Source organism: Vreelandella rituensis, assembly GCF_003336665.1.
GTDB lineage: Bacteria > Pseudomonadota > Gammaproteobacteria > Pseudomonadales > Halomonadaceae > Vreelandella > Vreelandella rituensis.
Genome location: NZ_QPIJ01000005.1, coordinates 57,095 through 107,423, shown reverse-complemented (window position 1 = coordinate 107,423; position 50,329 = coordinate 57,095). Strand labels below are relative to the sequence as shown.

Below are 50,329 nucleotides of genomic sequence, written 5' to 3'. Positions count from 1 at the left end.
AGGCATTGATTCCCGCGCCACTGGAAGAAGTGACTTGGCAGACCGTCACTGAAGCACTGCTCACCCATCGAGCCATTGAAGTGACCTATCTATCGCGCAGCAGTGAAAAAGAGCGGTTTTTTACCTTGCACCCGCAGGGGCTGGTCAGCCGTCACAGCGTGACCTACCTGGTGGCAACGGTGAATGACTACACCGACCTGCGGCAGTTCGCCCTGCACCGCATTCGTCATGCCCAGTTGAGTGAAACCGCCTGGAACGAAAAAGGCGATTTCGACCTGGATGCTTACATTCAAGGCGGTGCCTTCGGTTACCGGCAAAGCCAGAAGACTATCAATCTGAGTGTCAACGTTGCGCCACAAGTGGCCTGGTTATTGACCGAAACACCGCTCGCCACCGAGCAGTCCCTCACCCCCCTGCCCGATAGCCGTTGGCAACACCTGGAAGCCCAGGTACCTGACGATCAGCAAACCCTCTGGTGGCTGATGGCCATGGGAGCCAACGTGCAAGTGCTGGCCCCCGCCGACTGGCGGGATGACATCGTCGAAACAGCACGCCAGGTGATAGCTCAACATCATACGCCAGAGAGTTTTCGCGCTACCTATTGAGCAATTTAAGCCGCGCATCCTACGCATCGACGCGCAGCGTGATGCGCTAGTTAAGCGGCTGGCCATGATGTATATCATGGCTCGCTATGGCTGGATATAAATCAGGGTTTGGGGGTATGGTGTCGTTATGCCAAGCAAGATGATTCGTACCGACAAATGGCCACTGCAAGCCACGTTGCAACAACGAGAGTTGATGCAGGATGCGCGGGATGAATACCGTGCCTTTTGTCGTGCGCCATCGGTGGTGGTGCTCAATAATTGGGCAACGTTACAGCAGGCGCCCAGCTTTTCGGCAGCGGTCGAGCGGTTAATCCACCCAACGAAAAAGAACCCGTCACCTCGCCATCACTATTTTGCTCAGCGGTTCTACAAGTTCCCGTCCTACTTACGCCGCGCTGCTATCGAGTTCGTCAAAGGCCAGGTGTCCAGTTACCTCACCCGCTACCGCGAGTGGCAATCGGGCTGCCGCTCACGGCGTGACGCCAAACCGCCACGCTTTAACGCCGTCGCGGGCTGCTATCCGGTGATGTATCGCGGGCAACTGGTCAAGTTTGATGCTGACTTCACCACGGCCAGCCTGAAGTTGTGGGACGGTAAAGAATGGCTGTGGCACAACGTCGCTATTAAAGCGGTGCGCCAGCGCCACCTCCTTGGCATCGTGAAATCTCCCGCACTGGTGTTCAACCGACACTGCCATCTGGCGGTGCCGGTGGAAATAACACCTGAACGACTCTCCGATCAGCAGCGCGTCTGCGCGGTGGATGTGGGGATTAATACGCTGGCCACGGCCAGCATCGTTTCATCCAACGGCACTGTCGCCGCGAGGCGGTTTTTCCACCCCGCAGCGGACATGGACCGTCGCGATAAACGTGCCGCGATGATTCGTGGCAAAGCGCGTAAGACCGGCAAGCTGTCAAAAGGCTTTGGCCGAACGTGGTACCGCAAAGTGCAGCGCATCAACGAGAACATGGCGCAACAGACATCACGCCAACTCGTGGATTACGCCTTGGCCGAAGGCGCTGATGTGATCGTGCTGGAAGACCTGAAAGGCTGGCGACCGAAAGCTGGTAAGCAGCGATCAGGCTTGCGCCAGCGCTTCCACCAATGGCTGCATCGGCGGCTTGCCACGCTGATCGAGCACAAGATGGAAGAAGCCGGCGGGAAGGTGGTTTATGTCTATGCGCGAGGCACGTCATCCTGGGCGTTTGATGGCTCTGGCCGCGTGAAGCGCCATGCAAAGCAGTATGAACTCGCCACGTTTGCCAGCGGCAAACAATACAACGCCGATCTTGGCGCCAGCTACAACATGGGTGCCCGTTACTGGGCATGGAAACACAAACTGACCCGCCGAAAGGACGGGCAGGAGTCAGGCGGCAAACGTTCCCCTGGCTCACCGAGGATGCCGGTCACGCTCTCCACGTTGTGGCGGAGCGATGAAGCCCCGAATCAATGCGCAGCATGATTCGCGGGAGCATTCACAAATGTAATCAGCATTATGGTATCAACTGGAATTAGACGTCCATTTGATAAGTTACCCAGTCGGTTTTGATGGAATTTAAGTCATAAAACCGTCTAGCTCGATAATTATTTTCCTTGGTAATCCATCTTACGAAGGGCCACTTTCTTGAGAGGGCTTCTTTGGTCAGCGATGCCAACATGGCATTGACCACGCCACTGCCGCGGTGTTCGGGGTCCACGAACAGGTCATCAAGAAAACCAACCTCGGTGCCGCGGAGTGGTGATGGCATTGCTCGAAAGTGCATCAACCCGACGGCCTTACCCGTAGCATCAATCGCGATGCGCCCCTGTAAACATGTACCGGACTGAATCCAGCCCCAGACGGTGTCCAATGTCGTGTCTGCGATCGGCATGTTATAGAACGCTGCATAGCCACGATAGAGAGATTCCCACGCCTGGCGGTTGCTCTCGTCAGGCGTTTTTATTGTAATCGTCATACATTCCTCCTTTACCCCGAGTAACCGCAAGGAAGAATGCCGTGTGGCACTGTTGCGCGCGGCTACCTCGGCGCCTATTTATTTCAGTTCAACTTCCACGAACGAAAATGCCGTCTCGCCGATATTGATCACATTATGTTCGGTGCCTTCCACGCGGTTATAGCAAACGCCCGCTTCCAGCATCACTTCACGATTACCTTCAGGCGTTTCCAACAACATCTTGCCATCAATGGTCGGGACAATAACGTAATCATGTTCATGACGATGCCAGCCAGTTTCCGCACCGGGTGGGAAATCCCAGCGGGTGACAATGACCTGGTGGTTATCAATTTGCAGATGGCTGCTGGCTTGTGGTCTTCCCATGGTAATGCCCTTTTTGTTGGTATGGCGTGAATGTATGTTGCGCTACAGGGTGGCTATGTTAAAGACGAGATGCCTCAGGCGGTAAGCTACGCAGCTCGCTGGCGGAGTAACCAAAGTGCTGCCGAAATGCCCGACAGAACTGGGCCTGATCCGAAAATCCCCAGCGATAAGCGATTTCACCAATATTGATGCCAGCGGGCGAGGCCTCAAGATCGCGATGCGCGGCTTCCAGGCGCTGTACCCTCACCCACTCGCGCACCGTGTACCCGGAACCTGAAAACAGTTTGTGAAGATAGCGCAATGAAATGCCACAAAACTCGGCGATACGGGAAGGCGTCAGCTCAGGGTCGCCAAGATTGGCAGAAATATAGCGCTCGATACGCATTAGGTGTGCAGTTTTCAAATGTGACTGGTCGCTACTCAGCACTCTGTCATCCTGTTCAAGCACCATAGAAAGCATGCTCAAAGCCTGCTCGAACAGGCGGTTCTGATCATCGGTGCTGCACTCACTTACGCGCTGCGAGCAGATCATCAGAAACTCGACAAACGCACAGCCAATCCCCTTTTCTGCAGAGAAGCAATGCTGTGAATAGCGCTCAGGCCGTCGGATGCGATGTTTCATCGATTGGCTCGGAATCTTGAAGACCCACATGTCGTTGGGTGATTCATACCCGAAGCGGTAAGGCGCATCGCCCTGTTCGACAATAAAGTGCCCCGGCGGGCAGTTCAGGCTACGGCCATGCTGGGAGAAAAACACATGCGTGCGTAGCGGAATAGTGACCAGAAACGAGGCGTGATCATCCTGTGCAATCTGTGACTGGCAGCGCGAATATTCGGCCTGATAAGAACACAAACGCGATAGTGAAAAATCACTGCCTCCTGCTTTCCATACTTTCAAAGACCCCTGAAATCGGCCTTCATGATTGCCGTAATTCAGGGTCAGCGGAAAATAGGTCTGCGAAATAAGCTGTGTCCAGCAATCCTGGGAATTGGACGTTAACATTGAGTTAGCTTCGTTCATGTTATTGGTCCCACAATGATCGCACCGCGATGGATTGACCCCTGCCGGAAAAATCCTGCAGGGGTCTCTGGCATCAAAATGAGTGTCTCACGCTATTGGCTCAAGAGAACGACGTAACAATCATGCCCAGTAATCCGACGAGCGCCGACGCATAGATTCACGGTACTGCTGCGTCGATTTTTTCAGCAGTTCACCGGTTCCCCAGTCAAGCACCACACCGAAGCGACGAATCACATCCAGCACATCCAATTTACCGTCGCGGTATTGACTGGCGATGTCCTCCGGCGGAGCTTCCAACCATTCATGTCGATGAGCACGAATCCATTCGCGGGCCTTCGTCGTGCGTTCGGCGTCTATTGCATAATCGTCCACATCCGGATCATTGACATCGATAATAACGCCATAGTCACACTCGGCGCGCGGCACCGATACATAGCCGTCAATCACATCTTCCAACACTTCTTCAGGGAGACGTTCAAGCGGGTCACCGAAACCACCGCCACCGGCGGATGGACGTGTGAAAGTATCCCCCGATTGAACAGACACATTGGAGAACGTGGCGCCCAGATACTTTTCATCCGACGTTCCCTTGTTGAGCCATACGCCATGAGGCACGGAGGGCAAACCGCCATTGACGCCCCAAGTGACCGAGCGACCACGATCACAGCAGTAACTCATCACCGTCTTGTCGACTTTGGTGAGCACCCCACCTTTCTGGACGCCGCACCCACCGCGGAAACGACCGGGGCCACCGGAATCCATGCTGATCTCATGGCACATGGTCAACACCGGGTTGAGGCGCTCTTGTCCTTCTACCGGCTGCACGGCCAAGCCCGTGCCAAACACCGGCGAGGTGGCCGAGGAGCCATCTTTGGTCTGGCGGCCACCCCAACCACCAGCCATCCAGTCATACCACATAAAGTAGGTGGTAGTATCGGTGCGCCCGTCGTTACCTCCAATCAACAGGTATTCAAGGTTGAAGGCACAAGCCATGGCGCGTTCAGGCATGATGCCGCTCCACAGCTCGAAGATCCCGTTCATGATTTTCTCATAGGGTCCAGAACAGAAACCGGTCACCGCATGGGGCCAGCCAGCATTGACCACACTGCCCTCTTCACCGATATTCGCCGTTACGGCACGGTAAAATCCAGAATTGAGCGGAACGTCCGGGAAAAATGTCTTGGTGCCCGCATAAATGGCCGAGTGAGTCGTGCCGTAGGCGGAGTTGAGAAAAGTGGAGACAGCCGGTGCTGAACCGGACAGATCATAGTGAATGCCATTGCCATCCAGCTTCAGTTTGATGCGGATGGGTACCATGCCTTCTCCAAGCGCTGGGTCAGCATCCATATAATCGATGGTTTCCCATTCACCTTGGGGCATGCCGGCAAGGCTCTTCAACACAATACGCTCGACGTAATCCTGAGTCTCCTGCATGGCCGCAACAACAGTCTCTTTGGAATATTTGTCGACCAGACGCAGAATTTCCCGTTCACATACCGCTGTTGCTTCCGCCTGGGCATGTAGATCGCCCAAGGCTTGGCTGGGTGCCCGAGTGTTGGATACCAACAGCTGGGCAACATCATGCAGAAAGGTACCCTCGCGCCAGACTCGAATCGGCGTGATACGCAACCCTTCGCTGAAGTGAGTGCTGGCATTGACATCGAACGAGCCTGGCACATTACCGCCAATATCCGCCCAATGACCTTTGTTCTGGGCGAAACCGATAATCTCGTCCGCCACGAAAATCGGACGAATGAAACTCACATCGTTGAGGTGCGTACCTCCCCGATACGGGTCATTGATGGCAAAGACATCGCCCTGCTGAATATCGCCCTCAAACTCCTCCAACACGGCCTTACACTGAAAGTGCAAGGTGCCGACATGCACGGCAATATCGCCACTGCCCTGCATCACCGTATTGCCCTTTGCATCACACAGCGCAGAAGAGAAGTCACGCGAGTAAATGACAAACGAATAGCAGGTACGCAGTATCTGTTCGCTCATCAGATCAACGCTGGTGGCAAACGCATTCTTTAGTACTTCAAAGGTGACCGGATCGAGCACACCATCTTTCATGTCATGAGCCATTTTCATGCTTCCTCTCCTGTCAGAACAATCCGGATCCTGATGTTTTTCCACTCATCGATGGAGGCTGTGGTGTTGGGCGGAACTACCGTGGTGGAGTCAAGCTGATCAATGATTGCGGGGCCCGTCAGCTCAAAGCCTGGAGGCAGTATTGTGCGGTCGTAAATTGGTGTGTCATGCCATTGGCCATCAAAGAAGACGTCTCGCCGGGCATGGGGTTCCGCCGTTGCGTTCGCCACTCGTTCATAAGGCGTAAACGACGGCTTGGGCGTTTTACCGACTGCCCGCAGGTGCAACTGATAGATCTCGACCGGCTGAGTATCCTGGCGGAACGAGAACTGGCGCTCATGCTCCTGATGGAAGGTTTCGATCGCCATTTTCAGTGATTGCTCACCGCTGCTCATCGGCACCTGCAGCGAGCGCCACTGACCCTGATAGCGCATAGAGATGCCCCGCTGGAGCACCACATCCTTGTCAGCGACGCCTTCATGGCGCAGCCGGTCGGCGGCCTCCTCTTCCAGAGAGCGGAACTGCTTGGTGAGATCATCGGTGTCGGCACTTTCGGCCCCGGCGGTATACATCATCGATAAATCGTGCTGAATATCGACCAGCAGGCACCCCATCGCCGAAGTCACGCCCGGGTTGGGTGGCACAATCACCGCCGGAATACCCAGTTCCTTGGCAACTTCGGCGCCGTGCAATGCTCCCGCGCCGCCGAAAGCAATCAAGGCGAAGTCACGCGGATCAAGCCCGCGGCGAATCGACACCAGACGCACCGCATCGGCCATATTGGCGTTTGCCACCTTGAGAATGGCCTGCGCGGCGTCTGCGGTCTCCAGCGCCAGAGGTTGGCCAATCTTCTCTTTAATGGCAGCAGTGGCCATATCTCTGTTTAGCTCAAGGGCACCACCCGCCAAGCTTGTTCCCAAGCGGTTGAGCGCCAGGTTGGCATCGGTATTGGTAGGCTCCGCACCGCCACGCTTGTAACACGCCGGGCCCGGGTCAGCCCCGGCTGATTGCGGCCCGTTGCGCAGGGCACCGGCAATATCGATATGCGCCAGCGAGCCACCACCGGCACCAATGGTCAGTACTTCGATGCTCGGGAAAACAATCGGGTGGCCGTATTCCACACCCCACTGCTTAGTCACTCGAAGCTCGCCATCATGGATCAGCGAGATATCGGTGGAAGTCCCGCCCATATCCAGGCCCACCGCATTCTGATAACCGCATTGCTCGGCGATATGCTTGGCGGCAATCGCGCCCGCTGCAATACCGGATGCTGCCAGGCGTACAGGGTAGTGCTTGGCCATCACCGGCGTCATCGAGCCGCCTCCAGAATGCAAAAGCAGCAGGTCATTGGCATAGCCGCCTGCGCTCAGCTCGTCATCCAGTTGTTTGACGTAGTCCGACACCAACGGCCCGAGAACCGTGTTGGCGACTGCCGTATTGAAGCGGTCATGCTCGAAAATTTCCGGCAGGATTCCCGAGGACGTGGAAACATTGGCGCCCGGAATTTCCTCCTCAAGAATCTCTCGCATGCGCTGCTCGTTCTGCACATTGGCATAGGAGTTGATGAAGCACACCGCGATGGTAGTGGTTCCCCTGCGCTTTAACTTGCGCGCGAGTTCACGGGCCTCTTGCTCATCCAGCGGGGTCACTATCTCACCGGCGTAATCCACGCGCTCGGTGACTTCGAAGCGGTCACGGCGGCGAATATAAGGGCCACTGACATCCGCGTAGGCGTCCCAGAGGTTATCCTTGGTGCCGTCACGGATTTCGATCACATCGCGGAAACCTTTGGTAGTAACCATCGACGCCTTGGGGAAACGGCGCGTGATCAGCGCATTGGTGGCGACCGTAGTGCCGTGGAAAAACAGGTCGACATCAGCCAACTCAATCTCACCACGTTTGACGCCATCAAGCACCGCCTGCATGGGATTATTTGGCGTTGAGGGCACTTTCGTGACACGGAACTCCTGGGTCGACGAATTGTAGATACAAACGTCTGTAAAGGTTCCGCCAGCATCAACGGCGACTCGAAGATCAGGCATATTGATTCCTCATATTATTGTTGATTTTACTCAGGTAACGCCAGAAATTATAAAGACGGCCCATGGTTTATATTGCGTCTTACAATTCCGCCCCATCATTTATTTATTATTTTTACCAACCAAATATCGGTATTACAAATTTTAATCCAGGACTTTTTGAGATTAAAATAAAAAAAGTTCGACCATTTTTTAATATTGAACTTAAAATCACCATAATAAAATCAATATCAATAAAACTCTAAATAAGACAAATAATTTCCCACCCTAAAACTTTTCACATTATAAAATGTCTGCTTTAGAGTGGAAAGTGTGCCTTATTTAAGGCCTGCTACGTACCACTCTTCTTTTGCAAATCTGAGACCAAGTTCATATATGACATAGGCAAACAGGAAGGTGGCTGGCGCCGAGAATCCGGCAATGGCGGGAATGTTCATGATGACGATCCCGGTAAATGCAGCACCACCCCACGCTACCAAGCCGCAAGGGTTAAAAGCCGGAATATAATCGTTATTCAGCTCGACATGACCATTGAAACGGTCCTGGTAAGTTCTAGACAGAATATGAGCCAGGGCAACACCCACCCAGGCCACCACAAAGACGCCCTGGTATGCCAATGCCTGCAGGATGTAGGAGAATACGTCTGCCATCATCAGTACATAAGCGATTACCCCAATCATACAACCGGCCACCACCTTGGACATTTTCACACCGGTTACCTTGCGGATGAATGACTCGAAGTTGACGGTCGCCAGATAGAAATTGGCCGTATTGATGCGGCTCTGCGTCACCCATACCAATAACAGGCCTCCTACGCCCATCAATTCGAGCAAACCCAACACAATGGAGGCTTCCGACAGGCCATCGGTTGGAATCATGGAATCCAATAGAATCCCGACAATACCGCTGAACAGGAAGGTCATGGCATAAAATGGTATGCCAAAGGTGATGCGGGAATGGAAAGCAGCGTCTTTTTCTTGGCCAAACCGGGCGTAATCGAAGGTAAACATCATCAATACCCAGACACCCATATAATAGGCAAAGGTATGCAACCAGCCCCATGGAGAGGCGCCGCCTTCGGGAACGCGGGTCAACCACCCGGAGGGATAGCCAAATTCAGCAACCGCCATCCCGACAGCTATCAGCATGCCGATCACGTAGACAGGCAGCAGCACACCGTTGAATTTGTCCAACCAGTGCTGAACACTGCCAAAAATGAGTGCTACACCAAGTATCACCACAATGGCAGTTGCCACCGCCATGGACATGTTGCTCCACTCCGCGAGCACCAGCGCCATGACATAGCCTTCAAATACGGCGTAATAAAGTGCCGTGGCGAAGAATATCAGTGTAGCAACTACAGCACCGAAATGACCGAATAATACCTTGGAAAAAAGAGCAACGGTCAATCCGGTTTTCATTGAATAGCGACTGATTACACCATTAATAACACCGTAGGCTATTACCGTCAGAACAATGCCAATCAGTGCATTAGCAGTACCATAAGTACGCGCCATGGCGGCGGCAACCACCATATAAAAAATCGCACTACAAACGGCCCAGAAAGCCATCATCAAGTTAATTTTAGGCATTCGCCCTTCAGATGGTACAGGGCGTTCGGAAAAGTCGAGGTCGGTTGCCTCACTCTGATTCTTGTTGGTCATTTCACTTTCCTTTTTATTGTTTAGCTATGACATGACAGCCACATGAAACCTGGCCCGTATTTATCCGGGAAGTGCACTTTCATGATGAGCTGCCATTATTCGGTTAGTTATTTTTATCCAGCTATAGAAAGCGCCGATACATCTACACAATAGACTTTATGGCTGGCGGATGTTTGGCATACGGTGCACTGTCAATTTACGTTACGTGCACCATATGCATTATCTGACGCCCGACCACCGGTCACGGCATCTGGCGCAACTGTTCCAGGTCCTGCTGATAGCGGGCACGTGCAGCAAGGGCATCCTCAAGAGTCACTGCCACAAACCTGACCTTCTGGTGAGGCTGGATTTGCCCAACGGTATCCATATCCGCACTGATCACCGTGCCGATCATGGCGTAACCACCGCCGGATACCGCATCACGGTGCAGGATAATCGGCTCGCTGCCACTGGGAACCTGAATGGAACCGATGGGATAACACGCATCAACGATATTGGATGGGTCATCGCCTGCCCCAAAGGGAGGCTCACGCTCGACAAAGGAGAGCGGAGTGCCGCCTTTCATGCGGTAGCCAATCCGATCGGCTTCCGAAGCCACCGACCAGTCTTCCTCATAAAAACGCTTATGACTTTCCGGCATCAAACGATGGTCATACAGGCCTGGCACCACTCGTAATTGGTAATGCTTGGAAAACATAGGAACCAACGAATCGGGAAGGCAACGCCCCAGCGTGGCATGGCCATGAGCAGGTAGAATATGCAGCACATCGCCTGCTTGCAGAGTGCGGCCGTTCAATCCTCCAAGCGAGCCCAGGGTGTAAGTACTCCGGCTCCCCAACCGCTCAGGCACATCAATGCCGCCTTCAATCGCCAGATACAGGCGTGCTCCGGCCTTGACGAAATCAAAGCTCAGCGTTGCGCCCGCCGGAACCTCGAAGACTTCATTCAGCGGCTTCGCCTCGCCGTTGACGCGGGGTGTCATCTCAGCGCCACAGGCGGCAACCTTGCGTGCCTCGTTAAAGCGTAATTCTGGGCCCATCAGCGCGCATTCGATGACGGCCGCACCTTCCGGATTACCGAGAAGCAGGTTGGCGGCAATCAGCGATCGCTGATCCATGCCTCCCGAAGGCGGAATACCCAAGTGGTACTTCCCTTCACGCCCTTTATCCTGAATCGATGAAGCCAGGCCGGGCTTGATGACTTCAATGCTCATACAATACCTCCTTAACACGGCGTGCATAGCCATCCGGATCTTGTGAGAAAGCATCAAGATCAAAGGTGAACGATGCTACACGTGGCTTGAAATCCCCTTTTTCTGCCGCAGACAACAAGGCATCGTACTCCTCGCGGTCGATGGCACGATGCTTCACGATGTCACCCGGCCGGAAAAAAATCATCGAATCATCAATATGCGGCTGATCGCCTTCGGGGTCATAGATAGGCATGGGAGTCACCCCAAACATCTGATAGCCACCGGCACCACGCACGGAATAAATCACACTGAAGCACCCGCCGATACCCACCGTCTGTTTGGGCGTATCCGTGCGTGGGCGCAGATATTTAGGCACCTGAATCTGGCGCTCTCGCGGCACCATCTGATACATGAATGGCAGGCCAGCAACAAACCCCACCATGGAAACAAACCAGGGTGTTGCGCTATGTGCCTCAATGAAAGCATCGACACTGTCATAGCCGTTGATACGGGCCGCATATTCCAGATCCGTAGCGGAAGGATCCTGATGATGATCACGAAAACGCATCAGGGTTTCATGGGTCCAGGGGTCGTTATATAGCACCGGCACCTCGATCACACGCGTTTCAAGGGTACGCACCTGCTGGGCGGCTACGTCGCGATCCAACCCTTCCAGCGTTTCCTGCAGCTGGCCTGCGGATATGACATCCGGGTTATAGCGCACCTGATAGGACGCGTTTGCAGGACATATTTCAATGATCCCCGGCAGGGCCATGTCACGTAGCCGCTGGGTGATTGAAATGGAACGGAAGAACGCCTCAAGGGTCATTTCTTCATTCAGCTCAACAAACAGGAACTCATCACCCGCCTGGCTATAACGGGTCGTGGCTGTCATCTCATTGCTCATCGATGACCTCCTTCACATTGGAGTGATTTGACGCGGGCTCGGCAAGCCAACGCTCCAAAAACGTCGTATCGAAAGCCCCCTCCTTGACGGCAGGGTCTTCGACCAGACGACGGTGCAGGCTAGCGGTGGTGGAGAAGCCTTCCAGATGAAACTCATCCAGCGCACGGCCGGCTCGCTTCAATGCTGATTCGCGGTCTTCATCCCAGACAATCAGCTTGGCAACCAGAGAGTCATAGAAAGGCGGCATCTTGTAGCCTTCATACAGGCCACTATCGATGCGGATACCCGGTCCAGCAGGCCATATCAGCGTTTCCACCTTGCCTGGTGACGGGAAAAAGTCCCGATCGGGATCTTCCGCATTGATACGCATCTCGATGGCCCATCCCTTCAGGGCGATATCTTCTTGCGCCATGCGCAATGGCTGGCCACAGGCCAGGCGAATCATTTCCCTGACCAGATCGAATCCGGTCACCATTTCAGTTACCGGATGCTCGACCTGAATCCGCGTATTCATCTCGATGAAAAAGAATTCACCCGTGGCGTCATCGAAGAGGTACTCCAGCGTACCGGCCCCCACGTACCCCACATGTTCGGCAAGCGCTACGGCAGACTCGCAAAGCGCCTTGCGAGTGGCACTGTCAAGTGCCGGTGAAGGTGCCTCCTCAAATACTTTCTGGCGGCGACGTTGCAACGAGCACTCGCGCTCGAAGAAGTGGACTGCGCGCTTTCCATCACCCAATACCTGCACCTCGATATGCCGTGCGCGGGAAATGAAACGCTCCAGATAAACGCGCCCATCACCGAAGGACGCCTGCGCTTCGGCCTGTGCCAGTGGCAACTGTTTGGCCAATGCATCCCTATCTTCTGCAACCCGAATACCGCGCCCACCTCCGCCTGCGGCAGCCTTGATCAGCAGGGGAAAGCCGACACTCTCGACAACCGTCAATGCGTCGTCCAGGCCCTTGACCGCATGGGGTGAACCCGGCACCACAGGAACACCCGCTTCGATCGCCGTCTGGCGTGCCATTGCCTTGTCGCCCATGCGTGCAATGATCTCGGCATCCGGCCCGATAAAGACCATGCCAGCCTCTTTGACCGCTTGAGCGAAATCAGCGCTTTCTGAAAGAAATCCGTAACCGGGATGTACGGCATCCGCCTGGCAGGCCTTTGCCGCTTCGATGATAGCGGGAATATTGAGATAGCTTTTGGCGGCCTGCGCCGGACCAATGCAGACAGCTTCATCCGCCCGCTGAACGGCCAGTGTGTCTGTGTCCGCCTCGCTATGGGCCACGATGCTGACAAGACCAGACTCTTGCGCCGCACGCACGATTCTCAACGCTATCTCGCCACGATTAACGATTAGCAGCCGACGAATCATTCGCTGACCTCCAGGGTAGCGATCACATCACCGGCCTCAAGTACCGTTTCGTTTCCGGCGGCAAAGCTCACCAAGGTTCCTGAAATCTCCGCCTTGAGCTCAACGAACTGCTTCATGACTTCGACCAGCCCGATCACGTCGCCCACCTGCACTACCTGGCCTTCCTCAACATAAACGGGCTCATCCGGAGAAGGTTTGCGGTAGAACATACCGGGGAAAGGGGCTTGAATTTCTTGTTGTGTCATCATTTTTCTCCTGCGAATTATCGTTATTTACCTGCGCTCGGCTGCACGCATGGCCAAGACGTTGATTGATTCAAGAGGCCGCCACCATGATACCCGCCTTGTCGAGCGCCTCGCGCACGGCCTTGACCAGTGACAAGGCACCCGGAGTATCGCTGTGAATACACACCGACTGGAATTGAACCACGGCTTCCTGACCGCTGACCGTCTCAACCTTGCCCTCCTGACAGGCACGCAGCACCTTATCTGCTACTTGTTGCGGATCCAGGCGCTGAACCTTGCGCACGAACACGATGCTCCCTTCATCGTTGTAGTCACGGTCCGCATAGAACTCGTGCACTCTCGGCAGCCCGACCCGCTCCGCCGCATGATCAATGGCGGAGCCTGACAGGCAATAAACAGGTAGAGCAGGTGCAACCGTTGTCAGCGCGGCAGCCAATTTTTCGGCAAATTCCACATCCCGCGCCGCATGCATGAACAGCGCGCCATGCAGTTTGAAATGATTCAGCTTTAGGCCTTCCACGCGAGCAAGCTCACGCAATGCGCCCAGTTGATAGAGCGCGTCATTCACTAACTCTTCGGCGGATGCCAATATGGGTCGGCGGCCAAAGCCGACCAGATCACGAAACCCCGGGTGAACGCCAACGCTGACGCCATGGCGCGACGCTAAGCGAAGTGTTTCAACCATGGTGGAAGGATCGCCGGCATGAAAGCCCGCAGCAATATTGGCTGAACTGATCAGTGGCATAATGTCAGGGTCGACCCCGTCACCGATCGTCCAGGCGCCGAAGCTCTCTCCCATATCTGCATTCAGATCGATCGTTGTTATCATTGAGTCTCTCCTTAGGGACGCCTTTCATTAATGCCAGTTAAGGAAAAATTTTGATAATATTAATTTTTGTAGAGTGTTATCAAAAAATCCGAACGCTATGAGTATACTGATATGGCCCGCGACCTCTCGCTACGCAAACTCCGTTACTTTCTTGCCGTTGCCAAGTGTGGCCGTGTCACCCAGGCCGCCATTGATCTGAATGTCTCGCAGTCTTCGATCACTACCGGTGTCAAGGAAATTGAAGAACAGGCAGGGGTGGCACTGTTTCAACGTACTAGCCGCGGCATGCTGCTCACCCGCGAAGGCACGCGCTTTTTGCAACGGGTCAACTACGCTTTCCAGGCGCTTGATGATGCCTTCGATAGCCTGCAAGATACCCACACCAGGCTGGAAGGAAACTTGTGTCTGGCCATGACCTACACCGTGGCGGGCTACTTCTTTCCTCCTTTATTAGCGCAATTTCAGCGCCGTTACCCTGGGGTAAAGCTTCATCTAAGCGAGGCATCACGGCCTGAAATTGAGCAAGGCTTGAAGTCGGGAGAGTTTGATTTGGCGATTGTCTTGACATCCAATATTGAACATCATCATTGGCTAGAAAAGATGACGTTGACCAAGTCCCGTCGACGGCTCTGGGTAGCCAGCCATCACGAGCTATTGAACAAGGGTAAGCTAACCTTAAAGGATATCGCTCACTATCCCTATATCATGCTGACTGTGGACGAAGCAGATCAAACAGCCCTTAAATACTGGAAACCCGAGGGAGTTTCACCCGATGTAATGTTCCGAACATCCTCGGTGGAAGCTGTTCGAAGTATGGTGGCTAATGGGACAGGTATTACCATTCTCTCTGATATGGTCTATCGCCCATGGTCTCTTGATGGCAAAAGGATTGAACATATCGAACTTAGCAATGCAATTCCCTCGATGGAAATAGGCCTGTCTTGGCCTAAAAACAGGCCATTAACCCCTTCCGCAAAGGCTTTTTGCAACTTAGCAGAAGCACTAATAAAGTAGTTTTTTTCGGTAAGATCAATCAGCGGAATACCTCTGTAATAACTCAACGCTCTCGTCTGCATTGACCGTCAGCATCGTATTGCTGTGCATTATCTCACCGGCATGCGAGCACCAGCGCTTCCAAAGCCCAGCGATGTCCAACGGTTTACAATCGCGACGCCAGATCCATGTCGGTACCGCTTTGCCGCTGCGTCAGTTGGGTTCGTAGACAGCGGCGGGGATAGTGCACTGCCTGACCTTGCGCCAGGCAGTGCGATAGGAAGGCTTGGTTGCGACCGTCTTTCCGAGTGAGCGTTGTAGGTTCACTTGGCTAGTTTGTCATCCTTGGCCAGAGTCACCGAAGCGCTAGTCCCGAAATATAGCACCGGGTACCCAAGGTCGCTCCAGCGGGCGCCATCTCGATAGCTGCCCCCATGTCCAGAAAGGTTGTGGATGAATCGCTCAGGTGCGATGCGAAATAGCCACAGCCTCATGCAGTATCCCTTATCAACTGAACTCGCCGTAACTGATTTTCCTCAGCACCTGACGCACCATCTCCCGGCCGGCGAAGGTGTCGAACAGATCGACCGGGCGCGACCCGGACAGGGCCGGCACTTCCGAGTGCAACCACTCCTGAGCGATCTCGCGCCCCCGAATACCGCCCCGGCCTCCACGTAGAGCTTTAGTGTGTCCAGCAATTCCTCGCTCTTCGCCCGCCCAAGGGCTTTGCGCTTAAAGAAGCGATGAAGGTTACCCGAATCGGTATCTAGCAGCCGCACAAAGACATCGCGGTCGACAGCAAGTGCCTGAACCACCTGACGGAGCACATGACCAGGCACCCCTCCCTGACAGTTTTAATGAAGACCACCGGGTCGCTATACACCTCGCGGGGCAAGTCGACCTTGGCCATCATCTCGTTACCAACAGTGCTGTTCCGTTCAATGAGTTCCAACGTAACCTTCCACCATGCCCGGCTGGCAAGGCTTAGTCAGTACGAAATCATCTGCCTCCCCATCCTATGTCATATTGCCAGCTTACGGGGTTGTTTGAATCCTCCGAAGATTCTTTGAATGAATCGTCGGAGTATTCATTCAAAGAATCGAATCGCAGAATGCAGCGGGGTTTTGTTCAACACTCCACCCGAAAGTCGCCTAACGTATGTTAAGTGTCGCTTAATGACAATGCTGCGTACTGACAAGCGTACAAACTGAATGGCATGTCATTCAGTCACGTAAGGAGAAAAGTATGAACCGCAACGTCATTCTGACCTGTGCCGTCACCGGCGCCGGCGATACCACCGGCAAGAACCCTAATGTGCCCGTCACGCCCAAGCAGATCGCCGACGACTGCATCGCCGCCGCCAAGGCGGGTGCCAGCGTGGCGCATATTCATGTACGTGACCCCGAGACCGGCTGCATCAGCCACTCCGTGGATCACTTCCGTGAAGTGATGGCGCGGGTGCGGGAGGCCGACGTCGACATCGTCATGAACATCACCGCTGGCGGCGGTGGTGATTGGATTCCCGACGTCGTGGATCCCTCCCGCGGCGGCCCGGGCACCGATATCCAGACCCCGGCTCAGCGTCATGAACCGGTGGGCGAGCTTTTACCAGAGCTGTGCACCCTGGACTGCGGCAGCCTTAACTTTGGCGACATGGTTTATGTGAACCCTGCCGACTGGCTGCGCGAGCACGCCCGGCTGGTGCAGCAGGCTGGCGTCAAGCCGGAACTCGAATGCTTCGACTTGGGCCACGTGCGGTTCGCCCGCCAGCTGCAGCAAGAGGGCCTGATCGACGGCGACCCGCTTTATCAGCTGTGCCTGGGCATTCCCTGGGGGGCCGAGGCCGACCCCGAAACCATGCTGGTCATGCGCAACAAGCTACCGGCGAATGCCCATTGGGGAGCCTTCGGCATCGGCCGCCACCAGATGCCCATGGTGGCCCAGGCGGTACTGTTGGGTGGCCACGCCCGGGTCGGCCTGGAAGACAACCTTTATCTGAAGAAGGGGGTGCTGGCTACCAACGCTCAGCTGGTGGAGAAAGCCGCTAGTCTTATCGATAACCTCGGCAGCCGCGTAATGACGCCTGCCGAAACCCGGGCGCATCTCGGGCTGCGCGACCCGCGCACCGGCAAGACAGCCGAGAAGATCGAAGGAGGTGGCGCATGAGCCAACGACTTTGCATCATCGGTACTGGGGTGATCGGCAACGGCTGGATCGCAAGAGCCCTGGCTCAAGGCTGGGACGTGGTCGCCTTCGACCCCGACCCGCAAGCCCCGGCGCGCACCCGCGCCTTCGTCGACAACGCCTGGCCCTCGCTTGAGCGCCTGGGCCTGGCCGAAGGCTCGAGCCCCGAGCGACTGCACTTCGCGGAGAGTCTAGAAGTCGCCGTGCAAGGCGCCGACCTGATCCAGGAGAACGTGCCGGAACGCCTGGAACTCAAGCGCGAGATTCTCGCCACCCTGGACGCCGCCGCCGAGGCGCACGTGATCATCGGCTCCTCCACCTCCGGCTTCAAGCCGTCCGATCTGCAGCGCGACTGCGCCAAGGCCCCGGGCCGAGTGATCGTCGCTCACCCCTTCAACCCGGTCTACCTGCTTCCGCTGGTCGAGCTGGTAGGCGGCGCAGCGACCGACAGTGCCCACACAGCAACGGCACAGGCGCTCTATCAGGCACTGGCCATGCGCCCCTTGGTCGTGCGTCGCGAGATCGAGGGGCATATCGCCGATCGCCTGATGGAAGCGCTGTGGCGCGAAGCCCTGCACCTAGTCAACGACGGCGTGGCCACCACCGAGGAGATCGATGCCGCCGTGGTCTATGGGTGCGGCCTGCGCTGGTCGCTGATGGGCACCTTCCTGACCTTCCATCTGGCCGGTGGCGAGCAGGGCATGCGCCATATGCTGGAGCAGTTCGGCCCCGCCCTGAAACTGCCCTGGACCAAGCTCCAAGCACCCGAGCTCACCGATGAGCTGATCGACCGGGTCGTGGAAGGCTGCGAATATCAGGCCGCCGGCCGCCCGGTATCTGAGCTTGACCGGCGCCGGGACGATTTTCTGGTGGAGCTGCTCGCGTTGACACAGAAATACTGGCCCGAAGCCGAGGGTTTGGAGGGGCGCATCTAATGCTGATTCTGGAAAGCCACGTCGCCCCCGAGTGGGTCGACTACAACGGCCACATGAACGATGCCGAATACGCCAGGGTGTTCTCCTTGGCGGTTGAAGCGTTGATGGACCATATTGGCTTGGATGAAGAAGGTCGCAAACGGCACGGCTATACCCTCTACACTCTGGAAACCCACCTCTGCTACCGCCGCGAGGCTCATGAGGGTCAGCCTTTACAGGTCAGCCTGACGCTGCTCGACCACGACGCCAAGCGATTGCACGTTTTCTTCGAACTTTGCGACGTTGACGGGAACCTGCTGGCCACCAGCGAGCAGATGTTAATGGGTATGGACATCCATGCCGGCCGGCCGGCGCTATTCCCCACCCCTATCAAGACGACCATCGCTACGTTGCCCCAAGCCAATGCCGGTGCTTGGCCGGAATTGGCCAAACGCACCATCGGTCTTCGTCGTTAGGCGCCTAACTCTGACTAAGCCGCTCCAGTGGGCGGCTAGTGGTATATATGAGACTGCTTCCACCTGTCTCTGTAATTAGCCGTCGCGCAAAGAAAGATCATTTTCCATATGGAGGTGCCGTCCGGCACCTGGACGCTTGTCGGCAGTGACACTGGGCGCTTCACCGAAGCGTTTGCGATAGGCCCGGGTGAAATGTGCCGGCTGGGTGAAGCCGGTCGCCAAGGCCGCCTCGGTCACAAGGCTGCGGCTATCGGCGAGTAGCTGGCGTGCCCGGTCTAGCCGCATCCCTAGGTAACACTGCTGAGGGGTCTCGTCAAAGTGGCGCTGGAATAGCCGTGTCAGCTGCCGCTGGGACTGCCCCACCAGTCGGCACACCTCAGGGATCGGTAACGCTTGGGTCAGATTGGCCTCCATCACCGCCAACGTCCGCACCACGCTGCGCGGAAGCTCCTCGTAACGTCGTCGTGGGGTTTCTGCGTCGTCGCGCGGCCTCTCGTGAATTAGCTGCCGCCCCACGGCGTCGGCCAGGGCGGGTCCATAGGCATGCTCTATCCACGCCAGCATCATGTCGATACTCGCCGCGCCACCGGAGCCAGTCAGCCGCATAGCGTCGAACTCGTAATGGGCCGGGCTAATTTCCAGCGCCGGGAACTCACGACGAAATGCCGGCACGCTCTCCCAGTGCAGTGCCACACGATGGCCGGTTAGTACCCCCGCTCGCGCCAGGATGAAGGGCGCCGTATCCAGCCCACCCAGCCAGCCACCGTGAGCGGCGATGCGCCGCAGCACGGCGCGATCCTGAAAACGCACCGTCGCCTCCGCTTCGTAAGACGAGACCACCATCAGGCGTGACGCATCTTCCAACGACGATAAAGTTCCATCCACGTCGATGCGTACCCCGTTACTGGCCACCACGGCATCGCCATCCGCGGAGAGCAGCCGCCAGGCAAAGAGGTCACGACCAAAGCGATTTGCCACACGCAGCGGCTCAAGCAGGCAAAACAGGGTCAGCATGGAGAAGCGCGGCACCAGCCACACGTTGAGGGTGTGCTCAGCCTGCTCTGGGGTCAGCAGGGGCGGCGAATCGGGGCGCGGATAGGGCCATGTGGTATTAGTGACGTCGCTCATGGCTAATATAATCAAGTATGTGGCCAATTTTATCAAGTTATGCCCAATCCAGGCGCGTACCATAAAGAAAGTTCCTAACACATTCTATGGAGGCGCTGCCATGACATACGTCACCCCTTTGGCTAATCGCCGACGCCTGGCTATCGATCATCACGGTCAGCGCGGTGAATTCGCTGCCCTTTGGCTGCGTGAACGCAGCCCGGATGGCGAGACCTTGGACCCACGCACCGGCCAGCGCCTCGTCGAAGCCGCCGAACTGCCGCTGACGCTGAGCATCGACTCCGCAGAAGTGACAGACGGTCGACTGTACCTTCACTTCAGCGACGATCACCACACAGCCTTTGACCTTGCCGCGCTGTTCGATAACCAGGCGATTGATCCGTCTAAGCGCCTCTGGAACGCTGCCGACGCCCCCCGCCCCGAGGCCGATTTCGCCGCCGCGCTGGAAAACGACGCGGCGCTCTCGGACATGCTGGAAGCGCTGCATCGCGACGGCTTTGTGATCGTCTCAGGGGTTCCGGAAGAGGCAGACGGCATGCAGCCGCTGATTGACCGCATCGGCCCACTGCGGCGCACCAATTGGGGCGGCATCGCCGACGTCAAGTCGGTAGCCAACGCCTATGACCTGACCATGACCCAGCGTGGTCTAGAGCCTCATACGGACAATCCCTACCGCGACCCCATTCCCGGCTACATCTGGCTGCACTGCCTGACCAACGCCGCCGAAGGGGGCGAAAGTACCCTAGCCGATGGATTGATGGCTGCCCGACTACTGCGTGAGCGTGACCCAGGCGCCTATGCTTGCCTTACCCGGGTGACACCCAGCTTTCGCTACCGCGACGCCGATACTGACTTGGAGAGCGAGGGACCGCTGATTGAACTGGACAGCCACGGCGAACCGGTCCGAGTGCGCTATTCCAACCGCACCGAACGCGTCCCTGCCCTACCTCCCGAAGAACTGGAGGTCTACTACGCCGCGCGGCAAGCCTTCTATCGATTGATCACCGGCGAGGAGCTGACCCTGCAGCTCAAGCTCGAGCCGGGCCAGATGCTGATCATGGATAACTACCGTTTGCTTCACGGACGCAGCGCCTTTCAGCTCGCCGGCGGTGTGCGTCACCTGCGCCAAGGCTACGTCGACCGCGATAGCACCGCCAGCCGCCGCCGCGTGCTGCGCCAGCAGCTCGCCACCTCCCAAGCTCAAGGAGAGTCCGCATGAATCAAGCACGCTTCCGCCACTTCGGCGAGGCTCAGCGTGACGACTGGACACTGATCGATGCACGCTTTCGCGACTATGTAGAAGATGCGCCTCGCAGGGTTCTCGCCCACTTGAACAACCTAGCCGGCGACCATCATGGCTATCCGGTCGATCGCTACGAGCACTGCCTGCAGACCGCGACTCGGGCGCTGCGTGATGGTGCCGACGAAGAGATGGTGGTCTGCGCATTGCTCCACGACATTGGTGACGACCTTGCTCCGGCCAACCATGCCGAGATCGCCGCAGCCATCCTCGAACCTTTCGTCGACCCGCTCAATGCCTGGATGATTCGCCATCACGAGCTGTTCCAAGGCTATCACTACCGGCACTTCTTCGGGCAGGATCCCCATGCCCGGGAACAGTACCGCGACCATCCGGCCTATGAGCGTACCGTGCGCTTCTGCGACCACTGGGACCAGGCCAGTTTTGACCCAGATTATGACACCCTGCCTCTGGAGCACTTCGTGCCCATGGTAGAGAAAATTCTCAGTCGCACGCCCCGCGGCGGGCTGCCTGAACCGCTTCCCGAAGAGGCACTCCGATGAGCCAGACCTGCGCCCGCCAGTTGCTGCGCCTGCTAGAAGCCTATGGCGTGGACACCGCCTTTGGCATCCCTGGGGTGCACACCATCGAGCTCTACCGTGCCTTGGGCGAGAGCCCAATCCGTCACGTCACCCCACGCCACGAGCAGGGTGCGGGCTTCATGGCCGACGGCTATGCCCGGGCCAGTGGCCGGCCGGCAGCCTGCTTCATCATTACCGGTCCCGGCATGACCAACATCGCCACTGCCATGGGCCAAGCCCTGGCCGACTCTGTGCCAATGCTGGTGTTCTCAAGTGTCAATCACCGCAATACGCTGGGACGTGGCCAGGGGCGCCTGCACGAGCTACCCAGCCAACAGCAGATGCTGTCCGGCGTCAGCGTCTTCAGCCATACCCTGCACGACCCGGCGGCGCTGCCGGAGCTCCTGGCGCGCGCCTTTGCGACCTTTCGCGGCGCGCGGCCAGGGCCAGTGCACATCGAGATTCCCATCGACCTGTTTGACGCCCCAGTTGCCGAACACCTACCGCGCCCGATCGAGGTATTTCCCCCGGCACCGGCTCCCGCCGCCATTGCCCGCGCCGCCGAATGGCTAAGTCAGGCCGAACGCCCGCTGCTGCTGCTAGGCGGCGGCTGTGTGGCTGCTCCTGAAGCCGCCCGTGGGTTGGTGGAACGTTTGCAGGCCCCGGCGCTGACCACCATTAACGCCAAGGGCGTGCTGGGTCTCGATCACCCGCTCGACCTTGGCGCTACCATGAGCCTGCCCGCTGCACGCCGCCTAGCGGCCGAAGCCGACGTCATCCTGGCGTTGGGCACCGAGTTGGGCGAGACCGACTACGATCTGGTTTTCGACGAAGGCTTCCATCTCGGCGGGCGGTTAATCAGAGTGGACATCGACCCCCAGCAGCTGGGCCGCAACCAAGGCGCCGATCTGGCCATGGTCGCTGACGCCGGCGAGACGATGACTGCCCTGTTGCAGGCACTGCCCAAGAGCCGTGGCGCTGATGGTCGCGCTGCCGCAGTTCGCCAAGCGCTGGCACTGAACGAGGATCCCGAGCTAGCACCCTATGTGCCCCTCTTTGCCACCTTGCGAGCCACGTTACCCGAGGCGATTTTAGTAGGCGACTCCACTGGGCCGGTCTATGCCGGCAACTTTCTCGCCTCATTGCCCGCACCACGTCGCTGGTTCAATTCTGCCACTGGCTACGGCACCTTGGGTTATGGCCTGCCCGCCGCCCTCGGAGCCGCCCTGGCCTGCCCCGAGCGCCCGGTGGTCGCCCTGGTGGGCGATGGCGGTCTGCAATTTGTGCTCGGCGAGCTGGCCACTGCTCGTGATCTCCCCTATCCGGTCGCGGTAGTGATCTGGAATAACCAGGGCTATGACGAAATTCGCCGCTACATGGCCATGCACGACGTGCCTCAGCTGGGCGTCGATTTGACGGCGCCGGACTTTTCCGACCTGGCCAGTGCTTACACCTGCCGCTACCGGGCGGTGGGTAACCCCACTTCGCTCGGTGAGGCCCTCGCTCACCTAGGCGACGAAGACTCGCCGCTACTGATTGAGGTGGATGCCACAGTTTGGATGAGCGCCTTTCAATAACAGATCGATAATCGACAAATAAGGATTCCTGACATGCGTAGAACTGCCCTCCTGACTACCTTGGCTCTCACCGGCCTGCTGCCGTTCACCGCCCAGGCGGCACAGGATGCCAGCAACGAGTTGCGTTTAGTGGTGCCCCCCTGGCCAGGAATAACCGTCAAGAGTGAGATCCTCTCCCAGCTGGTGAAACCTCTGGGATACCGGGTTCAGGCTCTGGAGGTCAGCTCCACGGTGGGCTACCAGACACTGCAAAGTGGCGACAGCGATGCCTTCCTAGCCGGCTGGCTCCCTTCCCAGCAGCAGAGCTACGACGCGGCCATGGAAGCGGGCAGCATCGTCGACCTGGGCAACAACGTCACCGGTGCCCGCATGGGCTTCGCGGTACCCGGCTATGTCCATGAGGCCGGCGTGACCAACGCCAAACAGCTGGCCGATCCCGAGATCCGTGAGCGCTTCGGTGCAGAAATCTATTCCATCGAGAGTGGATCGACGGTCAGCGAGCATCTCCATGAAGCCGTTGAAGCCGATACCTATGGGCTCAGCCAGTGGAAACTGCGGGAATCTTCAACGCCAGGCATGCTGGCCGAGGTGGACGCGGCCAAGCGTGAGCAGCGCTGGATTCTCTTCTATGGCTGGACGCCACACTGGATGGCGCCGGCGTATGACATGGAAATCCTCGACGATCCGGCTAGCGTGTTCGGCGAGAACAACGGGCAAAGCGATGTACGCACCATCGTCGCCCACGCCTACCACGCGGCCAACCCCAACATGATCCGACTACTGGACCAGTTCGAGCTATCAGCTGCCGAGCAGAGTGAGTTCATCCACGACTTCGGCCTTGAAGACGGTGAACTGGAGGTCGTCGCCCGCGACTGGCTACTGGCCAATCCCGAGCGGATCGAGACCTTCTTAAAGGGTGTCACCACCCGCGACGGCGAGCCAAGTCTAGCGGCGGTTCGCGTTAGCCTGGAATGAGGCGCGGCTCCCTGGCCTTCATGCTCAGCGTGGGGGCCTACTCCGGCGATATGATCCTGCTGTTGAACCCTCCGACGATTCATTCAAAAAATCGAATCGCAGAATGCAGCGGGATTTTGTTCAATTCAATCCCGCTGGTCTTCACTATCGCCCTGATGGACCTGCTGCAAGCGGCCGGCTGGACGTCATTGGCTGCTCATTCGCTGAACAGGATAAGATTCCATGCACTCCCTGAACGAACAGTTCATCGACAACACCTGGGTGCCAAGCCGAAGCAAGACGCGCCGCTCGGTGTTCGACCCCTATCACGAAACACTCGTCGCCGAGGTGACCCGCGGCGACCCGGCAGACGTTGATGCCGCAGTGGCGGCGGCGCGTCGTGCCCTGCCCGACTGGCGAGCCACCCCGGAGGCCCACCGCGGCAAGTATCTGGAGGCCATCGCGACGGGACTTGAGACCCGCCGCCAGGCATTGGCCGAGTTGTCCAGCCTCAACAATGGCAAGCCCCTAGCCGAGGCCTACCAAGACCTGAACGATGCCATTGCCTGTTACCGCTACTACGCCGAGGCCGCCGTGGCCTTGGGGCGTCGTCAGGGAACGATCGAGAACAACGGCCAGCCTGACCTGGAGGCGCGCCGGTACTGGGATCCCATCGGCGTGGTGGGACTGATTACCCCTTGGAACTTCCCCCTGGTCAGCAGTGCATGGAAGCTGGCTCCGGCGCTTGCTGCCGGTTGCACAGTGGTGCTCAAGCCCTCCGAGGTCACCCCCCTCCCCGAGCTGGCACTGGCGGAGATCGTTTTGGAGGCAGGCCTCCCCCCGGGTGTATTCAATCTTCTGCAGGGCGACGGCGAGGGTATCGGCGCTCCACTTAGCCGCCACCCCGGTATCGACAAGCTCTCCTTCACCGGCAGCAACCCGGTGGGTGAAGCGGTGATGCGTGCAGCAGCCAAGGGCGTGAGGCCGATCTCCCTGGAGCTGGGCGGCAAGTCACCGATTCTGGTAACCGAAGATGCCGATCTCGAACTCGCCTGTGATTTGGTGATGGCCGGCATCTGCTACAACGCCGGCCAGATGTGCTCGGCCACCAGCCGGCTGTTGGTTCATGAGCGCTTGGCGGACGACCTCTACACGGCCATCGACGCCGCCATGGGAGAACTGCACCTGGGCGACCCTTTGGCTGCGGAGACCGACATGGGTCCTCTGGTTAGCGCCACCCAGCAGGATCAGGTACAGGGCTACGTGGCCTTGGCCGAGGAAGAGGGGCTGCACAGCGAGACACCTGTCTTTGCTCTGCCCAAGCATGGATTCTTCGTGGCACCGCGTCTCTACCGCCAGGTACCCACCATCAGCCGCCTGTGGCAAGAGGAGATATTTGGCCCGGTGCTCTGCGCACGACGCGTGGCCGACGATGCTGAGGCCATCGCCCTGGCCAACGACAGCGATTTCGGCCTTGCCGCCACGGTAGTGGCCGGCGACCCGGACCGCGCCGAAGCCATCGCCCGGCGACTGGAGGCAGGCAATGTCTGGTGCAACAGCGAACAAGTAGCGCCGCCCCAAGGGAGCTGGGGCGGCATGAAGCGCAGTGGTATAGGTCGCGAACTGGGCGATTCGGGCCTGGACGCTTATCTTGAACTCAAGCGCATCACACGTCCCTTGAATTCTTGATGTCACAGGGGGCCCGCTCTCACTATTTAATGACTCATCCGAGAGAGTAATGGCCCATCAGATTAACTAGATGGCGCTCCATAGAGCGCCATCTTCATGGTTCTCTTGACGCTTATGCGACTCCAGCCCCCAGATACTGTCCCCGAACGCATTGGATTTCTTCTACTGCCGCGCTTCGCCATGGTAGCCTTCTTCTCTGCTATTGAGCCGCTGCGTATAGCCAATCGCATCGACGGACGTCCTCTATTTGAGTGGGACCTGATTAGCCGCGATGGCGAACCAGTTGTGGCCTCAAACGGTATGACACTCATTGCCAGCCACTCCCTTCACACAGCACCTCAGGTTCCTAGCCTGGCGGTCTGTGCAAGCTTTGACCCCGAGCGTGCCATTGATGACGAACTGATTGATTGGCTATGTGCGCGCAAGCACGAAGACTGTGTGCTTGGCGGCATGGATACCGGCTGCTATGCGCTAGCCGCCGCCGGCCTACTCGATGACAAAACGGTGACTTTGCACTGGGAGTGTCTATCTGAATTCTGCGTCCGCTTTCCCCGAGTTGACGTCGTTGAGTCGATTTACGAGGTTACTGACGAAGGGTTCTCTTGCGCCGGCGGCAGTGCAGCCATCGACATGAGCCTTGATCTGATTCGGCGCCGACACGGTGACGCGCTCGCTAAACAGGTGCGTGATCAGCTCATCCACGAGCAGGGGCGTCGTCCAGCCAGTCGTCAGCGCAATCCTGCGATTCCCCAAGAGCCGATGCTTCTACACGCCATCAGCTTGATGGAGGCTAATCTGGAGTCACCGCTAAGCATCCGTGCGCTTGCCAACGAACTAGGCATTACCTGGCGTCGCCTCGACCGCCTCTTCGCCCGCCATTTGGCGTTATCGCCTCAGCAGACGTACTTGGCTCGACGCTTAGATCACGCTTACTGGCTGCTGCGTGAAACGCCACATAGCATTATGGACATCAGTCTGGCCTGCGGTTTTGCCTCCGCGTCGAGCTTCAGTCGTGCCTTTCGCCACTATTATGGCGCTACACCCAGCCAATTACGACAGCAAGTAGTGTCGAATTATGCATAGTTAGTGTCGAATCCTGCCGCGAATTTCATGTTCTTGACAGGCATTCTAAGCGACATAGCCAATCGCCTAGGAGACCAACATGACCCATGCACTTCCTCTAACACCTGACTACGATGTTTGGCCCATCGAGGCTAACCTCAAAAAGGTATTCTTCAAGCCGCGCCTACTGACAGTGTGCTGGAGCGACGGACGTGAGAGTCGCTTCCACAGCATCTGGCTACGTGAGAACGCCGCTGACAAGACTACCGTCAACCCGGCGACTCGCGAGCGCATTCTTGATCTGTCCACCTTGCCCAGCTGGCCTGAAATTGCCGACGCCAAGATTGATGAAGCCGGCGCGCTGTGCGTGGACTTCGCTCCGGAAGGGCAGCGTTTGCGCTTCCATCCCGGCTGGCTTCGAGCTCACGATTACGACAATACGGGTGATCCAGAAGTACCGCTAGTACCGGTAACGACATGGAAGAGAGACTCAGGAGAAGGCCCAGACAACGTGGACGCCATGGGGCTCCTCGACACCAAAGCGGGCGGTGAGGCAGAGGAAAAAATTCTCACCCCTGCTCTTACAAGTATATTGGGCAAGGGGCTAGTACGCCTGCGCAACCTGCCCACCAAGCCCGACTCACTCGAAGCGATTGCCCAGCGTATCGGTCCAGTAAGGCCTACCAATTTCGGCATGCTATTCGACGTCAAAGCCAAACCGAACCCCGACTCCAACGCTTACACGTCAATCGCCCTGCCACCTCACGTTGACCTGCCAACCAGGGAGTACCAGCCAGGTATGCAAATGCTGCACTGCCTGGAAAACAGCGTGGAAGGCGGTGAGGCGGTAATGCTCGACGGTTTCGCCGTGGCCGAGGCACTACGCGAGCATCACCCCGACGCCTTTACCACTCTGACCCGAGTGCGTTGGTGCTTTGCTAATACCGCCAAGACCACCGATTACGTCTGGTACTCGCCGATAATTCGTCTTGATGAGCACGGTGAGCCGTTTGAGGTACGCATAGCCGACTTCCTACGCGGACCGCTGCAAACCAATTTTGAGGACGTTGAGCCAGCCTATGAGGCGCTGATAGTTCTACAGAAAATGCTGCACGATCCCGCATTCGCTATCCGTTTCACCTATAAGCCAGGCGATCTGGTGATATTTGACAACCGCCGGCTGCTCCACGCCCGCGACGCTTTTGAGGGCACAAGCGGTCATCGCTGGCTGCAGGGCTGCTACATGGAACGCGACGAGATCTGCTCACGCTACCGTATGGTGAAGCGGGCCAGGCACCAGCGTGAAGTGGCCGCTGAGGCGTCATTAGCATAAATGACATGAATGGGATTCATTAAACGCTTTGAGGCTGAGATAACGCCGCTCGAAGTGTCAGTTGGCCCGAAGCGCTACCTTTGCAAAAAGGCAGTACACCACTCACCGCACCGCTAGTTTAGCGGTGCGGTGAGTGGTGACATAAACCATTCGATAAGCGATATTTTTCACGATAAACCTGCTTGCAAGCGCGCCTCCCGCGGAGAGTAGTTAAAATGGGAGCGAAACGCACGGGCAAAGCTGGAGCTTGAGGTAAAGCCACAGGCGATACCCACCGCCAGTACGTCCATATCGGTTTCCGTTAGCAGTCGTTTAGCACGGACAAGTCGCAGCTGAAGGTACCAGTGGCAGGGATTCACCCCTAACTCCTGCTCGAAAAGGCGCTGCAGTTGACGCGAGGAAACACCGCTGCGCTTGGCAATCTCAGCAAGTGACAGCGGAGTTTCCAAATGACGCTCCATCAGCCCAACGGACTCAACCAGTCGACGATTATGCGTACCTAATCGCCGCGTCAGTGTCATGCGTTGCTGGTCGCTTCGGCTGCGTAGCCGCTCGTAAATCAGCTGTTCGGAGACATCCATGGCCAGCTTGGCACCATGCCGCTGGGCAATCACTTCCAAGGCCATATCCATGGCCGCGGCACCACCTGCGCAAGAGAAACGCCGCTCGCCCAGTTCAAACAGCTCGTCGGAAGTTTCCAGGGTCGGAAAGCGCTCACGAAATGCCGGTAGACTCTCCCAATGCAGCGTCACCCGTTCGCCTTTGAGCAGCTCCGCTGCGGCCAGCAGAAAACCACCGGTATCCAGCCCACCCAGTGCACAACCAGCTTGATCTAATCGGTGCAGCCATGCGATAAGCGCACGACTTAGATGTGCCTCGGGCTCGAAGCCACTGCATACCGCCAGCGATGACAGCGCCAGCGTGCCACCCATGGGCTTATCCGCCATCAGCGTCATACCGTTGCTGGCCGTGACCGGCTCACCATCCAGACTGAAAAGCGTCCACACAAACAGCGTGTTACCGCTGATGCGATTGGCAATCCGCAGTGGTTCCACAGCCGAGAAAAACGCCATCATCGAAAAGCGCGGCAGCAGAAGAAAGCCAATATTTTCTGGGCAAGGCCCTGTGTAATACAAACGCATCGCAGGTATTGGATGTTCCGTTAGTGAAAGGGGCTCACAGCGTTTCCACGCCAAACGCAACGGCCTGGCGCTTTCCGCTAGAAAACTCTATTTTGATTAGTTCTATTGTGTCATAAAATTAAATCGTCGCTTACTTAAAACCGATATGATCCCTTGGTGAAGATGCCAGCGTAACGTCCTGATGGAGTCACTGACGTGCCGCTGTGCCCGTTGCATGCCCTCTTGGCCAGTAATCTTCGGGTAACGCAGGTGCCGGGAACAGTGAGATTTTTTTTGTTCCCGACACCTGAGCCGTTCAGCGACCAGAAAACCATAGGCTGCGATGCATAGACTGGCATGATGGTGAAAGCCTCGCCAGTTACGCCCCTCATAATGATCCAGGCCAAACTCCTGCTTGAGCTCCTGATAATCACGTTCGATTCGCCAACGGGCCTTGGCCGTGCTCACCAGGGTTTTGAGTGACGTTTGCTCCGGCTGGTTGCTCAGCCAGTAATGACTGGGCTCATCAGCACCTTGGGGCCATTCAATCAACAGCCACTCCGGTTCACGGTACTTCCGGCCTCGTGCCACGCTCGCGGCAAAGCAGGACGTCAGTGGCTTGTTTGTGCCTTCACACCACATGACTTCCTGAAAATCAGCCGACGCAGATGAAGCCAGCGTTTTTACCGATACAGGGCGATCCTCATTTGTCTTTCGAAGATGATTGGGTGGCCGCCCGATGCCGGACCAACGTGAAGGTAAAGGGTCGCTACCCGGTGCCCAGACGCTAAGATCTTCGTGAACACCCACACAGTAAGTCAGCCCCCATTCGAAAAGCTGTTCACGCCATGTGGTTTTTTTACCATAGGCGGCATCGGCCAAGACGATACCAGGGTCAATGCCCGCCTCAAGCGTCTGGCTAATCTGCTGCAGAGCGATCTCCGGCTTGGTGGCAAAACTCACCTCGGCAGGGACGCCCGCTTTGCGACAGCGATCCGGGTTATCCGTCCAGGAGGTGGGCAGATAAAGCTGCCATGCCACCGGCAAGCTCGCCTGCTCGGTAGCAACCGACAGGCTAACAGCGGCCTGGCAGTTGTCCTGCTTGCCGATTTCGCCACAATACTGACGACTGACACCGACTGAATGACGGCCTTTCTTGCGGATCGCCGTATCATCAATCACCCAGTAACGTGGCGTATCCGTCTGCATATAGGGCAAGACCCGTTGCGCGACGCCCGTTAACAGCGCTTGATCCGACCAGGATGACTTGGCCACCAGATGATGCAGGGCCTGGTGACGTGCCTGAACATGAGCAGGATCAACACTGGCCGCCATGGGTTCGATGCTCTTGCGAGGCAGGGACATCATCAGGCCATAGCAGTAATCCTTGAAGCTGGAAACACGATCTGCATGCCCCAGTAGCGGTGCCAGTTCCTCAAGATATGACTCAAAGCGTTCATGTAGTGTGTGATGTGGCATAAACACCCATTGGTCTGTGAGAATATCACTCCTGCATTGTAGCAAAGTCGATTTATGGCACAGTAGAACTAAGTCCTGGCCATCGACGCTACCATTTCGAGAAGTTTTTTCTATAGTGCACATGTTTCGCATGCGAAACATTTGGCTTTAAGAAGCAATTGAACATCACCGATCACGCATTCTCAACAGTGTATAGAGCGCTTCGCAAGCATGTCGCTCATTGCGTTCATCAATGCCTCCCAGCCCTAGATGACGGTCATTATCGTAAACAACCAACATACGTTCGTGATCCAGAACCGCAAGGCCTTCGGCTTTGTGCTCAAATTCCAAGGGAGAGCCATCATGTCCAGTTACCAGTTTAGGTAGCCGGCCAGCATGCAAATCTTCAAGGCTCATCACCCACAGATAACCGCCGATACAGGGTTCGCCGTTCTGCTCCGTCTCAAAACTGGTCAACAGATAGAGCCGGGCATGATAAGGATCGTACTCTAGGCTGGATAAGCCGCATTCGAACCTTACTCCTTCATGATGCCCTGGATCGAATGCGTAGAATTCACGCATCTCGTCGACGAAAACGAGATTGCCTGTCGGGCTGATTTCGTAATGCGCTCCTAACAATCGGCTGACATAAGCGAAGTCATCATGAGCGTTGCCTTGCTCGCGTATGCCGAAGAGCAGCAAGCCATCTCCGCGATCGCCGGGTATCGCCGCTAGCCCTTCGATCTTGTAATAGGCAAAGCCGATTGCCGCATCGAGTTTGTTACGCAGTTCCAGCGATCCCTCTACCCCATCACGAGGATCTGGGTCCACTGCTTGCACCTTATGTGGCTCGCCCAGCGGCCATATAAGCAGGTGATTGTAAGCATTGAGGTCATGACTGGCATCATCGATGCGATCGAAGCCGGTGGTCGCCAATATATAACGTCCATCGGCGGTAAGCGCAAAGTCTTCATACTTGGCGGCCTGCTTGATCAGCGGCATCGTGAAGTATTCAAGCTGGGCATCGTCCGGCCCTTCTGGGGTCATGGGCATGGCGAATACCGCAGAGCGGTTCTCGCCAGGAATAGGCTTGTCGCTAGCGAATAACAAGCGTTTGCCGTCGTACACCACAGCAGAGACCTCGGCATTGACCAGTTTGCCTTTCTCGTCGCGCAGGCCGGTGGGAAAGCAGTGAATGGTGCCTTGTTGCAGAATTCTAGCGTTTGCCATGACGGCACTCTCCTCGATGTTCACCGCGATATATCAAGAGACAGCATAGCTTGGAGCGACGCCATGGGTCGAACCTGGATAGAAACCTAATCCGGCACTGGAATACCTTCGATAGTAGCGAGATTTACTAGCGAAACGTCTCAGTGGCTACCACAGCGCCGTGGTTTGATGCCTTGCGAATATGTTTTGTTGTCTGTTTCGCTCATAGTGCATAGTACCTGCATGGAGATTGGATGATTCCAATCTATCCGACCAAGATCAAGGGAAGAGATTTTATCTAAAAGCGTGTAATACCTCTTCCTGAGTCGCGTAGCGCGAAGGGAGTATAGGGACTCCTCCCCGGTTGCAAGCGCCGATGTCTGAAAAACGTAAGCCGATGCGTGCGTATAGTCGGTCTCTTAGTGGGGTAGCTAACCCCTGACCCTAATGAATGACGCGCGCCTTCTCTCCTCAGAGGGGAGGTGGCTTCCAAGAGCCCAACCCTTCGACAGGTTTTGAGAAGGCCGGTCTGACCTGTTTTTCATCTTTCGGTGCTCGGCAACAAGGTGGCAATCCAGGCCGCTTGGCTAACCGTGATCGTGTGGATTTATAGCGCTGCCTCCTGGATGGCATGAAAATCGTGACGGTAAGGTGTTTTCCGACAAAGTATTGCCCAGGCAATACGGACATTTTTGTTGGCGAGCGCAACGGCCGCCCTGTTTTTGCCAACACGACTGACTAAATCACGTAACCACCGACTTCTTTTATCTTGTTTATCGCCCAGGACACGAATGAATGGCAGCGTGCCCCCCTCGTATAAGCGCGCATTTAAGGGATAGTTGCCCAGTGCGCCCAATGCCTCGCATCGTGGCTGAGCCGCCGCTACTATATTGCTTTGGCGTCAGGCCAATGTAGGCAGAGGCCTGACGGCCATTCTGGAAAGCTCGACCGTCACCTAACGCACTGTAAAGTTGCGTCGCTGATACTATGCCGATACCTTCAATGGCCATCAGTTGACGGCAGGGGGCGAACGCACGACTGACTTGCTCCACTTGTTGATCAAGATCCAGAAGGCGGTTGTTGAGTGGCTCCAGCTCTTCCATTTGCTCAGTCAGCAGCTGACGCATCAACATGGTCAGTTCATTTTCTGCATCTTCGACTGCCCGCCAAACGGCTTGGGTCAGTGATTTTTGTCCACGGCCACAAATAATGCCGTATTCCTGTAATAGACCATGCATCTGGTTAGTCAATTGAGTTCGTTGCTTGATACAACGATCACGGATTCGATGCAGACTCTGGATGTCCTGTTGTTCTATTGCCTTGGTAGGCACGAAACGCATATCAGGGCGTAAACCAGCCTCGACAATCGCCAGCGCATCATTGGCATCCGTTTTATGTCCCTTGCGAAACGGGGGTGACGAACTGGGGTGAAATCAGCCCGACGACATGCCCTAACGCCTGTATTTGTCGTGCCCAATAATGTGAACCTCCGCATGCTTCCATAAAGCCCCGGCATGGGGGCTGCTGACGCAGGAAGTCGAGCCCTTCTCGTCGCTTCAGTGCCTTGTTGACGTGAACTTTCTGGTTGCGTGTATCAACGATGCACACTTGGAAAACCCGCTTTGCCAAATCAATTCCAATCGCTTTATGCTGATGCATGACGCTTCTCCTTTTTCCATTGATGCGCGTAGTGACTATCAATGTAGCTCGATGAAGCTTTAGGAGGGGAGGAGTCCCTTTCATTGGGGATACAAGCGCGGCGTCCGAGAGGACACCTTGTGTTCTTACGCAAATGATACTAAACTGTAACTCATGAAAACCGAACGCGCCTACAAGTACCGCTTCTACCCGACGCCCGAGCAGGAAATCCTGCTGGCGCGGACGTTTGGGTGCGTGCGGTTTGTCTGGAACGCAGTGCTGCGCTATCGCACCGATGCGTTCTATCAACGCCAGGAAAAGATCGGTTACAACGACGCCAGCGCTTTCCTGACCCAGCTGAAAAAACAGCCTGACACCGTGTTCCTGGCTGAGGTCAGTTCGGTGCCCTTGCAACAATGCCTGCGCCATCAACAATCGGCCTTCAAGCACTTCTTTGCCAAGCGCGCACGATACCCGCGATTCAAGTCAAAGAAGCAGCGGCAGTCCGCCACCTTTGCCAGTTCGGCGTTTGCGTATCGCAACGGCCAGATCACGCTGGCCAAGTGCCAGGAACCCCTCAGCATGCGCTGGAGCCGCGTGCTTCCGTCAGCCCCCAGCACCGTTACCGTGTCCCAAGACCGCGCCGGTCGCTATTTCATTAGCTGCCTGTGCAAAGTGGACGCCGAATCACTGTCCATTACCCCCAAGATGGTGGGTATCGATCTCGGGCTGAAAGACCTGTTCGTGACCAGCGATGGAAAGCGCGTCAATAACCCCCGCCATACGGCGCGTCACGCACGCAAGCTGGCGCGGGCGCAACGGCAACTGAGCCGTAAGCAAAAAGGCTCGAACAATCGGGCGAAAGCCAAGCAGAAAGTGGCCAGGCGCCACGCGAAAATCGCCGATGCCCGGCTTGACCACCTTCATAAACGCACCCGGCAGATCGTCAACGAGAACCAAGTGATCTGTGCTGAAAGCCTCGCGGTGAAAAACATGGTCAAGAACCGGTCTCTGGCGAAAGCCATCAGCGATGTGGGCTGGGGGGAGCTGGTGCGCCAGCTTGAGTACAAGTCTGCCTGGGCGGGGCGCCAGTTCGTCCAGATCGACCGTGGGTACCCCAGCAGCAAGCGCTGCCATGGCTGCGGGTTTGTCGTCGACTCCTTGCCGCTCAATGTTCGCACCTGGGACTGTCCGGACTGCGGCACCCAAGGCATCGACCGCGACGTCAATGCCGCCCGCAACATCCTACAAGCCGGCACCGCGCTGTTAGCCGGTGCTGAGAGTTGAAGCACGACCGAGGGGCACTCGGGAAGTTACGCCTGTGGAGTTTGTGTAAGACCGGCAATGCCAAGGCATTGAGGCGACGGACAGCGAAGCAGGAACCTGGGAGGTAACGACCAGGGAATCCCCTTCCACAAGCGCGCTAGCGCTGAAGGTGGGGGAGGATGTCAAATTGCCTGTCAATTGCGCTCTCCAGTGGATCATGGGTTTTTATGGTAAATTTTTCCATAAAGTCTGGAAGTATAGGGATAAGTAAAAGCTTATGGCTGAGGGCTGGTTGCATAAGTTTGAGCAAATAGCTTCGATCGTCTGTAAAAATGAATGTAAATGCGCAAAATCGTCCCGTACATGTCAAAAAGGCAGGGAGGGTTGAGCATATCAGGGTTTTTCTATATTCTCGTTTTCTCTATTTCCTTTTGACGTTTGATTGGGCCCCCGACGATGACGGATGCAAAGAAGCAAGCTGCACTGGATTACCACGCCAAACCGATTCCCGGTAAATTGTCTGTCGAGCTGACCAAGCCGACCGCCACCGCCCGTGATCTGGCGCTAGCTTATAGCCCGGGTGTGGCCGAGCCTGTGCGCGAAATTGCCCGCGAGCCGGAAAATGCCTATCTCTATACCGGCAAAGGAAATCTGGTTGCCGTCATCTCCGACGGTACGGCCATTCTGGGACTGGGTAACCTGGGCCCGCTGGCCAGCAAGCCGGTCATGGAAGGCAAGGGCGTGTTGTTCAAGCGCTTTGCCGGCATCAACTCGGTGGATATCGAAGTCGATGCCGAAAGCCCTCAAGCTTTCATCGATACCGTGGCGCGCATTGCCGACACCTGGGGCGGTATCAACCTCGAAGACATCAAGGCCCCTGAATGTTTCGAGATCGAGAAAGCGCTGATCGAGCGCTGTAATATTCCGGTGTTCCACGATGACCAGCACGGTACCGCTATCGTGACGGCCGCCGGTATGCTCAATGCGCTGGACATTGCCGGAAAATCGATCGAAAACGTCAAGATCGTCTGCATGGGTGCCGGCGCGGCAGCCATTGCCTGCATGCGCCTGCTGGTTTCCTGTGGCGCTAAGAAAGAAAACCTGGTGATGCTTGACCGGCGTGGTGTGATTCACACCCACCGCGAAGGCATCAACGAATACAAGGCCCAGTTCGCCTTGGATACCGATATGCGCACGCTCGATGACGCCATCGACGGCGCTGATGTTTTCGTCGGGCTTTCCGGCCCAGGGCTGCTTTCCGCCGAGCAGGTCAAGACGATGGCACCGGATCCAGTGATCTTTGCTTGCACCAATCCCGACCCTGAAATTCACCCGGAAGTCGCTCGCGCAGCGCGCCCGGACGTGATCATGGCTACCGGGCGTTCAGATTACCCCAATCAAGTCAATAACGTTCTGGGCTTCCCCTTCATTTTCCGCGGGGCGCTGGATGTGCGCGCCACGCGCATCAATGAGGCCATGAAGCTCGCTGCGGTACATGCATTGAAAGACCTGGCGCGTGAGCCGGTTCCCCAGGAAGTGCTGGATGCCTATGAGTGTGATGAAATGAGCTTCGGCCGTGAATATATCATTCCCACCCCGGTGGATGTACGCCTGCTGGCGCGTATTTCCTCCGCCGTGGCGCAAGCGGCGGTGGACTCCGGCGTGGCGCGCAAGCCGTATCCGGCGCACTATCCGCTGAAAAGCATCAACGACGTTTACGGCGGCTGAGGTCACCGGTACTCGACAACCGCGCACCTCGATGCTTATTAAAATGCCTGCCCCGGTCATCCGGTGGCAGGCATTTCGCGTTTTGCGTTGCAGGAGGTAAATCGTTGCAGGAGGTAAATGGCAACGAAGGGGAAAATGAAGCGAAAACAGGTTGTTAGCGAATGGGTGCATCGTGGATGCGAATCAGGCCTTCCTGAGCGGTGGAGGCTATCAGCTGGCCTTGACGGTTATAGATATGCCCACGTGCCAGTCCCCGAGCGCCACCTGCCCAAGGGGAGTCGATGACATAAAGCAGCCAATCATCCAGGCGGGCGTCGGCATGCAGCCACAAGGCGTGGTCGAGACTGGCGATCTGTAGATTCTTGTCCGTATAGCCCACCCCATGCGGAATCAAGCTGGTGGTCAGAAGGTTGAAGTCCGAGCTATACGAAAGCAAATGCCGATGCAGTGCCGGGTCGTCGGGCAAGGTTCCGGACAGTCTGAACCACAGGCATTGACCGGCGGGTACCGCCTTGTCGGGATTGCCTTCAAGGTAGAGAAACTCGATGGGGTGACCGGGAAAACGCGAATGCTGGGTATCGCTACTCTTGAGCAAGGCTTCGGGGCTGGGTACCTGGGGCATGGGGCGCTGATGCGATAGATTGGGTTCCGAGCTTTGAAACGAGGCGCTGCAGAAAAAAATCGGCCGCCCTTTCTGAATGGCGGTGACTCGACGCGTGGTGAAATTGCCTCCATCGCGTACGGTATCCACCTGGTATACCACCGGGCGATGGGGGTCGCCGGGGCGCAGGAAATAACCATGTTGCGAATGCGGGCGGCGCTCTTCGGGCACGGTGCGTGCGGCGGCGGCCAGCGCTTGTCCGAGAACCTGGCCGCCATACAGCTGAGGGAAACCGAGGTCCTGGCTTTGCCCGCGAAACAGCGTCTCTTCAAGAGGTTCCAGATCCAGTAATTCGACCAGGTTATTCAGGGACTCTGCCATTCTGGTTATCCTGTGTGCAAAGATGATCAAAAATATGAAAAGGGTCAGTACGCGAGTCGCGCGCTTATCACTATCATACGACCGTTTTCTACCTTAGCGGAGTTTGCCTCCATGCGCAGCGATGAATTTTACATGTACCGGGCGTTGGACCAGGCACATCATGCCTTGGCGGCGGGTGAAGTACCGGTGGGTGCCGTGGTGGTCTGTCCTGAAGGAAACATCATCGGTGCGGCCTATAACTCGCCGATAGCGACTTGTGATCCTTCGGCGCATGCGGAAATTCGCGCAATGCAGGCGGCTGGAGCGCAGCTGGGCAATTACCGCCTGGATGGATGCGCCCTGTTCGTGTCTCTGGAGCCTTGCATGATGTGTACCGGCGCCATCGTTCATGCACGCCTGGCGCGGCTGGTGTATGGCGCCGCCGAACCACGCACCGGCATGCTGGAGTCCAGGGCGAACCTGCTGGCGCAACCCTGGTTCAATCATCGTGTCGAGGTGCGAGGCGGGCTGTTGGCGAGCCAGTCAAGGCGCTTGTTGAAAACATTCTTTACCCTTAAACGCGGCGGGCCGGAAGCTTAAACCGGGGTGGCGGCCAGGACACGATTTCGCCCATTGTTCTTAGCGCGATACAGCGCTTCGTCGGCAGCTTGCATCAAACGGTTGATATCGATTTCTTGAGTGTGCTCTTGAGTGACCACGCCGGCACTCAGGGTAAGCATTCGTCCGTCGGCATAGGTCAGGCCGTGCTGGCTGATTCGCAGGCGCAGTGTTTCGGCCACCGCCAAGGCCGAGGCTTGCCCGTGCCCGGGAAGCCAGGCGACAAACTCTTCGCCGCCGTAACGTGCAAAAACACCGCCCTGGGCGGTTATCACTGATTTTCCCAGTGTTGCAAAGGCCTGCAGATAACGGTCGCCTTCCAGGTGACCCAACTGATCGTTGATCTGCTTGAAGTGGTCTATATCACAGAGAATCAGGCTAAGTGGGCGACAATCTTGCAGTTCTTCGAGCTTATCGAGAAAATGGCGCCGGTTGGGAAGCTTGGTCAATTCATCGTGGTTGGCCAGCCACTGGATTTCACTTTGCAGTTCATTGCTCTTGTGAATTTCACGCCGCAGGGCCTTATTGCTGTGATGCATGCTTTGATGCTGAAAGGCCAGGCTGCGAAAGGCATAAAGCACTAGATAGAGCAGGTAGGCCAATATCAGGCCCATGCTCAGGCTGATCACCGGTAAACGCGGCTGAGCGGCGAGCAGGATATCGCGTCGAGGGTGGCTGCTCAGGCTCAGTACCTTGCCGGATAACGCCAATTCGGTTCGAAAATGCCAAGGGCCGGGGCGCGAGTCATTACCGTGCTGAGCGAGCAAACGGTCATCGTCACGCAAGCTGAGGACGCCCTGGCTTGCCGGTACCTGGGAAAATAACGTTTCGGCGAGTACAGGCAAGCTGACCACCATGGCCACAACACCCAATGGCGTCTCGTCAGACGCCTTGAGTATCGGCAGGTAGTGAATGATGCCGGCGCCTCCCTGAAGCAATTCGAGAATATCTGTATGACCTTCGCGACCATCGCGTAATGCCGGTTCCAGCACCGCTCTGCCGTCCGGCTGGGCGTCGAATAAACGCGTGCCTAAGGTGCTGCGATTGAGCGTCGTCATAGGGTGAGCGTGAACGATGCGGCTATCGGCATCGATATAAGCGATATTGAGAAAATAACGGAAATCACGATGATAAAGCGCTGCTTGGCGCTGCCATTGTTCAGTGCTGGGTGGGGTGTCGAGAAGCTGCCAGAAACTGGCAAAGCGGCGCATGGCTTTTAGATGGGCGTCGATTTCTGCTGCAAGCCGAGTGGCCAGGCGTTCGTTCTGTGCGGCCATTTTTGCCTGCAATTGTTGATCGGTGTCGTGCTTTTGCTGCATCCATAGCAACAGGCTGAGGGCGACAAGTAGCATTGCCGGCCACAGGGCGGCGTGCAGGTGATGGGGTTTGCCCAAAAACGGCGTGCATGCAGCCATTGGGCTAGCGTCAGGCAGCCAAGCGCTGCCAGTTCGGGGAGTCGTGCCGGTGCATGCAGCAGGAGGGCGGTGGGCGTGGCTTGAAGCTGCAAGAGCTGCCATGCAATGAACAAGGCACTGGCTGTCAAAAGAAGTGGCGTGCCGAGCCGGGAACGCTGGGACAGCAACAGGCTCAATGCGAGCAATAACAGGTTGAAGGTGGTCAGGACCGGTGGCCGCCAATCTTCCAGCGGGGTGTCGGCTTGCAACAGGGCGGCACCGGCCTGCCAGGCCATGCTGGAAATCCAGCCTTCCGGTAGCAGATAACTGGCAAGCCCCGGCAGCAGAAACACGATACCCAACGCCGCCAGCCCATGGCTTAGGCGGATGTGACCCAGGCGCAGAGCACCTAGTGCCAGCCCCAGCAACATCAAGATAATGACGGTCAAGCTCGGAGCGAACAGGGCCAGGCTGCCGATACCCATTATCGTCAGGATAATCAACCACGAGGCGATATAAGACGAGGCGGTGAGCATGGCACCCTTAATCAATCAATTGGCGGCACAAGGTCGAACAACGGAAAGACGGCATCCGCATCAAGTTCGGTCTGTTCAAGCTGGAAAAACTGCTGTCGACTGCGCTCGACGTATTCAAGCATCTCATAATAACGCCTGATGTTGCGCACGTAGATCACCGGCTCCCCGCCGCGGGCGTAACCATGGCGGGTTTGGCTGTGCCATTGTTGTTTTTGCAGTAGCGGCAAGGCCTCGCGTACATCGAGCCAGCTGTCCGGGTCGCCGCTGCGGATCTCGACAATACGCCGGGCATCATACAGGTGGCCAAGCCCGACGTTATAAGAGGCCATGGCCATGAAAAGGCGATCCTCACCCGTGATCGACTCCGGTAGGCGATCCATGATGCTGCGCAGGTAGCGCGCCCCGCCGTCGATGCTTTGCACCGGATCGACACGGTCGCTGACGCCCATTTCCGCGGCCGTGGGCAAGGTCAGCATCATCAAGCCGCGCACCCCGGTGGGGGAGGTGGCCTCGGGGTCCCAATGGGATTCCTGGTAGCCCATGGCGGCGAGTAATTTCCAGTCGAATCCGGTTTGTCTTGCGGCTTCCCGGAACAAGGCGTCAAAGCGCGGCAGGCGCGAATCCAGGTGACTCAGGAAGGTGCGAGTGCCCACGTATTCCAGATAGTCGTCATGGCCGAAATACCGTTCCACGAGACGATCCAGAACGCCACTTTGCTGCATGTCGCCAAGGTAGTTGTTGGCGGCTTTCAACAGGCCCAGCCCACGGCCCCGAGGTACCGCCCAGGCCATGGAGAGCGGTTCGCCCAACAGAAAGCCACGCTCGACGTTGGGAAAGAACAGCCGGTTCAGGCGGAATTGATGATCAAAGATGACGGCGCCATCCAGTGCGCCACTTTCCACGCGAGCCAGAAGATCCGCGACTTCAAGCTCGGTGGACTCCTTCCAGCTCAGCAGCGGATGCTGTTGCTGCAGTTCACGCAGCACCTTGTCTGTTCCGGTACCGCTCAGGGTGCCGATTTCCAGTGCGGCCATGTCGGCGGGTGCTTCAATGCCGTGCAGACCGCGACGATAAACGAACAGTGGTTGCAAGCCGATGATGGCTCGAGTGAAATACACGCCCGGCGTGGTGGGCTCCAGCGGTAGCGCGGCAGCGCCCAAGTCGCCTTTTTCACGGACAGCGGGCAGCACACTGTCGAGATGATGGCCGGCATCCAGATTCAAGCTCACCCCGAGGTAATCTGCAAAACCGCGCATCAGTTCGTACTCGAAACCGGTGGGGCCATGGCGGCCTTCGTAATAGGTGGTAGGGGTATTGCGGGTATGCACGGTAATGAAATCGCGCGACTGGATCAGCTTTAAGTGTTCGCCGTCGGGAACCAGAGAAAAGGTGGGCATCATCACCATCAAAGCGATGGCAATCAGGGTAAAATACCCCTCGGCACAAACCTTGAAATGTCGGCTTAACAGTTTAAGCATAATGTCATGTCGGCATGAAAGGAGTCATCACGATACCCAGCCCGATGCTTGCTGTCACCTCACTGATTTCGTGTGGCCAATGCTTTCCAGTATCATAGGGGGATTACCGCTCGACGGTTTACCGTTTTCCCCGCTCGAATTCCCTGCTCTAGAGGCTCCAGGATATGCTCGAACTGCCAGGCGCACCCGCCCTTTCCGACTTCCGTCATGCCCGGTTGTTAACGGTTCTGCGTGAACGCCTTCCCGAGGTCGAGTCGCTGTCTGCCGACTATGTCCATTTCATTGACCACCAAGACAAGCTGGACGATGCCGACCTTGAACGCCTCACCCAGCTTCTGGATTACTCCAGCCATAGTGGTGAGCGCAAGCCGCCCCCCAGGTCCGCTCAGCGGTTTCTGGTGGTGCCGCGACTGGGTACGCAGTCACCCTGGTCGTCCAAGGCCACGGATGTCGCGCATAATTGTGGCCTGGAAAAGATTCAACGCATCGAGCGGGGCATCGATTATCGCCTGACGTTCAGTGCACCCTTGGATGAAGCCGAATTCGCCACCCTGGTGGCGTTATTGCACGACCGCATGACCGAAACCGTGTTGAGTGATGCCTCGGATGCAGCCAGGCTATTCGCTCACCACGCGCCTGCCCCCTTGGGCACTGTGGATATTCTCGGCGGTGGCCGTGAGGCGCTGGCCACTGCCAACCGGGAATTGGGTCTGGCCTTGGCCGATGATGAAATCGACTACCTGGTGACAGCGTTCGAAGAACTCGAGCGCAACCCCACCGACGTCGAATTGATGATGTTCGCCCAGGCCAACTCCGAGCACTGCCGCCACAAGATATTCAATGCCGACTGGGTGATCGACGGCGAAGCGCAGCCGCACTCCCTGTTCAAGATGATCAAGAATACCTTCGCCAGCTCGCCGGATAACGTTCTTTCCGCCTACAGCGACAATGCCGCCGTTATCAAGGGTAGCCATGGCGGACGCTTCTTCGCCGACCCCCTGACCGGGCACGCCGATGAAACCGCGCGTTATACCACGCATCAGGAGCTGATTCATATCCTGATGAAGGTGGAAACCCATAACCATCCCACGGCGATTGCCCCCTTTCCTGGCGCCGCCACCGGTTCCGGCGGCGAGATCCGTGATGAAGGCGCTACCGGTATCGGCGGCAAGCCCAAGGCGGGGCTTTCCGGTTTTACCGTTTCCAACCTGCGTATTCCCGAATTCGTTCAGCCTTGGGAAACCCTCGATTACGGCAAGCCCGAGCGCATCGTTTCCGCGCTTGAGATCATGCTCGAAGGGCCGATCGGCGGCGCGGCGTTCAACAACGAGTTCGGTCGTCCCAATCTCACCGGCTATTTTCGTACCTACGAGCAGGACGCTCTGACCGAAACCGGTATCGAGCGGCGTGGTTTTCACAAGCCCATCATGCTCGCCGGTGGCTATGGCAACATTCGTGCTCACCATGTCCAGAAGGGCGAGATTCCCGTAGGGGGAAAGCTGATCGTCATGGGCGGCCCGGCGATGCTGATCGGACTGGGTGGCGGAGCGGCTTCCAGCATGGCGTCCGGGGTTTCCAGCGCCGACCTGGATTTCGCCTCGGTACAGCGTGAAAACCCGGAAATCGAGCGACGCGCCCAGGAAGTGATTGACCGCTGCTGGTCGCTGGGCGAGCGCAATCCGATTCGCTTCATTCATGACGTTGGGGCCGGTGGGCTTTCCAATGCCTTGCCGGAACTGGTCAAGGATGGCAACCGGGGCGGGCGCTTCGATCTGCGTGCGGTACCCAACGCCGAACCGGGCATGAGCCCCTTGGAAATCTGGTGCAACGAGGCCCAGGAGCGCTACGTGCTTGCCGTGGCGCCGGAGGATCTGGCGACCTTCGAGGCGTTGTGCGCTCGCGAGCGCTGCCCCTATGCGGTGGTCGGGGAAGCGCTTGAAGCGCATTATCTGGAAGTGCGCGACGGCCATTTCAATAGCCAGCCGGTCGACTTGCCGATGAGCGTGCTGTTCGGCAAGCCGCCCAAGATGGTGCGTGAATTCCAAAGCGAGACCCGCACCATGCCGGCGGTGATGCTGGATAACCTCGATCTTCGCGAAGCGCTGGATCGGGTGCTGCGCCTGCCGACCGTGGCTTCCAAGAGCTTTCTGATCACCATCGGCGATCGTTCGATCACAGGCCAGGTGGCGCGCGACCAGATGGTCGGCCCTTGGCAGGTGCCGGTGGCCGATGTCGCGGTGACCACGGCAAGCTACGATACCCATGCCGGGGAAGCGATGGCCATGGGCGAGCGCCCGCCGGTGGCATTGATCAATCCCGCAGCAAGCGCCCGCCTGGCGGTGGCCGAGGCCATCACCAACCTGGCGGCTGCACCGATCGCCAAGCTGGGTGACGTCAAACTTTCCGCCAACTGGATGAGCGCGGCCAGCCACCCCGGTGAAAACCAGGCACTGTATGAAGCCGTGCATGCGGTGGGTATGGAGCTGTGCCCGGCACTGGGTATCGCGATACCCGTCGGCAAGGACTCCATGTCCATGCGTACCGCCTGGCAGGAAGAAGGCGCCAAGGGCGAGGTCGAAGACAAGAGCGTCACCTCGCCGTTATCGCTGGTGGTTACCGGCTTCGCTCCGGTGACCGATGCCCTGGCGACCCTCACGCCCGAGATCAACCTGGAGCAGGAAGAGAGCGACCTGATCCTGATCGACCTGGGCAACGGCCAGAATCGCCTGGGTGGCTCGGCACTGGCTCAGGTCTATGGTCAGGTGGGTGATGAGTGCCCCGATCTTGACGACCCGGAAGACCTCAAGGCGTTCTTCGAGGTCATTCAGGGGCTCAATCGCGACGGCAAGCTTCTGGCCTATCACGACCGCAGCGACGGCGGCCTTCTGGTTACGCTTTTAGAAATGGCTTTCGCCGCTCATGCCGGGTTGGAAATCAAGCTCGACTGGCTGATCGACGAGCCGGTGGAGGCATTCAACGCCTTGTTCTCTGAGGAGCTGGGTGCGGTGATCCAAGTCAACCGTGCCGACACTGCGGAAGTGCTGACTCAGTTCGCCATGGCGGGCATCGAAACCTGCGGCGTCATCGCCCGTCCGCGCTATGATGACCAGGTGCGTGTGACGGTATTCGAGGAGCCGTTGCTGGAAACCACGCGCCAACTCACCCAGCGCACCTGGGCGGAAACCAGTTATCGCATGCAGGCGCTGCGTGACAACCCCGAATGTGCCAAGAACGAATTCGATAATCTGCTCGATGCCCGCGACCCGGGTCTTTCCGCCACGCCGACCTTTGACGTGAACGAAGACATCAGCGCACCCTTCATCAATACGGCCCGCCCGGCCATGGCGATTCTGCGTGAGCAGGGGGTCAACGGTCAGGTGGAAATGGCCTGGGCCTTCGACAAGGCTGGCTTCGATACCGTGGATGTGCACATGAGCGACATCCTCGAAGGTCGGGTGAGCCTTGACGACTTCAAGGGGCTGGCGGCCTGTGGCGGCTTCTCTTATGGCGATGTGTTGGGCGCCGGTGGCGGCTGGGCCAAGTCGGTGCTGTTCAACGAGCGTGCCTGCGAGCAGTTTGCGACGTTTTTCCAGCGTGAGGACAGCTTCTCGCTAGGGGTATGTAACGGCTGCCAGATGCTCTCGCAGCTCAAGGACATGATCCCCGGGGCGGAAAACTGGCCACAGTTCATGCGTAACGAATCCGAGCAATTCGAGGCGCGCGTGGCCATGGTGCGTGTCGAACAGACGCCTTCGATCCTGCTGGCAGGTATGGAAGGGTCACGCTTGCCGATTGCCGTGGCGCACGGTGAAGGCCGTGCCGAGTTTCGCGATAGCGCCCACCTTCGCAAGATGCAGTCGAGCGGTCAGGTCGCGATGCGCTATATCGACAACTACGGCCAGGTCACCACACGCTATCCAGCCAACCCCAACGGCTCGCCTTCCGGTATCACCGGCCTGACCACCCCGGACGGTCGAGTCACTATCATGATGCCGCACCCGGAGCGTGTCACCCGTGCGGTGACTAACTCCTGGCGTCCGGCGGAATGGACTCAAGACGGTGCCTGGCTGCGAATGTTCCGCAATGCACGGGTCTGGGTAGGCTGAGCGATGTCCAAAAGCAACTCCTCCAAGGCGGCCCAAGGGTCGCCTTTATCGTCACCGCCGCCCGCCCTGCGTCCTTATCAGACTGAAACGGTCAAGCGCGTTGTCGAGCATTTTCGCGGCTCCAGCGACCCGGCGGTGGTGGTATTGCCCACCGGTAGCGGGAAGTCGCTGGTGATTGCCGAGCTTGCGCGGCTGGCGCGGGGGCGAGTGCTGGTGCTGGCCCACGTGCGCGAGTTGGTCGAGCAGAATCATGCCAAGTACCAGGCCTATGGACTCGAAGCGGATATCTTCAGCGCCGGGCTCAAGCGCAAGGAGGCCGAGCGGCAGGTGGTGTTTGGCTCGGTACAGTCGGTGATACGCAATCTAGCGCGTTTTGGCTCTGATGAAGACGAGCGGGGCGGCTTCACCTTGCTGGTGATCGACGAATGCCATCGCGTTTCGCTCAAGGAAGACGCCGGTTATCGCCAGGTGATCGAGCATCTGCGCCGGCAGAACCCGCAACTCAAGGTGCTGGGGCTGACCGCCACGCCCTATCGGCTGGGGCAGGGGTTTATCTATCATCGCCATACCCATGGCATGGTGCGCGGTGATGAAGACTGTTTCTTTCGTGACTGCGTGTTCGAGCAACCGCTGCGCCTGATGGTCAAGCAGGGCTATCTGGCCAGACCCGAGCGCATCGATGCCGCCGTGGAGCGCTACGATTTCTCCCAGCTTATGCCTGCCTCCTCGGGCCTGTTCCGTGAAGAAGAACTCAATCGGGTGGTGGCCGCCAACCGCGCAACGCCGGGAATCATCCAGGAGATCATCCAGCGCGCCGAGAACCGTCAAGGGGTGATGATCTTTGCCGCCAGTGTCGCCCATGCCGAGGAGGTATTGGGCTATCTGCCGGCGCGTGAGGCCGGGCTGATTACCGGGGCTAGCGCCTCCGCCGAGCGTGAAGCGCTGATCAGCGCTTTCAAGGCGCGCAAGCTCAAGTACCTGGTCAACGTGGCGGTGCTGACCACCGGCTTCGATGCGCCACATGTCGATCTGATCGCGATCTTGCGGCCCACCGAATCGGTCAGCCTTTACCAGCAGATTGTCGGGCGTGGCCTGCGTCTCTCACCGGGTAAAACCGATTGCCTGGTGCTGGACTACGCTGGTAACCCTTGGGATCTTTATGCGCCGGAGGTCGGTTCGCCCAAACCCCCCGGCGACAACGAGCCGGTCCAGGTGGAGTGCCCGGCCTGCGGCCACGCCAATCTTTTCTGGGGCAAGCGTGACAGCGACCTGGTCATCGAGCATTTCGGCCGCCGCTGCCAAGGGTTGGTCGAAGATGCATCGGTCGCCTGTAGAAAGCGTCAATGTGATTTCCGTTTTCGCTTCAAGGTGTGTGGCGATTGCGGTGCCGAAAACGACATCGCCGCCCGGCGTTGCCATGGCTGCCAAGTGTTGCTGGTGGATGCCGACGACAAGCTCAAGGATGCTCTGAAACTCAAGGATGCCCGGGTGTTGCGCGTCAGCGGTATGCAGCTGGAGGCCGTTCTCAACGGCCGCGGGCTGCCCCGCCTGAAGGTCACCTATCACGACGAGGACGGCGCCACCCTGAGCGAATGGTTCGCGCTGGAAACCGCTGCACAGCGACAAGCTTTTCACGCTGTCTTTCTACGCGAGCACCTGCGCGCCCCCGGCTTGCCCTGGAAACCCATGACACCGGAGGAGGTGATAGCTGAACAGCATCGTCTGCGTGGACCGGATTTCGTCATCGGGCGTAAGGTAGGGCGGCATTTCCAGGTTCGCGAGAAGCTGTTCGACTACAGCGGGCGCTATCGCAAGGCGCAGGAAGCAGGGTGAGCGAACGCAGGTTCTTGTGGCTCAGAACCCCGACCTTGGCTGCTTGAGAAACTCGAGCTCATCGGCGGTGGAATCGCGCCCTAGAATCGCATTACGGTGTGGATAACGGCCGAAGCGGTCGATGATCGCTTTGTGTTTCACTTCAAAGTTGTAGTTGTCTTCCAGGCCGTTGGCTCGGAACAGACGTTCGGCATGCTGGTGAATCTTGAGTGATTCGCTGTGCATGTAGGGCATATAAAGAAAATTGCGCTCTATGGGCGTCAGGGTAATCGCCTCTCCCGAGGCAACGGCCTCCTGGGCCAGTATCAGCGCCACGTTATCCTGAGCAAATGCTTCCGGGGTATCGCGATGTATATTGCGAGAAAATTGATCCAGCACCAGTATTTCGGCCAGTCTCCCCCGAGGAGTCGCTCGCCATCCAAATAGCTCCCCCTGGGCGGCCTGGCTTAAAAGTGCCTTGAAGCGTTGGGTGATTCTGGCATCGAGTTCCGCATCCTTTGCCCACCACTGTTTCGGGTCGAGTTCGTTGAACCAGAAATCCAGTACGGCTTGTTGCATGTCACTTGTCTCCTGCTGAGTCGAGGTAGGGTTTCCTTCAAGGGCGGACTGTGGCTCGAACAAGGCTTCCACGATACGGCATTCGCGAATACTCCCGCCTCGGCACTGAGTAACGACGGTACGCAGTTCTTGCGCCAATGCCTGAAGGGCCGAGATGCGTGCTTCGATGCGCTGCAGGTGTTGCGAAGCGATAGCATCCACCTGGTGGCACTGTGCGTCTGGGTGAGCGGTCAGGTTCAGCAGTTCATGGATGCTGTGCAGGTCCAGCCCCAGGTCGCGTCCGTGGCGAATGAATCCCAGCTGTTTCACCGCTTCCGCTGTGTAGTAGCGGTAGCCGTTGTCACCCCGTTTAGGAGGTTTGAGCAAGCCGAGTTTTTCGTAGTGACGGATCGTTTCGACTGAACAGCCGCTGGCGCGAGCGACCTCGCCTATCTTGACCAGTTCGTGCATGTGGTTTGACTCTGTAACGGTTACAGGGTTTATGCTAGATCGTAATGGCATACGAAGGCAATCGTCGGAGGAAACGCCCATGCAGATGCTCAATGAAATGCTTTCCGTGGCACTGGCAGCGGCCCCTTGGTTATTGTTCGGCCTGTTCGTGGCCGGCTTGATCAAGGCATTCTTTCCCGACGCCTTGCTGGAGCGCTGGATCGGCGGGAGGGGGCTGGCGAGTATTGCCCGGGCAGCGGTCATCGGGGCGCCATTGCCTTTGTGTTCCTGCGGAGCGATTCCTACCGCCCTGGCGCTGCATCGCAAAGGCGCGGGGCGTGGGCCGACCACGGCCTTTCTGATCGGCACCCCCGGCGTAGGGGTGGATTCCATCGCCATTACCTATGCCCTGCTGGGGCCGTTCATGATGGTGGCCCGGGTGGTCGGGGCAATTGCCACCGCTATTGCGACGGGGCTGCTGGTGGCCATGACCAACGAACGACCCGTCATGCCCGAGCCGCAAAGCGCCTGTGGAGGCTGCTGCGAAACAGGCCATGCGCCGCCAGTGCCGGAAGGGGACGATTCAAGGTGGCAGCGGCTGCGCCAAGGCATGCATTATGCGTTCAATGATGTCCTCGACGACATCAGCCTCTGGGTGCTGGCGGGGTTGATGGTGGCCGGGGCGCTGATGGCCTGGGTGCCTCCCGAAGCCATCGCCACTTACGGCAGTGGTTTCGGAATCATGCTGTTGATGGCGGTGGTGGGTATTCCGTTGTATCTATGCGCCACCGCCGCCACGCCGATCGCCGCCGGCATGTTGCTGAGCGGCGTATCTCCCGGCGCGGTCATTGTATTTCTGTTGGCCGGGCCTATTACCAGCCTGGCTACGCTAGGCGTATTGCGTCGTGAACTAGGCGGCACTGCGTTAGTCGCTTATCTGGTGGGCATCCTGAGCACGGCACTTATCGTGGGTGTCTTGACCAATGTGCTGGTGGCGCAGCTGGATATCAATCTGATCGCCCAGGTAGGCGCAGTTCAGGAGCTGTTGCCGGAATGGCTGGAATGGTCGGCACTCGGCTTGCTGGGAATACTGGCTATCCGCCCGCTACGGCGTGGCGTGGAACGCCTGGTTCCTCAATGACGAGGCTTTCCAGTGAAAGGCGCGGCTATAATGGCGCTGCCGTGATCTGGCATTTCTCGTGCCGCCAAGTTTGCTAAACTGCACGGCCAGCTCAGCCTTTCAGCCCACCCAGGAGAATCGACCCGCGTGAGCGAGACGTCCATTACTCAGCCCTTTAGTGAAACGCCTGCGGTGGAAGCTCCCGTGGCGGAGGCCTTGGGGCGGCTATTCAATGAGCCGATTACTCAGATGCCGGAGGACCTGTATATTCCTCCAGAAGCGCTGCGTGTATTTCTGGAAGCATTCGAAGGGCCGTTGGATTTGCTGTTGTATCTGATCCGGCGTCAGAACCTGGATATTCTCGCGATCAATGTGGCGGTGATTACCCGGCAATACATCGAATATGTTGAACTGATGAAGTCGATGGAAATCGAACTTGCCGGTGAGTATCTG

Annotated in this window: 44 protein-coding genes and 2 pseudogenes (1 of these 46 only partly in view); 20 read left to right on the top strand and 26 right to left on the bottom strand. The window is 57.5% G+C overall.

The window, feature by feature from the left end; all coding sequences use genetic code 11:
* Window positions 1-605: helix-turn-helix transcriptional regulator (locus tag DU506_RS04405; RefSeq protein WP_147273733.1), on the top strand; the 605-nt coding region annotated here is incomplete at its 5' end.
* Window positions 606-732: 127 nt separating this feature from the next.
* Window positions 733-2,067 (top strand): IS200/IS605 family accessory protein TnpB-related protein, encoded by a 1,335-nt coding sequence (locus DU506_RS04400; RefSeq protein WP_235825434.1) that lies wholly within the window; start codon window positions 733-735, stop codon window positions 2,065-2,067.
* A gap of 49 nt (window positions 2,068-2,116) precedes the next feature.
* On the opposite strand, the gene DU506_RS04395 is transcribed toward DU506_RS04400, so the two are convergent.
* From DU506_RS04395 to DU506_RS04345, 11 genes are all read right to left on the bottom strand, one after another.
* Window positions 2,117-2,560 carry a GNAT family N-acetyltransferase gene (locus DU506_RS04395; RefSeq protein WP_114485726.1) on the bottom strand — a complete coding sequence of 148 codons (444 nt, stop codon included), beginning with the start codon at window positions 2,558-2,560 and terminating at the stop codon, window positions 2,117-2,119.
* A 78-nt stretch (window positions 2,561-2,638) separates the two neighbouring features.
* The gene (locus DU506_RS04390; protein ID WP_114485725.1) at window positions 2,639-2,923 is read right to left on the bottom strand and encodes a cupin domain-containing protein; all 285 of its coding nucleotides are present in this window, start codon (window positions 2,921-2,923) and stop codon (window positions 2,639-2,641) included.
* Between the two features lie 58 nt (window positions 2,924-2,981).
* Window positions 2,982-3,926, bottom strand: a complete 945-nt coding sequence (locus tag DU506_RS04385) for a helix-turn-helix domain-containing protein (protein ID WP_220254294.1) — start codon at window positions 3,924-3,926, stop codon at window positions 2,982-2,984.
* Window positions 3,927-4,064: 138 nt separating this feature from the next.
* Complete coding sequence (locus DU506_RS04380) at window positions 4,065-6,038, bottom strand: hydantoinase B/oxoprolinase family protein (protein ID WP_220254293.1); 1,974 nt, start codon at window positions 6,036-6,038, stop codon at window positions 4,065-4,067.
* A complete protein-coding gene (locus DU506_RS04375) occupies window positions 6,035-8,080 on the bottom strand; it encodes a hydantoinase/oxoprolinase family protein (protein WP_114485723.1) in 2,046 nt (681 codons plus the stop codon). Before DU506_RS04375 ends, DU506_RS04380 begins: the two co-directional genes overlap by 4 nt.
* A 314-nt stretch (window positions 8,081-8,394) precedes the next feature.
* Window positions 8,395-9,741: a purine-cytosine permease family protein gene (locus tag DU506_RS04370; protein ID WP_114485722.1), complete on the bottom strand. Its 1,347-nt coding sequence runs from the start codon at window positions 9,739-9,741 to the stop codon at window positions 8,395-8,397.
* A gap of 241 nt (window positions 9,742-9,982) precedes the next feature.
* Window positions 9,983-10,954: a 5-oxoprolinase subunit C family protein gene (locus DU506_RS04365; protein WP_114485721.1), complete on the bottom strand. Its 972-nt coding sequence runs from the start codon at window positions 10,952-10,954 to the stop codon at window positions 9,983-9,985.
* Complete coding sequence (locus tag DU506_RS04360) at window positions 10,944-11,840, bottom strand: 5-oxoprolinase subunit B family protein (RefSeq protein ID WP_220254292.1); 897 nt, start codon at window positions 11,838-11,840, stop codon at window positions 10,944-10,946. The genes DU506_RS04365 and DU506_RS04360 overlap by 11 nt, the downstream gene beginning before the upstream one ends.
* The gene (locus DU506_RS04355) at window positions 11,830-13,218 is read right to left on the bottom strand and encodes an acetyl-CoA carboxylase biotin carboxylase subunit (RefSeq protein WP_114485720.1); all 1,389 of its coding nucleotides are present in this window, start codon (window positions 13,216-13,218) and stop codon (window positions 11,830-11,832) included. The genes DU506_RS04360 and DU506_RS04355 overlap by 11 nt, the downstream gene beginning before the upstream one ends.
* Window positions 13,215-13,466 (bottom strand): acetyl-CoA carboxylase, encoded by a 252-nt coding sequence (locus DU506_RS04350; RefSeq protein ID WP_220254291.1) that lies wholly within the window; start codon window positions 13,464-13,466, stop codon window positions 13,215-13,217. The genes DU506_RS04355 and DU506_RS04350 overlap by 4 nt, the downstream gene beginning before the upstream one ends.
* A gap of 67 nt (window positions 13,467-13,533) precedes the next feature.
* Window positions 13,534-14,292, bottom strand: coding sequence for a 5-oxoprolinase subunit PxpA (locus DU506_RS04345; protein WP_114485718.1), 759 nt, complete (start codon window positions 14,290-14,292; stop codon window positions 13,534-13,536).
* Between the two features lie 111 nt (window positions 14,293-14,403).
* Between DU506_RS04345 and DU506_RS04340 the strand changes: the two genes are divergently transcribed.
* Window positions 14,404-15,306 carry a LysR family transcriptional regulator gene (locus DU506_RS04340; protein ID WP_114485717.1) on the top strand — a complete coding sequence of 301 codons (903 nt, stop codon included), beginning with the start codon at window positions 14,404-14,406 and terminating at the stop codon, window positions 15,304-15,306.
* 15 nt (window positions 15,307-15,321) lie between these two features.
* Here the strand turns inward: DU506_RS04340 and DU506_RS22760 are convergent, their stop codons facing one another.
* From DU506_RS22760 to DU506_RS22750, 3 genes are all read right to left on the bottom strand, one after another.
* Window positions 15,322-15,447: a hypothetical protein gene (locus DU506_RS22760; RefSeq protein ID WP_415843665.1), complete on the bottom strand. Its 126-nt coding sequence runs from the start codon at window positions 15,445-15,447 to the stop codon at window positions 15,322-15,324.
* Between the two features lie 161 nt (window positions 15,448-15,608).
* Window positions 15,609-15,779, bottom strand: coding sequence for an RES family NAD+ phosphorylase (locus DU506_RS22755; RefSeq protein ID WP_114485716.1), 171 nt, complete (start codon window positions 15,777-15,779; stop codon window positions 15,609-15,611).
* Window positions 15,780-15,792: 13 nt separating this feature from the next.
* A complete protein-coding gene (locus DU506_RS22750; protein ID WP_415843667.1) occupies window positions 15,793-15,927 on the bottom strand; it encodes an antitoxin Xre/MbcA/ParS toxin-binding domain-containing protein in 135 nt (44 codons plus the stop codon).
* 603 nt (window positions 15,928-16,530) lie between these two features.
* Between DU506_RS22750 and DU506_RS04325 the strand changes: the two genes are divergently transcribed.
* From DU506_RS04325 to DU506_RS04315, 3 genes are read left to right on the top strand one after another with little or no spacing between them, the layout of a single operon-like run.
* Window positions 16,531-17,451: a beta-keto acid cleavage family enzyme gene (locus DU506_RS04325; protein WP_114485715.1), complete on the top strand. Its 921-nt coding sequence runs from the start codon at window positions 16,531-16,533 to the stop codon at window positions 17,449-17,451.
* Window positions 17,448-18,404 carry an L-carnitine dehydrogenase gene (locus DU506_RS04320; protein WP_114485714.1) on the top strand — a complete coding sequence of 319 codons (957 nt, stop codon included), beginning with the start codon at window positions 17,448-17,450 and terminating at the stop codon, window positions 18,402-18,404. Before DU506_RS04325 ends, DU506_RS04320 begins: the two co-directional genes overlap by 4 nt.
* Complete coding sequence (locus tag DU506_RS04315) at window positions 18,404-18,859, top strand: thioesterase family protein (RefSeq protein WP_114485713.1); 456 nt, start codon at window positions 18,404-18,406, stop codon at window positions 18,857-18,859. Before DU506_RS04320 ends, DU506_RS04315 begins: the two co-directional genes overlap by 1 nt.
* Before the next feature lie 75 nt (window positions 18,860-18,934).
* Here the strand turns inward: DU506_RS04315 and DU506_RS04310 are convergent, their stop codons facing one another.
* Window positions 18,935-19,987 carry a GlxA family transcriptional regulator gene (locus DU506_RS04310; RefSeq protein ID WP_235825433.1) on the bottom strand — a complete coding sequence of 351 codons (1,053 nt, stop codon included), beginning with the start codon at window positions 19,985-19,987 and terminating at the stop codon, window positions 18,935-18,937.
* 100 nt (window positions 19,988-20,087) lie between these two features.
* Between DU506_RS04310 and tmpA the strand changes: the two genes are divergently transcribed.
* From tmpA to DU506_RS04275, 7 genes are all read left to right on the top strand, one after another.
* Window positions 20,088-21,206: a 2-trimethylaminoethylphosphonate dioxygenase gene (gene tmpA, locus DU506_RS04305; protein ID WP_114485711.1), complete on the top strand. Its 1,119-nt coding sequence runs from the start codon at window positions 20,088-20,090 to the stop codon at window positions 21,204-21,206.
* Entirely contained in the window at window positions 21,203-21,790 is a 588-nt protein-coding gene (locus DU506_RS04300) for an HD domain-containing protein (RefSeq protein WP_114485710.1), read from the top strand. Before tmpA ends, DU506_RS04300 begins: the two co-directional genes overlap by 4 nt.
* Window positions 21,787-23,385 carry a 5-guanidino-2-oxopentanoate decarboxylase gene (locus DU506_RS04295; protein WP_114485709.1) on the top strand — a complete coding sequence of 533 codons (1,599 nt, stop codon included), beginning with the start codon at window positions 21,787-21,789 and terminating at the stop codon, window positions 23,383-23,385. The genes DU506_RS04300 and DU506_RS04295 overlap by 4 nt, the downstream gene beginning before the upstream one ends.
* Window positions 23,386-23,418: 33 nt before the next feature.
* Window positions 23,419-24,360 (top strand): glycine betaine ABC transporter substrate-binding protein, encoded by a 942-nt coding sequence (locus tag DU506_RS04290; RefSeq protein ID WP_114485708.1) that lies wholly within the window; start codon window positions 23,419-23,421, stop codon window positions 24,358-24,360.
* Between the two features lie 222 nt (window positions 24,361-24,582).
* On the top strand, window positions 24,583-26,028 hold the full coding sequence (locus DU506_RS04285; protein ID WP_114485707.1) for an aldehyde dehydrogenase family protein: 1,446 nt from the start codon (window positions 24,583-24,585) through the stop codon (window positions 26,026-26,028).
* A 114-nt stretch (window positions 26,029-26,142) separates the two neighbouring features.
* Window positions 26,143-27,111, top strand: coding sequence for a GlxA family transcriptional regulator (locus DU506_RS04280; protein ID WP_181870688.1), 969 nt, complete (start codon window positions 26,143-26,145; stop codon window positions 27,109-27,111).
* A gap of 79 nt (window positions 27,112-27,190) precedes the next feature.
* Window positions 27,191-28,423, top strand: a complete 1,233-nt coding sequence (locus DU506_RS04275) for a TauD/TfdA family dioxygenase (protein WP_114485706.1) — start codon at window positions 27,191-27,193, stop codon at window positions 28,421-28,423.
* Window positions 28,424-28,590: 167 nt separating this feature from the next.
* On the opposite strand, the gene DU506_RS04270 is transcribed toward DU506_RS04275, so the two are convergent.
* The 5 genes and pseudogenes from DU506_RS04270 to DU506_RS21900 all read right to left on the bottom strand — a co-directional run bounded on the left by DU506_RS04270 (window position 28,591) and on the right by DU506_RS21900 (window position 33,870).
* On the bottom strand, window positions 28,591-29,565 hold the full coding sequence (locus tag DU506_RS04270; RefSeq protein WP_114485705.1) for a GlxA family transcriptional regulator: 975 nt from the start codon (window positions 29,563-29,565) through the stop codon (window positions 28,591-28,593).
* Window positions 29,566-29,752: 187 nt separating this feature from the next.
* Window positions 29,753-31,023, bottom strand: a pseudogene (locus tag DU506_RS04265) (IS701 family transposase).
* Window positions 31,024-31,188: 165 nt separating this feature from the next.
* Window positions 31,189-32,232, bottom strand: a complete 1,044-nt coding sequence (locus DU506_RS04260) for a hypothetical protein (RefSeq protein WP_114485704.1) — start codon at window positions 32,230-32,232, stop codon at window positions 31,189-31,191.
* A 752-nt stretch (window positions 32,233-32,984) separates the two neighbouring features.
* Window positions 32,985-33,584, bottom strand: a complete 600-nt coding sequence (locus DU506_RS21905; protein ID WP_328587952.1) for an IS110 family RNA-guided transposase — start codon at window positions 33,582-33,584, stop codon at window positions 32,985-32,987.
* A 19-nt stretch (window positions 33,585-33,603) separates the two neighbouring features.
* Entirely contained in the window at window positions 33,604-33,870 is a 267-nt protein-coding gene (locus DU506_RS21900; RefSeq protein WP_220254289.1) for a hypothetical protein, read from the bottom strand.
* Between the two features lie 153 nt (window positions 33,871-34,023).
* On the opposite strand from DU506_RS21900, the gene DU506_RS04250 reads away from it, so the two are divergent.
* Entirely contained in the window at window positions 34,024-35,136 is a 1,113-nt protein-coding gene (locus tag DU506_RS04250; RefSeq protein ID WP_114485703.1) for an RNA-guided endonuclease InsQ/TnpB family protein, read from the top strand.
* 435 nt (window positions 35,137-35,571) lie between these two features.
* A complete protein-coding gene (locus tag DU506_RS04245; RefSeq protein ID WP_114485702.1) occupies window positions 35,572-36,843 on the top strand; it encodes a malic enzyme-like NAD(P)-binding protein in 1,272 nt (423 codons plus the stop codon).
* 154 nt (window positions 36,844-36,997) lie between these two features.
* Here the strand turns inward: DU506_RS04245 and DU506_RS04240 are convergent, their stop codons facing one another.
* Window positions 36,998-37,825 carry an acyl-CoA thioesterase gene (locus tag DU506_RS04240; RefSeq protein WP_114485701.1) on the bottom strand — a complete coding sequence of 276 codons (828 nt, stop codon included), beginning with the start codon at window positions 37,823-37,825 and terminating at the stop codon, window positions 36,998-37,000.
* A 111-nt stretch (window positions 37,826-37,936) separates the two neighbouring features.
* Here DU506_RS04240 and tadA point away from each other — a divergent pair, with 111 nt between their 5' ends.
* Entirely contained in the window at window positions 37,937-38,404 is a 468-nt protein-coding gene (gene tadA, locus DU506_RS04235) for a tRNA adenosine(34) deaminase TadA (RefSeq protein ID WP_114485700.1), read from the top strand.
* Here the strand turns inward: tadA and DU506_RS04230 are convergent.
* From DU506_RS04230 to mltF, 3 genes are read right to left on the bottom strand one after another with little or no spacing between them, the layout of a single operon-like run.
* Window positions 38,401-39,699, bottom strand: a complete 1,299-nt coding sequence (locus DU506_RS04230; protein WP_181870687.1) for a GGDEF domain-containing protein — start codon at window positions 39,697-39,699, stop codon at window positions 38,401-38,403. The two genes, tadA and DU506_RS04230, sit on opposite strands and share 4 nt — an antisense overlap.
* Complete coding sequence (locus tag DU506_RS21575; RefSeq protein WP_181870686.1) at window positions 39,639-40,352, bottom strand: hypothetical protein; 714 nt, start codon at window positions 40,350-40,352, stop codon at window positions 39,639-39,641. The genes DU506_RS04230 and DU506_RS21575 overlap by 61 nt, the downstream gene beginning before the upstream one ends.
* Before the next feature lie 11 nt (window positions 40,353-40,363).
* Window positions 40,364-41,830: a membrane-bound lytic murein transglycosylase MltF gene (gene mltF, locus DU506_RS04225; RefSeq protein WP_114485698.1), complete on the bottom strand. Its 1,467-nt coding sequence runs from the start codon at window positions 41,828-41,830 to the stop codon at window positions 40,364-40,366.
* Between the two features lie 164 nt (window positions 41,831-41,994).
* Here mltF and purL point away from each other — a divergent pair, with 164 nt between their 5' ends.
* A complete protein-coding gene (gene purL / locus DU506_RS04220) occupies window positions 41,995-45,936 on the top strand; it encodes a phosphoribosylformylglycinamidine synthase (protein WP_114485697.1) in 3,942 nt (1,313 codons plus the stop codon).
* A 3-nt stretch (window positions 45,937-45,939) separates the two neighbouring features.
* Window positions 45,940-47,769 carry a DNA repair helicase RadD gene (gene radD, locus DU506_RS04215; protein ID WP_114485696.1) on the top strand — a complete coding sequence of 610 codons (1,830 nt, stop codon included), beginning with the start codon at window positions 45,940-45,942 and terminating at the stop codon, window positions 47,767-47,769.
* Window positions 47,770-47,790: 21 nt separating this feature from the next.
* Here the strand turns inward: radD and DU506_RS21895 are convergent, their stop codons facing one another.
* Window positions 47,791-48,327 carry a DUF924 family protein gene (locus DU506_RS21895; protein WP_220254295.1) on the bottom strand — a complete coding sequence of 179 codons (537 nt, stop codon included), beginning with the start codon at window positions 48,325-48,327 and terminating at the stop codon, window positions 47,791-47,793.
* Between the two features lie 129 nt (window positions 48,328-48,456).
* A pseudogene (locus DU506_RS21890) lies at window positions 48,457-48,777 on the bottom strand (MerR family transcriptional regulator); the annotation flags it as partial.
* A 79-nt stretch (window positions 48,778-48,856) separates the two neighbouring features.
* Here DU506_RS21890 and DU506_RS04205 point away from each other — a divergent pair.
* Window positions 48,857-49,897 carry an SO_0444 family Cu/Zn efflux transporter gene (locus tag DU506_RS04205; RefSeq protein WP_114485694.1) on the top strand — a complete coding sequence of 347 codons (1,041 nt, stop codon included), beginning with the start codon at window positions 48,857-48,859 and terminating at the stop codon, window positions 49,895-49,897.
* 126 nt (window positions 49,898-50,023) lie between these two features.
* A protein-coding gene (locus DU506_RS04200) for a segregation and condensation protein A (RefSeq protein ID WP_415843587.1) crosses the window boundary here: on the top strand, window positions 50,024-50,329 show its start. 615 nt of this gene lie beyond the right edge of the window; only the first 306 of its 921 coding nucleotides appear in the window; its start codon is at window positions 50,024-50,026; its stop codon lies beyond the right edge, outside the window.

Excerpts from the sequence above, each read along its gene's own strand:
- DU506_RS04400 (WP_235825434.1), top strand. The coding sequence starts at position 733 with ATGCCAAGCAAGATGATTCGTACCGACAAATGGCCACTGCAAGCCACG.
- DU506_RS04395 (WP_114485726.1), bottom strand. The coding sequence starts at position 2,560 with ATGACGATTACAATAAAAACGCCTGACGAGAGCAACCGCCAGGCGTGG.
- DU506_RS04390 (WP_114485725.1), bottom strand. The coding sequence starts at position 2,923 with ATGGGAAGACCACAAGCCAGCAGCCATCTGCAAATTGATAACCACCAG.
- DU506_RS04385 (WP_220254294.1), bottom strand. The coding sequence starts at position 3,926 with ATGTTAACGTCCAATTCCCAGGATTGCTGGACACAGCTTATTTCGCAG.
- DU506_RS04380 (WP_220254293.1), bottom strand. The coding sequence starts at position 6,038 with ATGAAAATGGCTCATGACATGAAAGATGGTGTGCTCGATCCGGTCACC.
- DU506_RS04375 (WP_114485723.1), bottom strand. The coding sequence starts at position 8,080 with ATGCCTGATCTTCGAGTCGCCGTTGATGCTGGCGGAACCTTTACAGAC.
- DU506_RS04370 (WP_114485722.1), bottom strand. The coding sequence starts at position 9,741 with ATGACCAACAAGAATCAGAGTGAGGCAACCGACCTCGACTTTTCCGAA.
- DU506_RS04365 (WP_114485721.1), bottom strand. The coding sequence starts at position 10,954 with ATGAGCATTGAAGTCATCAAGCCCGGCCTGGCTTCATCGATTCAGGAT.
- DU506_RS04360 (WP_220254292.1), bottom strand. The coding sequence starts at position 11,840 with ATGAGCAATGAGATGACAGCCACGACCCGTTATAGCCAGGCGGGTGAT.
- DU506_RS04355 (WP_114485720.1), bottom strand. The coding sequence starts at position 13,218 with ATGATTCGTCGGCTGCTAATCGTTAATCGTGGCGAGATAGCGTTGAGA.
- DU506_RS04350 (WP_220254291.1), bottom strand. The coding sequence starts at position 13,466 with ATGATGACACAACAAGAAATTCAAGCCCCTTTCCCCGGTATGTTCTAC.
- DU506_RS04345 (WP_114485718.1), bottom strand. The coding sequence starts at position 14,292 with ATGATAACAACGATCGATCTGAATGCAGATATGGGAGAGAGCTTCGGC.
- DU506_RS04340 (WP_114485717.1), top strand. The coding sequence starts at position 14,404 with ATGGCCCGCGACCTCTCGCTACGCAAACTCCGTTACTTTCTTGCCGTT.
- DU506_RS22755 (WP_114485716.1), bottom strand. The coding sequence starts at position 15,779 with ATGAGGCTGTGGCTATTTCGCATCGCACCTGAGCGATTCATCCACAAC.
- DU506_RS04325 (WP_114485715.1), top strand. The coding sequence starts at position 16,531 with ATGAACCGCAACGTCATTCTGACCTGTGCCGTCACCGGCGCCGGCGAT.
- DU506_RS04320 (WP_114485714.1), top strand. The coding sequence starts at position 17,448 with ATGAGCCAACGACTTTGCATCATCGGTACTGGGGTGATCGGCAACGGC.
- DU506_RS04315 (WP_114485713.1), top strand. The coding sequence starts at position 18,404 with ATGCTGATTCTGGAAAGCCACGTCGCCCCCGAGTGGGTCGACTACAAC.
- DU506_RS04310 (WP_235825433.1), bottom strand. The coding sequence starts at position 19,987 with ATGAGCGACGTCACTAATACCACATGGCCCTATCCGCGCCCCGATTCG.
- tmpA (WP_114485711.1), top strand. The coding sequence starts at position 20,088 with ATGACATACGTCACCCCTTTGGCTAATCGCCGACGCCTGGCTATCGAT.
- DU506_RS04300 (WP_114485710.1), top strand. The coding sequence starts at position 21,203 with ATGAATCAAGCACGCTTCCGCCACTTCGGCGAGGCTCAGCGTGACGAC.
- DU506_RS04295 (WP_114485709.1), top strand. The coding sequence starts at position 21,787 with ATGAGCCAGACCTGCGCCCGCCAGTTGCTGCGCCTGCTAGAAGCCTAT.
- DU506_RS04290 (WP_114485708.1), top strand. The coding sequence starts at position 23,419 with ATGCGTAGAACTGCCCTCCTGACTACCTTGGCTCTCACCGGCCTGCTG.
- DU506_RS04285 (WP_114485707.1), top strand. The coding sequence starts at position 24,583 with ATGCACTCCCTGAACGAACAGTTCATCGACAACACCTGGGTGCCAAGC.
- DU506_RS04280 (WP_181870688.1), top strand. The coding sequence starts at position 26,143 with ATGCGACTCCAGCCCCCAGATACTGTCCCCGAACGCATTGGATTTCTT.
- DU506_RS04275 (WP_114485706.1), top strand. The coding sequence starts at position 27,191 with ATGACCCATGCACTTCCTCTAACACCTGACTACGATGTTTGGCCCATC.
- DU506_RS04270 (WP_114485705.1), bottom strand. The coding sequence starts at position 29,565 with ATGCGTTTGTATTACACAGGGCCTTGCCCAGAAAATATTGGCTTTCTT.
- DU506_RS04260 (WP_114485704.1), bottom strand. The coding sequence starts at position 32,232 with ATGGCAAACGCTAGAATTCTGCAACAAGGCACCATTCACTGCTTTCCC.
- DU506_RS21900 (WP_220254289.1), bottom strand. The coding sequence starts at position 33,870 with ATGCATCAGCATAAAGCGATTGGAATTGATTTGGCAAAGCGGGTTTTC.
- DU506_RS04250 (WP_114485703.1), top strand. The coding sequence starts at position 34,024 with ATGAAAACCGAACGCGCCTACAAGTACCGCTTCTACCCGACGCCCGAG.
- DU506_RS04245 (WP_114485702.1), top strand. The coding sequence starts at position 35,572 with ATGACGGATGCAAAGAAGCAAGCTGCACTGGATTACCACGCCAAACCG.
- DU506_RS04240 (WP_114485701.1), bottom strand. The coding sequence starts at position 37,825 with ATGGCAGAGTCCCTGAATAACCTGGTCGAATTACTGGATCTGGAACCT.
- tadA (WP_114485700.1), top strand. The coding sequence starts at position 37,937 with ATGCGCAGCGATGAATTTTACATGTACCGGGCGTTGGACCAGGCACAT.
- DU506_RS04230 (WP_181870687.1), bottom strand. The coding sequence starts at position 39,699 with ATGGCCGCACAGAACGAACGCCTGGCCACTCGGCTTGCAGCAGAAATC.
- DU506_RS21575 (WP_181870686.1), bottom strand. The coding sequence starts at position 40,352 with ATGCTCACCGCCTCGTCTTATATCGCCTCGTGGTTGATTATCCTGACG.
- mltF (WP_114485698.1), bottom strand. The coding sequence starts at position 41,830 with ATGCTTAAACTGTTAAGCCGACATTTCAAGGTTTGTGCCGAGGGGTAT.
- purL (WP_114485697.1), top strand. The coding sequence starts at position 41,995 with ATGCTCGAACTGCCAGGCGCACCCGCCCTTTCCGACTTCCGTCATGCC.
- radD (WP_114485696.1), top strand. The coding sequence starts at position 45,940 with ATGTCCAAAAGCAACTCCTCCAAGGCGGCCCAAGGGTCGCCTTTATCG.
- DU506_RS21895 (WP_220254295.1), bottom strand. The coding sequence starts at position 48,327 with ATGCAACAAGCCGTACTGGATTTCTGGTTCAACGAACTCGACCCGAAA.
- DU506_RS04205 (WP_114485694.1), top strand. The coding sequence starts at position 48,857 with ATGCAGATGCTCAATGAAATGCTTTCCGTGGCACTGGCAGCGGCCCCT.